This window comes from Cytobacillus firmus NBRC 15306 (genome assembly GCF_001591465.1).
GTDB classification, from domain to species: Bacteria; Bacillota; Bacilli; order Bacillales; family Cytobacillaceae; genus Cytobacillus; species Cytobacillus firmus.
In genome coordinates this window covers 1-57204 of record NZ_BCUY01000002.1, presented here as the reverse complement: position 1 = coordinate 57204, position 57204 = coordinate 1, and the positions used below count along the sequence as shown (strand labels likewise).

Sequence of the window (57204 nt, the reverse complement as noted above, 5' to 3'; positions counted from 1 at the left end):
TCCGGAATGTGTAAACCCTTCAGGCAGCAATTCTTTCGCTTCTCTCTCAAACCAAATGTTTGAGCCATGCTCACGGAAAAGATTTGATACATGCTCAATGGTTTCATCTGTGATAATTTCTTCGCCACTTTCCGCATAAAAGACCGGAATAGGCACTCCCCATACACGCTGGCGGGAGATACACCAATCACCGCGATCCCTGACCATATTAAATAGTCTGGTCTCACCCCATGCAGGATACCAATTTGTTTCCTTAACAGCTTCCATAAGTTCATTGCGGAAATCTTTAATGGATGCAAACCACTGGGCAGTAGCACGGAAAATAACAGGCTTTTTCGTTCTCCAGTCATGTGGATAAGAGTGAGTAATAAAAGTCAGTTTTAATAAAGCTCCTGCTTCCTCAAGTTTCTCAGTAACCGGCTTATTGGCTGCATCATAGAATAATCCTTCAAATCCGGGAGCTTCATTTGTCATGTTTCCTTTATCATCTACCGGGCATAATACGTCAAGCCCGTACTTCATTCCGACTTGAAAATCATCTTCCCCATGTCCTGGTGCAGTATGAACACATCCAGTACCAGCATCGGTTGTTACATGTTCTCCCAGCATGACAATAGAATCACGGCCATAAAGCGGATGTTCAGCAGTAACATATTCAAGGTCAGTCCCTTTTACCGTTTGAACAACTTGGTAACCTTCCCATTCGAACTCTTTAGCCACAGCAGACAATAAATCTTCTGCAACCATAAACTTTTTGCCGTTTACCTCAACTACAGTATAGGAGAGATCCGGATGAACTGTAATTCCAAGGTTTGCAGGAATGGTCCATGGAGTTGTAGTCCAAATAATGATATGAGTATCTTGATCCAATACTTCTTTGCCATCTTTTACTTTAAATGCAACATAAATGGATGGCGAACGTTTATCTTTATATTCAATTTCTGCCTCTGCCAAAGCAGATTCAGATGACGGAGACCAATAAACAGGCTTTTTGCCTTTATAAATATAGCCTTTTTTCGCCATCTCCCCAAAGACTTTAATTTGCTGGGCTTCATATTCCGGCTTGAGGGTGATGTATGGGTTCTCCCAATCACCGCGTACACCTAAGCGCTTAAATTGTTCGCGCTGGCTGTCGATCTGCTCATATGCGTATTCTTCACATAATTCGCGGAACTCTGCTACACTCATTTCTTTACGCTTAACGCCCTTGTTTGTCAGCGCCTGCTCAATTGGAAGACCATGTGTATCCCAGCCAGGAACATAAGGAGCATTATAGCCAGTCATTGACTTAGACCGTACGATGAAATCCTTTAAAATCTTGTTCAGCGCATGGCCGATGTGGATGTCGCCATTTGCATATGGAGGGCCATCATGCAGTACAAACATCGGACGCCCTTTTGTCCGTTCCTGGACTTTTTCATAAATATTCATCTCTTCCCATTTAGCCTGAATTTCTGGTTCACGCTTTGGAAGATTGCCGCGCATTGGGAATTCCGTTTTTGGCATTAATAAACTATCTTTGTAATCCATTCCTTTTCCTCCTGTTTATAACTCATTAAATACCATGATAGCCAATGAGAGCTTAGAAAAACCTCAGGAAAATACAAAAAACCTTCTCATCCCAAAAAGGGACGAGAAGGTTCTATTCTCCCGCGGTACCACCCTTGTAGATGAAATTTAATGAAATTTCATCCGCTCAAAGCATTCTTAACGTGAATGATCCGCCTTGGCCTACTGATAGCTGAACGTTCGGCAAGGAACTCAAGGGTGATTTTCCAGCTTTAGCTTATACCCGGGCTTCCACCATCCCCGGCTCGCTAACAGAGTAAGAGTGCCGCTCTGCACATAAGCTATTGAAAAGACTGTACTGTCCCTCTCATTGTTGATAAACATTGTATTTACTTTGTTTTAAAATTATATGCGATATTTCCAGCTTTCGTCAAGCCAGTGATTCTTCTTCTTCTCTTAATGATTTGAGTTCAGTGGAATCCAGTTTATATTCCATCAAATGATCCCAATCATCGTTATTCAGCATATCAAGCTGTGCTTCAACAAGCATCTTGAAGCGTGTTCGGAATACTTTGGACTGTTTCTTTAAATCTTCAATATCCAGTGCAATTTTTCTTGCTTTGGATAAGGACTCGTTTACAATCCTGTCAGCATTCTTTTCGGCTTCTTTGATGATTAGCTTTGCCTCTTTATGCGCATTGCGTTTTACTTCTTCTGCTGCTTCCTGTGCAACCACAATAGATTTATTAAGTGTTTCTTCAATTGTGGTAAAGTGGCCAATGCGTTCATTCGTTTCATTTAGCTTCTCTTCCAGCTCTTTTTTTTCCCTGATCAGGATTTCGTAGTCCTTTATGATTTGGTCGAGGAATTCGTTCACTTCATCTTCATCATAACCGCGGAATCCTTTGCTGAATTCCTTGTTATGAATATCTAACGGTGTTAATGGCATAAGTGCCACCTCCCAGGTCTGTTGATCTTATGTAAATTGGTTTGAGCCTGCTGGTTCTATTTAATTATAGCAGACTCAGCTGTCTTTTGATTATTTATTCGACAGGTTGTTTCAAAATCCTTCAAGATAATAAAAAATTATATCTGTTTGTTATGATGCTGTTTTCCTCTGCAGGTATTCACCAGGAAGAAAATCCGAAAACATTTTTTATGATATTACTCTTTCAACCAAACGCACAGTTTGATGAATTAGATCTAACTTCCTACTTACCACCAGGCTGGGGTCTCCCGGCCATAATTCTCCATTTATCCTTTTTTGTTTTCCCGTCTATTTCTATGATCTTGGAACGGCCTTGTCCCCTGACTGAGATGATATCGCATTGCTGGCATTCAAATGAAGGGTTTTCTATTTGCGTCCAATTGACTTTGACGAGCCCCTGTTGGATATATAACTGGGATTTTTGTCTTGAAATGTTGTAGATGGCTGATATTACAGTGTCCAATCTTAGGGATGAAGTGGTAATGGTGCTTTCTTTCCACACTTCTGCCGTTTGGACCGCCTGAGAAAACGGCTGTTTTTTTAATGTTACTGACGCTCTGCCAATTGACTGCAGCTGCATGCTAATATACTCCTCAATTTCTTTTGCTGCAAGGAATTGAATTCTGTCATCTTCAAATAGGATATCACCGAATTTCCCTCTTTTTACCCCCAGTGACATCAGACTGCCGAGGACTTGCGGGTGTTCTATAGTAACAAACTTTTTGGGGTATTCCAATTCGAAAAGCTGAATTTGAAAATCGTCTTCATCGCTTTCATAGTAATCAGGAAATATCAGTGCCCTTTTCCTCTCGGCACTTGGCGTTCCGCCAAATAAAGCAAATAAGATTCCCGAATCCTGTCCTATGACGCTTTTCAGAATTTGCTGCTCCCTTGGGTCAAGAAAATCAGTAAGCTTTGGTGCGTATGTATTTTCGACATTGCTCTTCCAGTTAAGAACCTGGTCAATAAATTCTCTTTCCTCCGGCCGGAAATGCTGATATATGTTCATATTTGGTGAACCTCCTTTTATGCAAATAAAAAAGGGCCATTTTGATAGCCCTGTTTGTTAATCTTATGAAATCCATAAAAAAAGCTGCTGCAAACCTCCAGTGGCAAATCGCAAAACTAAGATAGCCACAATTGGAGAAATATCAATCATTCCAAGCGGAGGAATAATTTTTCGGAACGGCTCAAGATACGGCTCACAAATTTTTGCCAGAAATTGGCCGAAAGCTGATTCCCTGGCATTAGGAAACCAGGACAGCAGAATATAAATAATCAATGCCCACGAGTAATAATAAATTGCGGATGATAATATTCCAAATACTAATTCCATTAAGCGCTACCACCTCGTATTTTCTAATTCTTGTTCTTTCATCAGCTGAGAGATATTTCCTGATACTTCAACATTGTCAGGTGTACATAGAAAAATATCAGTTCCGATCTTTTGAATATCTCCGCCGATAGCATAAACGGTGCCGCTTAGGAAGTCGACAATGCGCTTTGCCTGGTCTTTTTCTATCCTCTGCAGATTGACTACAACAGCTCTTCTGTTTTTCAGCTGATCCGCAATATCCTGTGCTTCTGCATATACCCGCGGTTCAACAAGAACTACTTTAGAAGATTTTTGCACACTTTGCAGACTGACAATGTTTTGTTTTTGAACTGGCTGCTGCTGTTTCTGCACCTGCTTCACCGGCTCTCTTTCTTCTTCGATGTTTTCCTCTTCCTTATAGTCATATTCATCATCCAGGAAGAAAAATGTTTTAAATTTTGATTTTATACTCATTTTTATTAAACCTCCTGACCCTATTGGCCTACTAAAGCTGTCCCAATCCTAACCATTGTGGCTCCTTCTTCAATTGCCAGTGTAAAATCATTGGACATGCCCATTGAAAGCTCAGTACATGGAGCAAAATCAAATCCCAGCTCTTTTACCTTTTTTTGAAGGTCCTTAAGCCTGCGGAAACAGGCACGGAGAAAATCCTTGTCATCTGTTAGTGGCGCCATTGTCATAAGGCCAATGATATTAAGATTTTTATAATCAGCCAGGCTGGTAATAAAGTCAGCTGTCTCTTCAGGGTTTATCCCCTGCTTGGATGCTTCCCCTGATACATTAACCTGAACAAAGCAATTTATCTTTCGATTCGCCCGCTTGTCGATTTCTTTGGCAAGGGATAGCCTGTCCAGTGAATGTATATAGTCAACTTTATCAATAATGTTTTTCACCTTGCGGGTTTGCAGTGTTCCGATAAAATGCCAGGTTGGCCGGTCTTTTAACACTTCCCATTTTGCAAGAAGTCCATCATCCCGGTTTTCGCCTAAATGATGAATACCTGCTTCAAGAGCTTCTTGTGCCCTTTCAGCTGAAACGTATTTAGTAACAGCAATTAGGGTAATCTCTTCCGGCTTACGGTTAGCCTTTGTGCACGCTTCCTGAATGGCTGTCTCTATTTGCTTTAAATTTTTCTCTACTCTCATTTAGCTTCCTGCTTCCTCCTTCCAGCCAATAAAGCTCATCATCCTGCCGGTATTTCCCCTGTCTCTTCGGTGGGAGAAAAAATAGTCTGTATGACAGCTTGTGCAAAAATCAGTAATCATGATATTTTCATGTGGAATCCCTGCGTTTACAAGGATTTTCCTATTTAGTTCTTTCAGGTCAAGCTGGAATTGATTGTCACTAATTTGATTATATGGCTTTATATCGACATCTTCTAGTATTTTTTGCACTTTTGAAATAACACGATCATCAACAATATAACAGTTTGCACAAATGGAAGGCCCAATCACGGCTTGGATCTCACTTAAGTCTATGCCTTCACCTGCAAATAGTTCAGCCATATTCCTGCCAATCCCCCCTACAGTACCTTTCCAGCCTGCATGGGCAATGCCTATGGCTCCTGACTTTTCATGCAGGAAATAAAGGGGGACACAATCAGCGTAACACAGGGTCATCATGACACCTTTAGAATAAGTGAAAAAGCCGTCAGTATCCGAAAAGGAATCCTCGTAAACAAGAGCACCTTTCCCTCTATCATTTCCGGTAACTTTTTTTATGTTCACTTCGTGAGTTTGTTCAGCGCAAACCCAATTTTCAAGAGGAAATCCAAGCAAGCCAGCCACATGCTGCCGATTTTGACTGACTGCTTCATAGCTGTCATTTACATGCAATCCTGCATTAAGCGTTTCATATTCATTACGGCTGAAGCCGCCATTTTTAGTGGTAAAACCAGCCATTATATTAGGAAAACGATCGGCCCACTCTTTTATGACAAAATACTCTTCCGTTTTTAAAGAAAATGGTTCCATGTCAATTAACCCCATTTTATTTTTCTATAGTTTACCACAAGGAAGGCAGTGATGACACCATTAACAACTCTTATGCTTCATCCTCCATATATTTCGGTTCAACTGCATCCTGATAGCGGACAAGTATGACATCTTCACCAATTTTTATAATATTTTTCCATGGAATGACAATATCTGCGTCTCTGCCAAAGAATCCTAACACTTTCCCCGCTCCTCCGATAATTACCGCTTCAATTTTCCCTGTATTTATATTAATATCTATATCCCCAATATTTCCAAGCTTTTTGCCGTCAGCAACATTCACAACATCCTTCATTTGAAATTCAGATATTTTCACCATCGACACTTCACTCCCAATTTATGTTCTTATTCAATATATGTTTGCTTCTATAAGAAAAATGTTTGGTAAATATAAAAAGCAGCCAATTTGGCTGCTAGCTTTGAATATTTTTATTCATTTGTTTGATGGCCGCTTTTTCAAGCCTTGAAACTTGTGCCTGGGATATGCCGATTTCCTCAGCCACTTCCATTTGAGTTTTGCCCTGGAAGAAGCGTTTTCTGAGAATCAGTTTTTCCCGTTCATTCAATCTCCTCATACCCTCTTTGAGCGCTATTTCTTCAATCCATTGAATATCTTTGTTCCGTTCATCGCTAAGCTGGTCCATCACATAAATCGGATCCCCGCCATCATTATAAATCGGCTCAAATAAGGAAACAGGATCCTGGATGGCATCCAATGCAAAAACGATTTCTTCATGAGGCACATCCAGCTCTTTAGCTATTTCTTCTGCTGTTGGCTCTCTGGATGTTTTACTCATGAGGCGTTCTCTTACTTGCAGAGCTTTATAAGCAATGTCCCTTAAAGAACGGGAAACACGGATCGGATTATTATCACGCAGATACCTGCGTATTTCCCCAATAATCATTGGAACGGCATAGGTGGAAAACTTAACGTTTTGACTTAGATCAAAATTATCAATAGATTTCATCAGACCGATACAGCCGACCTGGAAAAGGTCATCAACAAATTCGCCTCTGTTATTAAAACGCTGAATAACACTCAATACGAGGCGCAAATTGCCGTTGACGAGTTTTTCCCGTGCGGTTATATCCCCCTTATGCATTTGCTTGAAGAGCTCTCTCATTTCTTCGTTTTTTAAAACTGGAAGCTTTGAAGTATCAACACCGCAAATTTCTACTTTATTTCGAGTCAATCCATTTCCCTCCTCACAGGAGCTGCTGTACAAAAAACAGTATCTCCTTGGAAAGGAAAAATATGCACCGGCTAATCTGTCTGCCGGAAGAGGAAATGGTCAAAGCTTCATTAACACTAGGTTTTCACCTTGCAAAATTTTGTAAAAAATATTGCTGGCTTTAAACTTCTAAACCATCTTGTTAAATTCTTTTTTAAGTCTTTTTATTATTCTTTTTTCCAGACGTGAAATATAGGACTGGGAAATGCCCAGCATATCTGCCACATCCTTTTGAGTTTTTTCTTCACCTGATCCGAGGCCGAATCTAAGTTCCATTATCTGTTTTTCACGATCTGTTAGCTGATGCAATGCTTTTAACAGCAGCTTTTTATCAACATTGGCTTCGAGGTCTTTGGTAATGATGTCATCCTCAGTACCCAGAACATCGGATAGAAGAAGTTCATTGCCATCCCAATCAATATTTAGGGGTTCATCAAAGGAAACCTCAGAACGGATTTTATTGTTCCTTCTTAAATACATTAGAATTTCATTCTCAATACAGCGGGATGCATATGTAGCCAGTTTGATTTTTTTCTCCGGGTTAAATGTATTCACTGCTTTAATAAGGCCAATCGTTCCAATACTGATTAAGTCCTCTATATTTATGCCTGTATTTTCAAACTTCCTGGCAATATACACAACAAGACGGAGATTTCTTTCAATTAAAATGGATCTTGCCGCTTTATCTCCTTTTGGAAGCTTGATCAGGAGCATTTCTTCTTCTTCCTTACTGAGTGGAGGAGGTAGTGCTTCGCTGCCGCCTATATAATATACTTCATCTGTTTTGATCCCCAGCTTAATCAACAATTTATACCAATAGTAGGATAAGCGAAGTTTTAACTTTTTCATGAATTGTCCTCCTTCTAAATTAAGTTCGTGCAGAGTATAGTATATTAACTTACTTTTGCATCCGGCTTCATTGTACTTTTACCTGTAAGCATCTTGGGGTGTACGATGCACTGAAACGCATCGTCTGCTGAAAGCTGCTGCATGGAAAATGATATTAATCCACGTTCCACTTCGATTATTTCACTCTCTTTTTCAAGGAGAATCCGGTCAGGCTTGAACCCTATGATTAATTGGTGTTCTTGTCCAACAACCTTACATGGAATGACCCTCATTTTATGCTCCCAATCCCCTCCAATTGACTCGCTTCCCATGATGATATCCTCCGGGTTCCCTGCCATTTTACTAATTTCAGGCGGAAACTCATCCAGCCTGTCTTTTATGGATATGAACATCACAGGCATTTTCGAAATGGGGTCGTATAACTGGTTGCCGCTGTCAATCAGGCCTTTGAAACAATATTCTGTTTTATTGATCACAATACGCACCAAAATTAAAGAATCATAATGAATTTTTGTCATCTCAATTCCTTCAACATTTCTCTTTGAAAAGTGCCAGGCTAGAGGAAACCCAAGAAGCACGAACAGCCAGCTGATTGGATCACCGAAGCCATTTACACTGGCCATCATGACAGATGAAGAAAGCTTAAAATCAAAATTGATAAAATAATGAATGCCTATTAAGGAGCCTCCAACTAAAAAAGTAGCAAAATAAAAAGTCATGAGACCTTTTACAAAATAACGCAAACGCTTAAAGCCGAAAACAGTCAGTACCATTGCAATGGAGAATAATAGCTTAGTGAACGGGTGACCTGAATATTCATTAAATGGTGTAAATACTAATAAAATGATGATCGATCCCATGAAGCCGCCCGCAAGTATTCTCCAAAGTCTGATTTCTCTTTTTAGAATTATGGCTGTTAAATAAAGGAGAAGGCTGTCAAACATAAAATTCAATGCCCAGATAACATCCAAATAGACCGTCAATTATCTTCCTCCTTTATTAAATCAGAATCTGATAGATTGACGTGAGGCAACTATTCTCTCATATAGTTAAAGCGCGATGATTCTGTTAGAAAAAAGTATAGCGCATTTCAGTAAAGAAAGTGTGTCGCTTTCTGTATGCAAAAAGATAGAAATTTTCCCTATTCCCAACGGATTTTGTCATTATTTTTCTATTCATTGCCCTTCCTATTTTCACTGGTGTGATTTATATCACATTTTTTGTTTTTATTATCAACTATAATGACAGTGAAAATAATAAAAAGGAGTTTTGCTGATATGCTAGACACAAAAACAATTGAAATTATTAAAAGCACTGTACCTGTACTTGAAAAACACGGTGAAGATATTACGAAAACCTTTTATAAACTGATGTTTACAAATCACCCTGAACTGCTGAACATTTTCAATCATGCTAATCAAAAGCAGGGCCGTCAGCAAAAAGCACTTGCAAACTCAGTATATGCTGCGGCTAAATATATCGATAATCTCGAAGCTATTATTCCGGTTGTCACACAAATCGCACATAAACACAGATCATTAGGAATTAAACCTGAACATTATCCAATTGTGGGAGAGCATTTAATCCTTGCAATCAAGGAAGTACTGAAAGAGGCCGCAACTGAAGAAATAATTGATGCATGGGTTAAAGCATATGGTGTAATAGCTGATGCATTCATCGGATTAGAAAAGAGTCTTTATGAGGATGCAGCACATAAGCCAGGAGGCTGGGATGACTTCAGAACTTTCACTGTGGCAAAAAAGGTGAAAGAAAGTGATGTGATTACATCCTTCTACTTTACACCGGCTGATGGAGGAAATATTTCCGGCTACTTTCCGGGTCAATATATTAGTTTGAAATTAACGATTCCAGGGGAAGAATACACACATATTCGTCAATACAGCCTGTCTGATTCCCCGGAAAAATCATATTACCGAATTTCTGTAAAGAAAGAAGAAGGCAACTCTGAAAAGCCGGACGGCAAAGTTTCCAGCTATCTTCACAATGAACTTAACGAAGGCGATTGTATAGAGATTAGTGCCCCTGCAGGAGAATTTGTTCTGGAGAACGTGGATAAGCCCGTGGTTCTGCTTAGCGGCGGGGTAGGCATTACACCAATGCACAGCATGCTGCGTCATCTTGATGCAACAGGAGTAAATCATGAAACTATTTTTGTTCATGCTGCACTCAATGGAAATGTACAGGCATTTACCGACGAAGTTCATGAGATTGCAAAGAATAATCCATTAGTTAAATCATATTTCTGCTATGAAAATCCAACAGATAAAGATAAAACGGAAAAAGTCTACAGCAAAGAAGGCTATATTACTTCTGAATGGTTAAAAACAATCGTGCCAAATAAAGAAAGTATGGTTTATATGTGTGGTCCAGTTCCTTTCATGCAGGCTATGTATGAAGCATTGCTTGATGCAGGCTTTAAAAAGGAAAACATCCGATATGAATTTTTCGGGCCTTCGATGCAATTAAAGGAAACTCAATCAGTATAAGCAGATAAAGCATGGCCATTTTTTGGCCATGCTTTAGTTTTTTTTCAATTATAAAAAGCACCTGGAGTCCAGCTGATTCCAGGTGCTTTTGCCTTCATATATTATCTTCTGCGGTTACGATTGCGCAGGAACGTCGGAATATCCAGTGTTTCATCTGGCTGATGAGATTGGCTGCTTCTTACATTTTCCTGTGGAGCTTCCTCTCTCTTTGGCTCACGCTTGATAGCCGTTCCCATGTTTGGAGCAGCTTTTGGCTGTCCAAATGATGGCCTCATAGGCTTTGGCTGGATCACTTCTTCATTAAATCCCGTTGCAATGACCGTCACAACGATCTCATCTTTAAGATTTTCATTAATAACGGAACCGAAGATCATATTTACATCCTGATCTGATGCCGAAGCAACAATGTCAGCAGCTTCCTGTACTTCATACAGGCTTAGATTCGACCCGCCGGTGATATTCATTAAGACGCCTTGTGCGCCATCAATGGATGTCTCAAGTAAAGGAGATGAAATCGCCTTTTTCGCGGCTTCTGCTGCACGGTTTTCTCCTGCAGCCACACCAATTCCCATTAGTGCTGAACCTTTATTGGACATGATTGTCTTCACATCTGCAAAGTCAAGGTTAATTAATCCCGGGACAGCAATTAAATCGGAAATACCCTGAACACCCTGGCGAAGGACATTATCCGCTTCGCGGAATGCCTCAAGCATTGGAGTGCTTTTATCAACGATTTCTAAAAGCCTGTCATTTGGAATGACGATCAGTGTATCAACCGCTTCCTTCATAGCCGCAATTCCGCCGGCTGCCTGAGTGGAACGCTTGCGGCCTTCAAAGGTGAATGGGCGCGTAACAACACCGACAGTAAGAGCACCTAAATCGCGCGCAATCTGGGCAATGACTGGAGCCGCTCCCGTTCCAGTTCCTCCTCCCATACCAGCAGTAACGAATACCATATCCGCACCTTTAAGTGCTTCTTCTACTTGCTCTTTACTTTCTTCTGCCGCTTTTTTGCCTACCTCAGGATTGGCACCAGCCCCGAGCCCCCTTGTAAGCTTGCCTCCGATTTGCATTTTCACTTCTGCTTTTGATAAATTCAGCGCCTGTGCATCCGTATTAACTGCAATAAACTCGACACCTTGAACACCATGCTCAATCATTCTGTTTACTGCATTGTTACCGCCGCCTCCAACGCCGATGACTTTTATAGTTGCTAATGAATCCAAATTTGTATCAAATTCCAACATGACTTATCCTCCTAAATTCGTCGACATTCCATAAGAACACCTTTTTTGATTCGCTTTTTAACGCACTCCCAAACTGGGGTTCCAGTGCTTTTACTATCCGCCGTATGGCTTTCGATTCCGTTTCCCTAACCCTTGCGAATCAAATCAAGTTATTCGAAAAAGTATCCGAGGAACTTTTTAACTCTTGATGTGATCTTTTCTTCCGGCTGTTTTTCCGGCTTTGTTTTCGGTTGCGGTTGCGGTTTTTGCACTCGGTTTTCTTTTGCTTCAGGGACAGTCACTGGCTGCTCCATTTTTCTGCCCTGTATTTTAGCATTCTTATATGCGAACTTAATCAATCCAACAGCAGTTGTGTACTGCGGTTCCCTCACTCCAATATAATCTGGAATTGCAATGCGGACTCTATTTTGGAAAACATCCTGTGCCAGTTCAAGGATCCCCTGAGTGTTCGCTACGCCCCCAGATAGTACATAGCCGCCAGGAAGGTCTTTTGCACCCAGACGTTTCACTTCGTGCTGGATAAGATCAAAGATTTCTTCCATTCGCGCTTCTATAATATCTGAAATTTCCAGCTGATTAAATTGCTGATGCTGATCACTTCCGATTATAGGCACACTGAATACCTCGTCTTCAGATGCATGGTCATAAAACGCATAGCCATACTTTGTTTTAATTTTTTCTGCATCTTCTGTAGAAGTGCGAAGTCCGATTGACAAATCTTTTGTAATATGGTCTCCACCTACAGGAAGGACACTGGTTGCTTTTAAATAACCATTTTCAAATATGGCAATGGTTGTGGAGCCGCCGCCAATATCAACAAGTGCAACTCCAAGGTTTTTTTCATCCTTGGACAATGCGAATGCACCTGCCGCCAGAGGCTGAAGTGTAATATCCATGATTTCAAGGCCGGCGCGTTCCACACAGCGCAGTGTATTATGTAAAATCGTTTTTGATCCAGTAATAATTGTGCCTTCCATTTCCAGACGCACACCAATCATTCCCCGGGGATCGCTGATCTCGTCCAATCCGTCGACGATAAACTGTTTTGGAATGACATCAATGATATCCCTTTCCGGCGGGATCGATACAACTTGTGCCGCATCTATAACTCTAGCAACATCTTCGTCTGTTATTTCCCTATTTTCACTCGAGACCGCGACAACGCCATGAGATGGCTGAAGCATAACATGATTGCCGGTTATTCCCACAATCACATTTTTTATTTCCATTCCTATCATTCTCTCAGCCTGTTCGATTGCCTTTTTAATAGAATGAACTGTTTCGTCTATATCAACAATAGAGCCCTTGCGCAGCCCCTCTGAATGTACATTGCCAACACCAATAATATTTAAAGAGTCATTGACCATTTCCCCAATGATTACTTTTACACTGGATGTACCGATGTCAAGACTAACATATATTTCATTGCTGTTCATTCTCTGGCACCTCCTTTTTTTTGCTATTCCGAATATTGAACAACAATCATTTTTTGCTGTTGTTTGTTTTAATAAGTTAGTTTATCTATAAAATTATTCGTCAAAACTAATATTTTCCCTTTTTTAAATATCATTTTTTTCTGTTTTTTCTCTGTTTTGAGACCATTTTGCAATTAATATTCTTCTGATGACCGCAATATTCTGGAATAGCCTGACCCCAAAAGCAAATACTGCTGCTAAATACAAGTCTACACCAAGATGTACACCCAGAAAAGCTAAACTTGCTGCCAGCAGGATGTTAAAAAAGAAACCGGAAACGAAAACTTTTTCATCATAAATGTTTTGAAGCTGTGCCCGAATCCCGCCGAATAGAGTATCCAATGCAGCAAGAACAGCAATGGACAGATAATTCGAGTATTCATCCGGCACTTTTATATCTGTCATAAGTCCAAGTATCACACCTATGATCAATCCTAAAACAGGAAGCCACATTAAGATTTGCCTCCTTCATCAGGTTTCACAGGCTCCATATATCTGATTCTCAATGCCTCGTCATATGCAGGAACCGTAATTGGCTCTGCAGACTTTTCCACCTTAACCCTAAGATTGTCAATGAAGAATTCTTCTGCAGATTTTGACACCTGCATGCGGTTAAAAAGCTTCTCGGCAGATTGAACATTCTCAGTGATTACTTTCACTTCAATAGGCAGGGATTTTAAGGCATAGCCGTCTATCATGGTCTCCCTGTTAATGTCCCTTATGACAGTAGTGTTGATGATCCTTCTCCCGCCAATGGAAATGTGCATGGCATCATACATATTTAACTCGTTGACCAGCCGCTTGAGCAAATCTGGGGAAACAGAATCAGGCTGCTTGCCCAGGAGGAGCTCCTCATGTACCGGTTCTATGGTTAAGATTATGCCTGGTCCCGTCACTTCACTTAATCCGGCTTCCATTTTTAATTCCTCCAGCGTCTCACGAAGCACTTGTTCTTTACTTTGTTTGCGCTTTGTTTCATATTGGGCAATTTTTTCTTCATTTGAACTGATTTCACGCAATAGTTTTAATTGCAGTTCCTTTTCTTTAAGGATGTCAGCTCTAAGCTCCCAGGTATCTCTCGTATCCCGGACAGCCGGTTCCTTAACTGTTTGAAACTGTATGGCAATCATAAATCCAATTACAACTGTTATAAAGGTAAAGCTGAACTTCTTATTGCCCACTTTAATTCCACCTTGCTTTCCCGAATAAATTATTCTGTGGACAAATTTTTATACGAATGCTGGTTTGGCTTTACGAGCCCAGTAAGGGTTCAATGATAATTTCGCCCTTTTCCTCTAAAGTGAATTGGATGTTTTCATCTACCAATGTATCTTTCACTCCGCCCGTCAGATTCAGAGCTGACGAAAGCACTTCGGCATCACCAATGGCAGTGATGACAAAAGGTGCCGGATGCTGATAGCCATCTACTTCTATCACAGGTCCGTTGCATACAATATATGAACTGTGCGACAGCCTCTGCCCGTTTATGGCAACTGCCGAAGCACCGGAAATATAGAGCTCATTAATCACTTTAAAGACATGGTGTTCATGTACAATATAATTATTAATGTTATCTTCATCCGGATTGTAATCGCCATCTGCAAGAGTAACTTCCACACCTGGACCCTTTACTTTCACTTTTCCAAGATGCATCCTGTACTTCTCAGCATCCTCGGCAAGATTAAAATAAACCTGAGCTTCCTGCGAAAGCTCTTTTTCAATATCAAGAACGTTTCCCTGCTTTTGATTTAATTCTTTTTGAAGAGCTCTGTTTTTTTCCTCCAGTTCAACAAGCTGATTACGGAGCTCCAGGTCTCTTTCCCACTGTTTCCCGCTTAATGCCGGCTTTTCTTCTTCTCCCTGTGTAAGGTGATAGGAAAAAGCCATCATGTAACCCAGCACGAGAAAGACCAGGGAGAATATTACATGATTACCCTTCACCTTCATTTTCTTCTTCACTCTCTTCAGCTCCCTCTTTTTCATAAGCTTTAAAATAAGATCCTACTTCCAAGTCAATGATTCCCTTTTTCTCGGGATCCAGCTGGCTTATGATAGAAGGGTAGTGTGCCATTTTTTCTGAAAAACTTCTTAGTGTAGCACTGACTTCAAAACCATCATTCATATACAAAGTAATGTGATTGGAATCTGTCTTTTTTGGAGAGTGATGAATTTCGGAAATTGAATTTAATACTTCTTCGGGCAGTGTTTCAAGTTCTCCGATCATCATATCGAGGATGTCACCCTCAGAAAAGCCATGCAGGATTGGTGCGTTAACAGGGATCTCTGCAGCTTTTTCATCCTTTAATATGTTCCCATTCTCCATGACAGGAAGATAGTGCTTCTCTTTCGCTATGTAGGCAATGCGCTTTAATTCATCTACCTGTATAATGATTGTGCCTGGCAGCTGAACCTTAACAGTTGAAGATTTTATTTCAGGCAGCTCTTTAAGCTTACCCTCCATGCCCTCTTCGTCAACCTTCCAAATATTTGTTTTTTCAGTAACACCGCTGATTTGAATAATTTCTTCTTTATCATAAATTGAATTGCCGGATACTTTAATTTGTTTAATATGGCTTAAGGGCGATTGAAAGTAGATAACTAAAACAATCAGCGAGAAAAAAAGCAGCAGCAAAAAGATCAGCCTTCTGTTCGCTTTCTTTTTTCTTTGCTGTTTAAGCTTCGGGATTCGATCCTCAAGCGAGACAACCTTACTTTTATCCACATTTATCACCCCATCAGGAAAAGCGCAAGGACAATAAATTAAAACAATCAAGTGGCTTGTCCAGCACAATTTATGCAATTAAAAAATTAGGGAAGAGAACGGCATGTGAAACATGCCGTTTACTGTTATCTAATTAATCATTATATCACAATAAATGGTATCTGCGAGGTATTATTTCCCGTTACTTTCGACCGATTATTTCCACTTCTGTCTCCATTTTTACTCCGTACATATCAAAGATTGTATCCTTAATGTGCTGAATAAGCGCTAGGACATCTTCCGCTTTTGCATCTCCCGCATTCACGATGAAATTCCCATGCATATTGGAAATTTGAGCACCTCCGATGGAGTGGCCTTTCAAGCCGGCTTTTTCAATGAGCTGGCCGGCGTATTCAGGCAGCGGGTTACGGAAAATACTGCCTGCACATGGGAAGTTCCAAGGCTGTGTTTCCTTCCTGTAATCCTTATTCTTTTGCATTGCGGAGGATATTTTTTCCCGGTCTCCCTCTGTAAGCTGAAAAACGGCCTCAAGAACAATTCCTGGACGCTTCTTTTGGAGAACGGAGGTTCTATAAGAAAATTCCATTTCATCCTTCGTGAGCCAGTCCATCTTCCCATCCTCAAAAAGAACATGTGCCTTGGTCAGGATTTGCGAAATATCTGAACCGTGAGCACCAGCGTTCATATAAACTGCTCCGCCTACAGACCCGGGAATCCCGCTGGCAAACTCAAGTCCTGACAAGCCTTTTTTACTGATTATCGTGGAGAGGGCAACCAATGAATAACCGCCGCCAGCTCTCAGCTCCGTTCCATTAAGATCCAATTGGTCCATGCCGCGGCCCAATTTAATGACCACGCCTTCTATGCCGCCATCAGATACGAGCAGATTCGATCCTCTTCCAATCGCTCTCCAGTTCACTTTATATTGACGGATCAAATCCATCGCTTTTGCCAGGCTATCTATGGAAGAAGGCTCAATAAACAAATCGGCGGGTCCGCCAATTTTCATTGTTGTATGATTAGCCATCGGCTCATTTTCTTTAACTGTACCGATGTTTAATTCTCTAAGCTTGCTGATAAATTCGTCCATATTTACCTCCCTTTCTATTGATCTATGTCTAAATTTATTTATTCTATGCAAATTTTCTATTCAGGGCTACTTCCCATTATTTGAAACCAATTCTGCCATTAAGTTGTAAAGTCTGCTTGATGCATCCCGGATTCCAAGCTTTCTCGAAGCTTCCTTCATGCTATCCATTTTATCTTTATCGAGAATAATTCGGTCAATGCTATCAATAAGTTTTTTGCCTGTTAATTCTTTTTCAAGCAATAGCTCTGCAGCACCATGGTCACTAAGCGCCCTTGCATTTTTCTCCTGGTGGTTATTTGTTACATATGGGCTCGGGATTAAAATGCTTGGTATTCCTAAAGAAGTTATCTCTGCCAAAGTGGTGGCTCCTGCACGTGATACGACAAGGCTGGCTCCGGCCAGCACTTCTGGCATATTGTGAATAAATGGTTTGATTATAACGTTTTCAGGACTTCCCACAAGTTCTACTTCTTTTTGTACATCATCATAATGGACATCCCCTGTAATATAAAGAACCTGATATGGCTTTTCACCAAGCTCAGCCAGTGTTCTTAATACTGCATCATTTATTGGCCTTGCTCCTCTGCTGCCTCCAAATATTAATACAGCAGGAACACCTGTCTTTAATCCCGCAGACAGCCTTCCCCTGATTCCATCCTGTCCCAATACCTCCGATGCGCGTGGATTCCCTGTCATGACGGTTTTAGTTTCCGGAAAAAAAGCCTTTGCTTCTTCAAAACAAACTGCGATTTTATCTACATATCTGCTTAAAAACTTATTGGTTAATCCAGGGACGCTGTTTTGCTCATGGATTATGGTCGGGATGCCAAGCTTTGAAGCAGCATATACAACAGGACCGCAAACATATCCGCCCGTACCGATGACAACATCCGCCTTAAATTCCTTAAGCATCTTTTTACTGTCACGAACGCCTTTCAGGAACCTTAAAACAGTTTTTACATTATCCAAAGAGATTTTTCTTTTAAAACCGGTTATATGTATTGACTTAAAAGGGATATTTTCACGATTCACAATTGTGTTTTCAAGTCCCTTTTCAGTTCCAATATATAAAAATTCAGCATCCTTATGTTCTTTTTGAATTTGTCTTATAAGCGCAAGTGCCGGATAAATATGACCGCCAGTTCCTCCGCCGCTAACAGCAATTTTCATTCTTTCACCTCATAAAAGAGTAATAATCTTTAAAGTTTTATGCCATCAATAATTATTTATAATGGCCACCAGCGCGTTGGAGTGAAAACACTCCTCTCATTTCCCTATTCTACTATATTCAAAACAAATAGATAGGAACGAACATCATAATGTTAAAGAAATGTAATAATGTGCAAAATTGCAAAGAAGTTTGATAATTCTGCGTGCCGGATCTACTATTGCTTCCAAAAAAGAAACCCTGCTTCACAGGGTTTCCTAAAATGCATGTTATAAATGCGCTAGTACCTTGCATATCTGCTAATATTAAGCAAAACCCCTATAGCCATTAGCATCAATGTCAAGGAAGATCCCCCGTAGCTCAGAAACGGAAGTGTGATGCCCGTAACAGGCATTAGACCAGTTACAACACCGATGTTGATCATTACCTGGATAGCGACCATTGCTATAATCCCAACAGCCAAAAAACTCCCATATAAATCAGGGGCTCCAAGAGCTATGCGGATCCCGCGCCATAAGAGAAGCGCAAATAATAATATGACAAAAGATCCGCCAATAAACCCAAGTTCCTCAGCTAAAATAGCAAAAATAAAATCTGTCTGCGGTTCTGGAAGATAGAAAAACTTTTGTCTGCTCTGTCCCAGACCAAGGCCAAACAGCCCTCCCGGCCCTATTGCATATAAGGACTGGATAATCTGGAACCCGCTGCCCAGCGGATCCTCCCATGGGTCAAGAAACGATGTAATCCTCTTTATCCTGTATGGGGCCGACAGAACCAGTGCCACAAATCCGGCCAGACCAGCAGCGGCAAACCAGACAAAGTGGCTGATTCTGGCCCCTGCAATGAAAATCATGACAACACAAGTACCCACCATGACAGTTCCAGTCCCTAAATCAGGCTGCAGCATAATTAATCCAAATGCTAAAAACACCAGTCCTAAAGATGGTATAAGACCTTTTCGGAAAGAAGTGATCAGCTTTTGTTTTTCGGAGAGGAATTTTGCCATAAACACAATCATGGCAAGCTTCATAAACTCCGAAGGCTGTATGGAAAATGCACCAACGCCAATCCAGCTCCTGGAACCGTTTCGCACATTGCCTACGCCCGGAACCAGCACCAAAAGCAAAAGCACAAAACAAATGATGATTACGACTTTTGCCCAAGTCCTCCAGGTCCAATAATCCACATTCATAATAAAAAACATCGCAATAATTCCAACTCCGGCAAAAAGCATTTGCCTTTTCGCAAAAAAGAAAGAATCGTCAAATTTATAATCTGCCCATATAGCACTGGCACTATATACCATAGTCAATCCTACAGCAAGCAGCATTAAAGTGACGATCATTAATATAAAATCGGGAGTGGTTTTTTTAGCTGGCAACGAAAACACCTCGAATGCAAGTTTTAGGGCTGTCAAGGAGAACAATATGCCCTGCCGAAAATAAGATTACCCGCTTTCCGGCAGTCTTTTGTTCCTTTTTAAAGCTCTAAATGTCAAGCGAGGAAGATGAATGCCTTTTCTGAAAGTTTCTTAGTCCCGCAGACAAGCCCTTAACTAAGTTTATGCACCGCATCTATAAACATGTCTCCCCGAACCTCAAAAGTTTTATATTGGTCCCAGCTTGCACAGGCAGGAGAAAGCAGAATTACATCTCCTGGCTCAGAAAGCTTAAAGGCAGCAGGTACGGCTTTTTCAACATTATCGACACGCTCAATTGTTTTTATTCCCGCTTCCATTGCTGCTTTTTCAATCTTTTCAGCAGTTTGCCCAAAGGTTACCAGAGCCTTTACCTTTTTAAGAGATGGAATGAGTTCATCAAAGCCATTTCCGCGGTCAAGACCTCCTGCAAGAAGAAGAACAGGCTGATCAAATGCTGCGACAGCATTCTTCGTTGCAAGGATGTTCGTTGCTTTAGAATCATTATAAAATTTCCTGTTCTGATATTCTCCAACATACTGCAGGCGATGCTTTACACCTGTAAAGGATCCCAGAACCTGCCTGATGGCCTCATTCCCCACTCCTGTTAGCTTGGCAGCAGCCACTGATGAAAGGATATTCTCAAGGTTGTGCTCTCCTGGCAATGAAACATCCTTTTTTTCCATCACTTGTTCATCATTATAATAAATCCAGCCATCTTTCACATATGCACCTTCAGAGAGCACTTTGGAAGTCGAAAAAGGAATTATGCGCGCCTTTGACCGGGCGGCCGCTTCCATTACTTTATCCTGGTCGGCATTGACAATGAAATAATCCTGTTCAGTCTGATTCATCGTAATGTTTGCTTTGGCTGCATGGTATTCTTCTCTTGTGCCATGGTAATCCAAATGGGCATCATATAAATTTGTTAAAATGGCAATTCTCGGCCTGAAATCCTGAATTCCCATCAGCTGAAACGATGAAAGCTCAATCACAATATTGTTTTCTTCCACGGCATTCTGGGCAACTTCGGAAGCTACTGTACCAATATTTCCTGCTATCAGCGGCATTTTACTTCCTGCCTGAAGCATTTCAAACACAAGTGTAGTGGTTGTAGTTTTTCCATTTGTGCCTGTAATCGCAATAAAAGGAGCTTCAGAAACCTGATAGGCAAGCTCCACTTCTGTAATAATAGGTATGCCCTTTTCAAGGGCTCCTTTTATCATTGGATTATGATAAGGTATACCGGGATTTTTTACAATCAGCCCAAACCCCTCTTCAAGAAGTTCAATGGGATGGCCACCGCATATAACTGTAATCCCCTGCTCAAGCAGTCCTTGTGCTTCAGGATTTTCTGCAAGCGGCTTATAATCATTAACAGTCACAAATGCTCCAAGCTTATGTAAAAGGGATGCTGCACTCACTCCGCTTTTCGCCAGCCCCAGTACTAATATTTTTTTATGTCGATACCGATTGACTTCTTTCACTTACACCCACACCTCAATATAAATTCCTAAGATTGCAAACAATAACCCAACAGTCCAGAACGTAACAACAACCCGCCATTCTGACCAGCCTACCAATTCATAATGATGGTGGAGCGGGCTCATGCGAAAAATCCGTCTGCCGGTGGTTTTAAAGGATGCCACTTGTAAAATAACAGATAATGTTTCAATAACAAAAACACCGCCGATAATTATCAGGATGATTTCAAGTTTTGTCAGGATGGCTATGGTCGCAATAGCACCGCCAAGAGCCAGTGAGCCTGTGTCTCCCATAAACACCTTTGCAGGATGGGCATTAAAGACAAGGAAACCCAATACCGCTCCAACTACTGCTACAGAAAAAATGGATACTTCAAATTGGGATTGATTCCAGGCCAGTACTGCAAATGCTCCAAAAGCGATTGCAGCAGTCCCGGAGACAAGTCCATCAAGTCCATCTGTCAGATTGACAGCATTCGAGAATCCGACCAGCCAGAAAATAATAAATAAAACATACCCCCAGCCCAAATCAATCGAAGTATCTGTCAGCGGAATATGTACTTCTGTGGAAAAGTCATTCTGCTTGTAAACAAAATAAAAAATCACTGAAATAATAATCTGGCCCAGAAGCTTCTGTTTTGAAGTCAGGCCTAAGTTACGCTTCAAAACTACTTTAATAAAATCATCCAGGAAACCGAGGAGTCCAAACCCCAGGGTAACCAAAAGCAGCAAATATGTTTCTACTGTAGGTTCTGAAAATTTACCGGTCATTAATAAAGTGGCCGCCGTGACGGAAAGAAGAATCATAATCCCGCCCATTGTCGGAGTACCTGTCTTCTTTTGATGGGATTTTGGGCCTTCTTCACGTATGCTTTGCCCAAATTTCAATCTTCTCAGGAAGGGAATGAATATGGGAGACAGCAGAACCGTAATTAAAAAGCCTGCCAATATTGTGAAAAAAATAACTTGCTCCATCATACTTATCCCCTCCTTTCCAGCTTGGCATTTCCCAAAGCTTCCGCTAATCTTTCAGCCATTACAGCAATATCATATGTTGTTTCGTTTTCTTTAAGACTCTCTTCATCTGAAATAAGGAAATTAGTTGTGTTCACCTTTACTTCTGCTTTACTTAATTTATTTATATATAATTCCATGATATCCTTTAAGCCTTTCGTTAAGTCGTTTGTATAAAAAATAGGGAAATGATTTGGGGTGTATGCCGGCGTCTCGGCATTCTCATTCCAGATTGCAGCAATAGCCCCTTTTTCAATAGCTTCCTTCAGATTTCCGTCCTCCCCGTAAGGAATATAAATTCCTTTTGGCTGCGGGTCAGAAGAGGACGGAGCGACGGTATGAAATTCCAGCTCATGATCCTTTATCCCTTTTACAGCCGGAAACAATTCCGCTAAATCCTGATACTTCAAATACATTTTATCGCTCCTCTATAGCCTCTTTTGCCACCAGACGGTCATCAAAGTCAAAAACATGGCTGCCTACAATCTGATAGGTCTCATGGCCCTTTCCTGCTATTAAGATAACGTCTCCTTCACTGGCATTTTTCACCGCATAGTGAATGGCCTCTTTTCGATCGACGATTATTTTATAACTTTCACCTTTTACTCCCTCTTCCATATCCCTCAGGATTTGGATCGGGTCTTCACTTCTCGGATTGTCTGAAGTAAAGATTGGATCTGTACTGTACTGGCATGCAATTTCAGCCATAAGCGGACGTTTTGATTTGTCTCTGTCTCCGCCGCAGCCCACGATGGCGAAAATGCGCTTCAGGGCAAATTGCTTTACCGTTTCCAGAGCATTTTTCAGGCTGTCCGGTGTATGCGAATAATCAACGATCACAGAAAAATCCTGGCCAGCATCTACGGTTTCAAATCTGCCGGCTACCCCTTTGACTTCTTCCGCAGATTTAATGATTTGAGAGATTGATATCCCTGCAGCGATACCTGCCCCAATACTGGCAAGGACATTATAGATGCTGAACTTGCCTATCAATTTTAAAGAAACTTTATGCTTCCCGAATGGAGAGATTAAGTCAAATTCCGTACCGGCTGCAGTCATCTGAATGTTAATGGCCCGAAGATCAGCTTGCTGATCAATTCCATAGGAAATAACGTGAGCTGCCGTCGATTTTTCATATTCTGCAGAAGCAGGGTCATCTGAATTTAAAATGGCATACTTCGGTTCATCATGATTATAGGCGCTTCCAAGCTGGGCAAACAACAGCCCTTTTGCTCTCCTGTATTCATCCATTGTTTTATGATAATCCAGGTGATCCTGTGTCAGGTTTGTAAATACGGCTATATTAAAATCACAGCCATGAACGCGGCCTTCAACAAGTGCATGGGAAGACACTTCCATTACAGCTGAATCCACACCAGCATCTGCCATTTTTCTAAATGTGCTTTGCAAAGTCAAACTTTCAGGAGTTGTATTTTTCACTTCAAAGGTTTCATCGGCAATCTTCGTATACATCGTGCCAATTAAGCCGGTTTTCCTTCCTGCATCAGCAAGGATCTTTTCAATTAAATGGCTTGTTGTTGTTTTGCCATTAGTCCCTGTTATGCCGATTAAATGGAGCTGCTTGCTCGGCTGTCCATAAAAAGCATCAGCCAGCACGGCCATCGCCCGTTTTGTATTTTTAACCACTATAACCGGGATATTCAAGTCCAGCTCTTTTTGGGCAACTACAGCTGCTGCACCTTTTTCGGCAGCAGAAACTGCAAAGTCATGGCCATCCACCGTATAGCCCTCAATGCAAACAAACAGACTTCCAGGTGTAACTTTCCGGTTATCGTTAACAATCGCTGTGATTTCAGGGTTTTCCCCTTTATATGTCATATAAGGCTGTAAAAATCGCAGCAGTTTATGTAATTCCATCTTTACCATTCCTCTCATGTTAAACAGAGCAAAACTATTCCCTTTTTTAGTGAAGCTGGTCAGTATAAAGTGAAACTTCAATTAAGTGGGGAGTGCTTTTTCCCCGCTAATTGTTAGTTGAACCAATCGGGCCTATACGGGCAGTTTGACCCCCGCTTATCTCCATTGATTCCTCTTAGTCTTGAAGTGGGGTCTTACTGCCCGTTAGACTGCGATAAATAAATATAATCAAAATTACATTCTAAATGATGGCGATATATATTGTACAGGATAATCGCTTTTTTAGCTATTTAATATATAGAAGCCAAACCTTGAAAGTATGTTACAGTTTCCTTACAAACAAAAAAATTCAGGCGGCGCAGGAGGAAGCCGCCCTCATTCCTATTATTATTTGTCATCAAAATACAGGCGGATCGTTGAACCTTCTTTTAACTTAATGCCCGGCTGAGGCGTTTGCTCCACCACCGTATTTCCTGTCCCGCTTGCATCAATTTTCAGGTTAAGATATAGTTCACCAAGGTCTTTCTTTGTGAGACCTACCATATCCGGAACCTCAATCATTGGGGAATCCATCCATGTCAGCTCTTTTTCAATTTGATCTTTGCGGGGCTTTACACCCATTGCCCGCAGGCTATCCCCCATGATTTCCCCTACAATCGGAGCAGCAACAACACCCCCAAATTGAACGGTTCCTTTTGGATTATCCACAGCCACATACACGACGAGCTGAGGATCATCAGCAGGTGCGAATCCTATAAATGATACGATATGGTTATTTTCCAGGTACCGGCCATTCTGCGCTTTTTGGGCAGTCCCGGTTTTTCCCCCAACACGATATCCGTCAACGAACGCTTTTTTTCCTGATCCTTTTGCCACAACTGATTCAAGCGCTTTTCGGATTTCATCTGATGTTTCCTTTGAGATTACTTTTCTCTTTGCATCAGGTGATTTTTTCATCAATATTTCTCCGGTAGCCGGATTAATAAGCTCTTTGGCTATATAAGGTGTATATAATGTTCCTCCATTAACGGCAGCCGAAATGGCTGCTACCTGCTGAATCGGAGTCACGGAAACTCCCTGTCCAAAAGCAGTAGTTGCCTGCTCAATAGGGCCAACCCGATCGAGATTAAATAGAATCCCTTTCCCTTCGCCCTGCAGATCGATACCGGTCTTTTCTCCGAACCCGAAGTCACGGATATATTTAAACAGTTTTTCTTTGCCTAATCGCTCACCCAGCTCTACAAAACCAGGGTTACAGGAATTCTGTACTACTTCAAGATAAGTCTGGCTGCCATGACCGCCCTTTTTCCAGCATCTTAGTCTGGCACCGCCAACTTCAACAGATCCCGGGTCATGGAAATGATCCTTTTCCAAGTCTACTTTGCCCTCTTCTAAAGCAGCTGCCAAAGTGATGATTTTGAATGTGGAACCAGGCTCGTATGTACTCCAGATTGGCAGGTTGCGGTTGTAAATTTCCGGGGGTACATTCCTGAAATTCGCAGGGTCAAAATCGGGCCTGCTGGCCATGGCAAGAACTTCCCCGTTATTTGGATTCATGGCAATTGCAATTATTCCATCAGGTTTGTATTCAGCTTGGGCAATATCAAGCTCCCTTTCTACGATTGTCTGAATTTTGGAATCGATAGTGAGCTTTAAATCCATACCATCAACCGGCGGCTTGTAGTCATCCGCCATATCGTTCATCCGTTCTCCCTTTGCATTCGCATAAAACTTAACAGATCCTTTTTTTCCTTTTAGTTCTTCATCATAATATAATTCTAGACCCATAAGACCCTGATTATCAATTCCCGAAAACCCCAAAACATGCGAGAGATAATTCCCGAAAGGGTAATGGCGTTTTGAATCTTCTCCGATATATATGCCTTCAATTTCCAGGCCACGGATTTCTTTCGCTTTTTCATGGGAAATTTTTCGGCCTTCAGGGATTTTCACACTTGATGCTCTTTTTGTGATAAGCTGGTAAGCTTTTTCTTTTGACATATTCAGCACTGCAGCCAATTTCTCTGCAGCATCAGCAGGATCTTTTATTTGCCTGGGTACAACATAGACAGTTGGGGCACTGACATTCGTAGCCAGCGGAACACCGTTGCGGTCGACGATTTCTCCTCTTTCCGGTTCGAAGGGGATATCTCTGCTCCAGAGCTCCTTTGCGCCATCTGTAAGCACATTCCCCAGAAAAAATTGAACATATCCCAGACGCAAATCAATAATAAAAAAAACGAGAATACCAACAAACAACGCTGCAGTCAGCCGTTTTCGAACGGTCACATTTGAAACACGCATGTACGGACGAACCTCCTTAGATTATGGCTCGTTCCAATATATGCTTGTACCAAAATGAATAGAACGCACTGCCGAACATCCGGCAGTACGTTCTTCATTTAATCCAGCACTGCTTCCTTCTCTTCCTGCTGCTCTTCTGATTGGAGGTTCTCCTCATTATATTTCTCAGCAGGCTGCTTAAGTTCGACGATTAAATAGTCACCTTCCCTAAGCGCAGAACCGGCTTTTAGATTTTGTTTCACCACATATCCGCTTCCTACAGTATTAAGCTTTAAGTCAGCAAGCTTTGCCACCTTCATGACGTCCCTTAGTGACCATCCAGTCATATCAGGCACTGTTAATTCGCCTTCCGTCTTCAAAATCACTCTTTCTCCTTCAAGCAAATTATACATATTGCCAGGGACCTGGCTTTGCACCTTGCTGCCCTTTCCCAGCACAATAGCTTCAAATCCGGATTTTTTCAATTGTGCTATTGCTTCCTCAACTGTTTTTCCTTCCACTTCAGGTGCTTGTTCTGAGTTTGCCTTTAGTTCTTTTGCGGGTTCAATATTTAAATATTGGAGACTGCTTTTCATTACCGGTGTAAAAATCTTAGCAACAGGTTCTGCACCATTTGTACTGAGGTCAATATCCGGCTGCTGGACCGCTACATAGATGATCAGTTCAGGATCATCTTTTGGCGCCATGCCTAAAAACGAGAAGATAAAATTTTCATGACCCGTTAAATATCCCCCCCCATTTGGATCAGGGATTTGAGCAGTCCCCGTTTTTCCGGCAACCTCGTAGCCTTCGATATTATACCTTTTATAGCCTGTTCCGTTTTCAGAAGACACAACTGTTTCCAGGATATCCCTGGTTTTCTTTGCTGTTTCTGCTGAAATGGGATTTCCCTTCACCTTCGGCTCTGTTTTTTTCACGACTTCATTTTTATCGCTATTAACAATACTGCTGATGACATGCGGCTGCATCATTTTTCCGTCATTTGCAATGGCAGTAGCTGCCTGTATCTGCTGTATAGGCGTAATGGCCGACCCTTGTCCGAATCCGGTAGTTACCTTATCTAGCGGCCACTCATAAGCGATCTTTCCGCCCGTTTCATTCGGCAGGTCAATTCCCGTGGGATTTTCAAATCCGAACTTTGTTATATATTCCATGTATTTTTCATACCCGAGCTTTTCTTTCACAATTTTCGCAAAAGCTACATTCGATGAACGCTGAACACCTTCAAGGTAAGTAATGGATCCCCAGCCGCGTCCCTGGTTATGGTCGCGTATAGCCGGTGAATTTTCCGTCACTTTATAACTTCCTGATTTATACCATTCATTCGGATCAAACTCACCCTCCTCAATGGCAGCAGCCAAAGTAAAGATTTTCATGGTTGATCCGGGCTCAAAGGAGTTTTCAATCACCTCATTATGCCAAGTGTCTTCAATGCCTTCCTTTGTTTTCGGATGAAATGACGGCCTCTGTCCCATAGCCAAAATTTCACCTGTTTTAGCATCAGCTACAACTGCTACCATCTTTTTCGGCTTATATTCCTCGTCTACTTTATTCATAGAATCTTCGAGGAAGGTCTGGATCTTTTTATCGATCGTCAGATACACATCTTTACCATTTTGGGCCGGCTGGATTTTTTGATCTCCATTAGGAAGCAGATAGCCCCATATATCACTTTCATAGCTGAATTTTCCATCTTTTCCTGTGAGCACATTATTTAAGCTCTGTTCAAGGCCAAGCATCCCGACTGTATCGGTTTTATTTGTCTTCGATTTTTTCTTTTCAACATACCCTACTAAATGTGAGGCGAAGACTCCATTTGGATAAAACCGTTTTGAATCTGTTATGAATGTAATCCCCGGCAATTTCATATCTTCAATTTCTCTTTTTGTCTTTAGCGGAAGATCGCGGCCCTCTTTTCCAAATTCAACCTGGAATGGTTTTTTTCCATTTTTTGTTTTCTTTGTTAAAATTCTATAAATCTCCGACTCTTCCAGGTCAATAGCTTTTGAAAGCGCCGCTGCTGTTTTTCCAGGGTCTTTCACATAATCAGGTTTCATGCTTTTGTCAAGGATTGCTACAAGCTTGTAGGAAATAGTATCTTCGGCAATGACTTCCCCATTACGGTCATAAATAGTGCCCCTTTTAGCCTGAATTGTCTTTTCGCGTTCATATTTCTGCTGAGCCTTAGCCGCAAGTGCGTGGCCCGCTGCTTCACCCGTTGCCTGAATGGAAACAAAGCGAAAAATTAATACAAAAAAGAGCAGGCTGAATATTAAAAATAATATCGCTGCTCCAAAATTGATATTTGGCTGTTTCTTCATTAATCTTCCACGACCTTGACATTATTTCCGCTGAATTTGAGACCCATTTCTTCAGCTTTTGCTTTAATGCGCTCGTATGTACTTAATTCGCTCACTTGCATTTTGAGATCTGTATTTACTTTGTTCTGCGTTTGGATTGCTTCTTCTGTTTGCTGAATTTCTTTGTTTACTTCGTAAATGGCTGCCTGATTTGAAACCATTTGCACTGCACCAAAACAAACAATGCCAGTGAAAGCAAGTCCCAGTATTTTCTCGCCGGGGGAAAGCCAGGACTTTTTGGTTTTTAATTTCTTTGGGGCCTGTACGGGCTGGGTTTGAACATCATATTGTTTTTCTTCCTGAATTTTTCGGGCTAAATTGCTCATAATTCCCCTCCTGTAATTTTTTATTCTCTATTTCGGTATTCGATTAAAGCTTTTCTGCTATTCTCAGCTTTGCGGACCTCGCTCGATTATTATGTTCCAGCTCTTCCTCTGAAGGCAGAATCGGCTTTCTGTTAATTAGCTTTAAGGTTGGTTTATATTCATCTGGAATAATCGGCAGGCCGGGAGGCAGATTCGGTGTTTCACTGGCTTTTTTAAAGGCAGCTTTGCAAATCCGGTCTTCCAGTGAGTGAAACGTGATTACGCTGATTCTTCCATTCGGATTTAATATGTCAATAGCCTGGTGCAGAGAATCCTCAAATACACCCAGTTCATCATTCACAGCTATTCTAATTGCCTGAAAAACACGCTTGGCGGGATGTCCGCCTTTTCGCCTGGCAGGTGCAGGAATGGCCTCTTTAATAATTTCAACCAGCTGGCCTGTTGTTTCTATTGGAGAAACTTCCCTGGCCGCTTCTATTTTCCTCGCAATTTGCTTCGAGAATTTCTCTTCTCCATATCTGAAGAAGATTTTCACAAGTTCACCATATTCCCAGCTGTTTACCACATCATAAGCAGAAATATCAGCGCCGGTATCCATTCTCATATCAAGCGGGGCATCATTATGATAGCTGAATCCTCTTTCAGGTGTATCCAGTTGAGGTGAAGAAACGCCAAGATCATATAAAACACCATCAACTTTAGAGACACCAAGGTTTTCAAGCTCTTCCTGAAGATACTTGAAATTACTTTTGATAATCGTGATTCTGTCGCCATATTCAGCCAATTTTTCTTTTGCATGTGCAATTGCTGTGTCATCCTGGTCAAATGCGTATAGCTTTCCCTTTTCAGACAGCTGAGTAAGAATTAATTTACTGTGGCCGGCGCCGCCCAGGGTACAATCCACGTACACACCATCAGGATGGATGTTTAAGCCCTCTACTGTTTCTTTTAATAGTACTGTTGTATGTTCAAACATTGTTGAATGAATCCACCTTTCCAATCAGAGAAGCACAAGACGCAACTTAAGCATCCGGAGCTAAACAAGTATCTTTGTTTCACGGGAAATTATATTACTAAAACATTCCCATTATATATCAAACCCAATCATATTTTCCGCAATATCAGCAAAAGATTCCTCTGATTCTGCAAAATAGTCTTCCCAAAGATTTTTGCTCCATATCTCGATCCGATTGGAAACGCCCAGCACTACACATTCTTTTTCCAATTTTGCATATTGCAGAAGCGGGGAAGCAATATTTATTCTTCCTTGCTTATCTATTTCACATTCAGTGGCACCTGAAAAGAAAAAACGGGTAAATGCACGGGCATCTTTTTTAGTAAGCGGAAGGCCTTTTAATTTCTCTTCAAGCTGCCTCCACTCATCCATGGGGTAGCCAAACAAACATTGATCAAGTCCGCGTGTCAAAACAAATGTTTCGCCTAAGCTATCACGGAACTTGGATGGCACGATGAGACGGCCTTTATTATCAACGTTGTGATGGAACTCACCCATGAACATACCCACTGCACCCACTTTCTAACTCAAATGTACCACAATCCCCCACTTTCCTCCACATGTTTTTAATTATTCTACCACTACATTTGAAATCCTGCTTCCCATAAGGTATTCGCCCATTTTCCGTTCGTCTTTTTATTACATTTTCTTTAAACTCTTTACTGTTGTTTCACATGTTTTTTTAAAGGGGAGATCACAGATAATAAAGGGGTTTCACCCTCTTTTTCAATATGAAAAAGACCTTATCCCAATGGATAAGGCCCGAAGAATAATGGCGAATATTAAATTTTTATGACTTTGTGTGTCCCATCAAAATCAAATGAGAGATCAAGTAATTCCTCAAGAAAACCTATTCCATATTTATTAAGGTAATGAAGAATATTCCACACTCTCTCCTGAGGAATTCCGCCCGGTCTCAGGGAGTTTTCAGCTTTTTCATATTTTTTAATGACCACATCATACTTTTGCTGTATGGATTTCTGAATTTTATTCTCCATGAAATCTATCTGCTTTAATAACAGTTCTTCATTTTTCTTCAACATTGGAAGAAGGGCACTAACCTCTTTTAATGTAAGCTCTTCAATAAGCTCATAGTTTTGTTTTAATTGATCTTTTGTTTTTCGGAATTGTTCTTCTATGCATTCATTTTTTATACTCTTTAAATAAGCTTCCTTAACTCCTTCCGTTCCTGATACGAGCACACCCTGCAAATCAAGTCCTAAATCGTCCAAATCACTTTCTGCAGACCGTTCTAAAAAGGTTATATTCAAACGTGGCATAATAGGAGGCATTTTCATCCCAAACCATTCAAATGCCATTTTCAGTTCAGCCCAATAGGCAATTTCGCCAGGCCCTGCGATAAAGGCAAGAACCGGAAACAGGCATTCCTGAGTGATGGGTCTTGTCACCACATTATTGCTAAGTCTTTCTGGATGATTTTCAGCAATCTCCATAAGTTCATTCATGGTAAACTCATGGAAGCATTCCTTCCCTGTAAATACCCTTTTCTCCTGATTGAACTCCAAAAGGATCCTTTCTTTATGCTTTTCATCATAGTAAAACATATTGGCAGCATTTTCACTCAAATCAATGGCATTTGGAAATCCGGCATTCTCCAGTCTATGCTGCTGGCTTTTCACACGGTTTGTTATTTCTTTAAAGCCTTTTATCTGTTTGCCAAAAATACTGCTTTCAAGTCTGCGGAGCCTTTGATCACCGGAATCAACAAGAAGAAGCCCTGTTTCTTTAAATAAATGCATGATAATGCCGGCAAAGAAATCCACATAGGTTTGGGAATGCATAATTATTTCTTCCAATATCAAAAGGAGATTTTTTGTATGTTCGGTCTCTCCGAAAGTTTCAATGATGTCTTCCACCCATGCCCTGCACGTTTCACGGTTCAAATGGATATTTGATATCATTTTCTTCTCTAAAACTTTTTCAGGATAAGTCATTTTTTCCATATTATTATTCTTCTCGATGAAAATATGATTTACTTCCTGATAGTCATGATCCTCGCCCGCAATCCAGAAAACAGGTACAACGGGTATGCCCAGCTTACTTTCCTGCTGTTTTGCAAGATGTATGATTGAGATGACTTTATGTATAGTATAGAGAGGTCCCGTCAAAATCCCTGCCTGCTGCCCTCCGATAATCACTGCACTATTGTCTTGCTTAAGCTTATTTAGCGAGTCATAAACTGCTGGGGAAGAAGGAAAACGATCCATAAACTCTCCAATATATTGAGAAAGTTCATTTCTCATAAACGAACGGCCCTTTAGTTCAGCTAACCTTGCTTTATAATCAGAATCCGAATTATAACGATAGTGAAAAAACTGCATAAGTTCTTCTGTTTGTGCAATATAATCTGTTGCAAACCGGTTTGTCGCCGGTAATGAGAGATTAAGAATCTCCATTAATGAACTTCCTTTCTCATAGCTGATCAATTTTGATTTTCATCTTATGAGTATAGCATTGTCTTAATTCAAAAGAAAAAAACTTTGCTTGCCTAAATGCTTCAATTCTAAATGTTAAATCATTATGTTTTCAAACCCGTTTATTAAGGTATAAAAACAACAGAAGTTACCCTTTGAACAAGCCCGATTATCATCAGAATGATATAAGCGGTTAAATAGAGCAGGAAATTAAATCTCCAGAATCCTTTGAAAAAGACACGTATATTGATTTCCTGCTTAATTCTCCACTGAATGATAATAAAAAAAACTGCTGTAATGAGCAGGGATAGGATAATCATCCATAGATACGATTTATCCCAGATAACGATAATTAAATAGTGAACCGCCAATATAAATAAAAAAGTGCTTACATCCAAGGCAATATGTACAGATTTTTTATGTTTTTTAGTAATTTGTTTGCTGATAACAAAAACAGCCAGATATCCCAGCAGCGGTAAGGTCACCAGCGTTGCAATCAGGCTTGAGAACACAGTATTCAACTTATTTCCCCCTCTCCCTGCCTTTGATCTGACAATAAAGACTTTCTGTATATGGAGCAGATATCTTCTTCATTTCAGCTTCCTTGAGGATATAGCCTAAAATAGCATCGATCTCTGTTTCCCGGCCTTCTTCAATATCCTTAAGCATTGAGGATCTGTTCATCCCGGTTTCCTCACAGACACTTTTTACATGGCTTAAAGCAGATGCTTTATCGGGGATATTTAATATGGCACTTACCTCGTCAAACAGCTTCAAAAATAGCCGATAATAATATTTATTCGAAAGCAGTTCACCATTTCTAACACGAAGAACTGCTGTGAGAGGGTTTATCAGACTGTTTACGATTAATTTTTGAATTAGCATTTCCAGATGATTCCTGACAAAAATAAAAGGAAAATAACAAGATGCCGAATCGGATATTTTCTTCAGAAATTCCACATCTCCCTTTAATGCTGCCACTTTTGTGACACCTATCCCCGTATGCAGCACAGTGTCAGGCTCTGTTTTTAAAGCACCATGCTCAACACTGCCTACAAAAAGGTTATCAGCTTTAAGCATTTCTGCCCACTTCAAATGCCCCATCCCATTTTGCAGAAACAAAAATGCGGATTTGCCAGCATTCATCCTCAATATTTCTCCTGCCAATTCAGGAATACTGTATTGCTTTACCGCAACGATTGTTAAATCCTCTTCCCCCTTCCATTCACTAAACTGACATGCTTTAACACGGGTATTGCTGCGGACTCCATTTCTCTCGATTGTAAGTCCATTTTTGCGCAGTTTTTGCAGCTGGGGTAGGTTTCTCACATAGACAAGCACTTCATGATTTTCATTTAAGTAATGGGCAAACAGAAGGCCGACAGCGCCTCCTCCGATAATAGCTATTCTCATAACAGACTCCACCATTTTTATTTTTTAAACATATTTTAACAAAATAAGATAAATTAATGGGTAAAATGGAATATTTTTAACTTGAAATCCAATGGTTATTTCTTAATTCCATTTTTCCACAGCTAAATCCTTTAAAAAAAATCCCTTTTTCGAAAATCGAAAAAGGGATCTTTAATGATGAAGATTAAACCGGATAAACGGGATGTTTGCGGACACTGAATGTCAGTTCTTTAGTCTCATACAAATTAAATCGGTTAATTAAAACATTTCTTAAATCTGAAGGTGCAACAATATCGTCAACAATTAATTCAGAGGCAAGCTTGTAGATATCAATTGTTTCTTTATATTCCTGCTGTTTTTCCTGTACATACTTAATCTTTTCTTTCGGGTCTTCAATCGCATTAATTTTATTGGAATAAACAGCATTTACTGCTGCTTCAGGTCCCATTACTGCGATTTGTGCCGTTGGCAATGCTATGCAGCAATCAGGCTCAAATGCAGGACCTGCCATTGCATACAAACCGGCTCCATATGCCTTTCTGACAACAACAGAGATTTTTGGAACTGTTGCAGAACTCATGGCAGCGATAAGCTTGGCACCATGGCGGATAATTCCAGCTCTTTCCACCTTCGTCCCGATCATAAATCCAGGGACATCCGCCAGGAATAACAGCGGAATATGGAAAGCATCACAAAGCTGAATAAATTTCGCTGCTTTATCCGCAGAATCCACAAATAAAACGCCGCCTTTAACCTTTGGCTGGTTGGCAATAATTCCTGCAGGCCTTCCGCCTATTCGGGCAAGTCCCGTAATCAGTTCAGCAGCAAAAAGCTTCTTAATTTCAAAAAAGCTGCCTTCATCAATTAAGGAATCAATACACTCATACATGTCAAATGGGGCATTTTGATTTTTAGGGATGATCTCTTCAAGGGCGCGGCCGGATTTTGGAAAGACGGCCTCCAGCCTCGCGGGTTTTTCTTTAAAGCTTGCCGGGAAGAATGCCAAATACCTTCTTGCTGACTCAATAGCCTCTTCCTCACTATAAGCAAGGACATCACCACATCCGCTGACAGAACAATGCATGCGGGCGCCTCCCATTTCTTCCAGGGTTACCTTCTCCCCGATAACCTTTTCCGCCATCCTTGGTGATCCAAGATACATAGAAGCATTTTGATCTACCGTAATAACAATATCACAAAACGCAGGTATATAAGCTCCGCCGGCCGCAGATGGTCCAAAAAGGAGACAAATCTGCGGTACCATGCCTGAAAGCTTTACCTGGTTATAAAAAATTCTTCCTGCTCCGCGTCTATTCGGAAACATCTCAAGCTGATCGGTAATTCGGGCACCGGCAGAGTCAACCAGGTATAGAATCGGAACTTTTAACTTCTCTGCTGTCTCCTGAATACGAATGATCTTTTCAACCGTCCTTGCACCCCAGGAGCCGGCTTTTACTGTTGAATCATTCGCCATTACGCAAACAGTCTGGCCGTTTATCTTTCCAACAGCAGTTACAACTCCATCTGCAGGAAGGTCATTTTCCTGGCAGTTCGCAAATTTGCCGTCTTCCTCATAGAACCCGTCATCAAACAAAAGCTCAAGCCGTCTTCTGACAAATAGTTTGTTTTGTGCTTCATTCTTTTCATGATATTTTGGATGTCCGCCAGCTTCTATTACCCTGCTTCTTTCCTGGAGCGTCTCAGTTAATGTCTTTGCAGTAGTCATTCCCATCCTCCTCTAATATAAAATTTCACATATTGCAATAACCTGCATTGAAAGATAGTTACACAGAGCAGACGGGGCTTAGCAGCAGCCCCCCCGCCTTCTTATTCAAACACAATCAGTACATCGCCTTCGTTAACAAAATCTCCTATGCTTACCTTCACTTCGGCAACTTTCCCAGCAGTTTCGCTTTCAACCGGAATTTCCATTTTCATGGATTCAAGCATTAGCACTTCCTGTCCTGCATTAACCTCCTGGCCCGCTTCGACCAACACATTTAATACAGTACCTGCCATTGATGATGTAATTTCTTTCATTGTAATTTCCTCCTTTTAGTTAACGGCAAAAGCCTTCTGGGTTAGATATGATGTAGAATAATTCCCCTTACGGAAATCATCGTCTTTTAAAATTTCTTTAAATAATGGGGCATTCGTCTTAATTCCTTCTATTTCCAGTCCATCAAAGAATTGCAGTGCATTTTTTATTGCTTCTTCCCTTGATTGGCCATATATAATGCATTTTGCGATCATTGGATCATAAAATGGGCTGACTGCAGTATTTGAAGCATATCCGTAATCTACTCTTATTCCCGGAGAATCTGCCCATTCAAATTTTGACAATTTGCCTGGAGAAGGCATGAAGCTAACAGGATCCTCTGCATACAGCCTAAATTCAATCGAATGGCCCTTCTGCTCTATACTGTTCTGTTCAAGCGGAAGCTTTTCCCCTCTTGCTGCAAGAAGCTGCCATTCTACAAGATCCAGGCCGGTTACTTGTTCAGTTACGGGATGCTCAACCTGAAGTCTTGTATTCATTTCAAGAAAATAAAAATTCTCCTGTTCATCCACAATAAACTCAATTGTTCCGGCATTTTTATAATTGACTGCCCTGGCAGCAGTCAAAGCCGTATCGTACATCATTTGCTTTGTTTGCTCTGAAAGAAAAGGAGATGGTGATTCCTCTACTACCTTCTGATGTCTCCTCTGAATAGAGCAATCTCTTTCAAATATGTGGACGATATTTCCAAGATGATCACCAAACACCTGTATTTCAACATGTCTGGCATTCTCTATATACTTTTCTACAAAAACCTCATCAGAACCAAAATAAGCTTTGGCACGGGCCTTGGTTGAGTCAAAGGATTTAGCGAGCGCTTGCTCATTTTCACAGCGCACCATTCCAATTCCTCCGCCTCCACCGCTGGCCTTCAGCATGACTGGATACCCCATATCGTCTGCAAGCCTGCATGCTTCCTCAAGGGTGGAGGTTCCCTCTCCGCTTCCCGGGACAACCGGCACTCCTGCTTCCTTCATGGTTTTGCGGGATACAATTTTATCCCCCATCAATTCAATGGTTTCCGGCTCTGGTCCTATAAAGGCAATCCCTGCATCAATTACAGCTCTTGCAAAGCCGGCGTTTTCCGATAAGAATCCGTATCCCGGATGAATTCCATCCGCCTTTTCCCTTTTGGCTATCTCAAGAATGGCATCTGTTTTTAAATAAGATTTATTAACAGGCGGTTCACCAATATGGAAAGCATATGTAGCTTCTTTAACAAACGGCAGGTCTTTATCTGCATCAGAATATATGGCAATAGTTTCAATTTCCATTTCACGGCAGGTTTTTATTATTCTTAAAGCAATTTCTCCTCTATTGGCAATCAGAATTTTTCGCACAATCGGGCCCCTTTCTAATTGTATTAATCCTGCAATAATATATATTTCTACAATCTTCTGCTTATTTCCTTCTATTTTTGTAAACGCTTTCTGATTTTTATAAAAAAACTAAAAATATATTAAGTTTTCCATATGTGCAGAATTTTTCGTTTACTTGTTATATAATAATAGACAAAGAAGAAACCTTTCAACTATAAGGAAGGGATTATAAAGCGTTTACATCCGCAGAAGTCCTACACACCGATGGCTAAGGGGGAGATTTTATGAACTATAAGGTTGAAAAATTAAAGGTAAATTATAAAACTCTGGAAGAGTTTAAGAAATTTAAAGAATATGGATTGCAGGAGCTTTCCATGCTTGAAGACCTGGAAGCTAATATTATCGAAAACGACAGTGAGTCTCCATTTTATGGTATTTATTTTGGGGATAAGCTTGTTGCACGCATGAGCCTTTACCAGATTGAAGCAAGATTCGACCGCTATTTCGAACCCGCACAGGATTATTTAGAGCTATGGAAGCTTGAAGTTTTGCCTGACTATCAAAACAAAGGCTATGGACAATCACTTGTAGAATTTGCAAAAGGATTTGGACTTCCTATTAAAACAAATCCGCGTGTGAAATCAAAAGCCTTCTGGGAGAAGATGGGGTTTGAACCCGTTCATTATGATATGGAACGCGACCTGGGAGAGAATCCGCTTGCCTGGTTCCCGGCTGGTGTTAAAGAACAAACTCATTAAGCTAATATCTTCTACTATTATGCCATAGAAATAAGCGGACATATTTTGTCCGCTTATTTCTATTTTCTTACAATCATCTATTTCTCAACCTTTTCAGGCATTATTTCGGGATTTACAGTGAAATTCAAATTTTTGTGACGGCTGCCGTCTTTGAGCCCAACAAGCTTTCTTGCACTTTCCATAATCTCTACAAGTGCTTTGTAATCCTGTTCCAGGGTATTTAACTCTTTAATTAATTTCTCATTTTCCGCTGCCAGGTAGTACATTTGCTTCTCAAGCTCCTGAATGCGTTTCTTGGCATAAGGATCTTCTGCAGGTGCAGGTTTCTGAGCATTCTCATATAAGGTTTTCAGAAAGCCGGCTAATTCATCAAACTCGATTGTCCTATTAATTGCCTGAACTGTGTTTTCGTTTCTTTTTTCCGCCTTTTCCTCAGGAACTGCTGGAAGCTCTTGTTCGCTTCCAGCAGCCTGCGGGTTTTTCTTCATTTCTTTTCTCTGTTTTTTTGCTAATTCAATACCTGATTTATATTGTTTTCTTACATAAGAATTCCAGCGAAATCCGCAGGCAGCCGCGGTTCTGCTTAACTGTTTGCCAACTTCTTCAAATGCCTGAAGCTGAGTTCCTCCTTCACGTATATGACGGAGCACAACTTCTGCAAGCAGTAAATCTTCATCTTGAGACCAAGCATCCTGACGGGTTGAAGACATCAGTGTATCCCTCCTAGTGTTTTTCTTTATACATATGCCAATGCTAGAAAAGATAGACTGATATCATATTATAAAATGTAACTTTATTCATCCCCGCAAAGAATGCACTTATAGCTTATTCAGGAAGCTGTCAACTTTGGCATGGTGTGCTTCTCCCTCCCATAAAACCGAACAGCGGCGCACTTCTTGGTCAATTCTCTCTTCTAAGCCTGCTTTCGCCCACTTATTTACAAGAAGATCTTTATAAGCTTCCAATACCTCACTCTCAAGCCTAAGCATTCTTTCCAGAAAACGCAGACACCCATCGGCTGAATCCCCCTGAAAGACTGTATGTATGAAACCTAATTCTTTTAATTCCTCTTCAGCATATAATTTTGCTTCCATCACCATTCTCATGGCATTGGCAGGCAGCATCTTTTCCATAATAATGGAACCGCCGCCCCACCCGGTTGTTATAGCTAAAGTTCCCTGAATGAAACCGGCTTTTATTCCTGCTTTGGCAATCCGGTAATCACATGCAGCAGCCAGCTCACAGCCTCCGCCGACCGCTGTTCCATTCAAAATGGCAATAGTTGGTTTTCGCAAGAATAGTAATTTTTTTAAAAGAGCAGCCATTCTGCTTAGCATTTCAAAGGCTTCATTTTCTGTCTTTAAACTGTGAAAGGAAGACAGATCCCCTCCTGAGCAAAAAGCCTGGTCCCCCTCACCGGTAATCGCAAGCGCCTTAACTGATTTCTTACCAGCCATATGAATTGCGGTCTCCAGACCATCCATAACCTCATAATTTATGGCATTTCTTTTTTCAGGCCGGTTAATCCTGAAAATTAACAGTCCATTCTCATATTCTTCAATAAAGTAAGGTTTCATGGCTGCCTCCTTAAATTTTTATTAAACTATTTTTAATATTAGCAAAAATATAGATAGGCTTGTACTTATTATGAATAAATCAATGCTTTAAAACGACAAAAGCACAAGAACTAAGTTCTTGTGCTTTGTATCTAAAGGATTAGTCGTTAACTACTTCTTTTCCTTTGTAAGTTCCGCAAGCTTTGCAAACGCGGTGAGCAAGTTTCATTTCACCACAGTTTGGGCATTCCACCATACCAGGAACCTGTAATTTAAAATGGGTACGACGTTTTCTCTTCGCAGTTTTAGATGTTCTTCTAAAAGGTACAGCCATTCTTCCCACCTCCTTAAAGAGTATTAGAGGATGTCCATAGGAATTGGACAAACCCATTAAGAAAGTTATGAAGGCCAGAGCAAGCTGGTGTCTTCAAGTGCTTCTTGTTTTTCTTCCGTTATGAATCGGAAGAAGGATCATTCTGATCAAAAAATTGAGCAAGTCCGGCAAGACGAGGATCTACTTTATCCTGTTTATCCTGCTCATGAATGACCTCCCAATCCTTACCGGATTGCGGAGCTCCCTCTTCACTGCTGTCTTCGCAGAAAACTTGCATTGGGACTTCGAGTAAAAGGATCTCATGAAGGATCGGATTTAAATCAATCACATCCCCTTTTACCTGGTGAACTTCCTCTTCAGTCTCATAATCAGGACCTTTTAAAAAGAAAGTTTCAGTTGTTTCAACATTAATTGGATAATTTACGTCAACTAAAGTACGAGAACAAGGCAGTATTAAATGACCCTTTATAGTTAAATGAAAAGTCACTTTGGCAGAATCGGTATCCGCACGGCCAGTCACATGCATTGGTGATGCACCGCGTATTTCCGGATTCAATTTCATGACCTCATCAGCATTGACAGTTTCATCAATGGGAAAGTCCTTGCTTCGATATTTTTGTAACTGACTTAAAGTCCATTTCATACGAATCACCCCAAGGCAACAAAGGTAATTATAGCCTTCCTATAATTATTTGTCAATATTTTTTCTTTACACTATAATGTAGCTATTATCATACTATTGAAGGCTTCTTTAGTAAAAAGTATTTTTGCGGGAATTAAAGAATTTGTTTAATGGGCAAGGCGCTTCCGCTTTTCTTTTAATACTTTTTCCAATACATATCTTTTTAAACCTTTTCGAGGAGTATGTCAATATGAATGCAACAGGTGTAATTGTCGAATATAATCCTTTTCATAATGGCCATGCCTTCCATTTGGAGCAGGCCAAAAATATTTCAGGTGCAGAAACCATTATTGCGGTCATGAGCGGCAACTTTCTGCAGCGAGGAGAACCTGCGTTAGTTTCAAAATGGAAACGAGCTGAAATGGCACTAAAGGCGGGTGCAGATATTGTATTTGAACTTCCTTACCAGTTTGCTGTTCAGCAGGCAGATATTTTCGCAAACGGAGCAGTATCCATTCTCGAAGCTGCCGGCTGCAGCAGCTTATGCTTCGGGAGTGAATCCGGCAATATAGAAAGCTTTCACCAAACGCTGTCATTTCTCGGAAAACATCATGCTGCCTACCAGGAAAGGATCAGAGTGCACCTGGATGCGGGGGTCAGCTATCCAAAAGCAGCATCCATGGCATTCCTTGATCTGAACCCTGAAGATGAATTGGTTGACCTTTCAAAACCAAATAACATTCTTGGCTTTCAATATTTAAAGTCAGCCCGCAGGCTAAATTCATCTATGCAGCTTTATACAGTTGCAAGAAAAAGCGCAGGATATCATGACGAACAATTTTCTTCAGAATCTATAGCAAGTGCGACAAGCATAAGAAAAGCACTTTTTACCGCGAATGGAGAGATTGAAGGCATTCGCCAATATGTTCCGGAAACTACATATCAGGGTTTACTTCAATATAAAAAAGAGATTGGTGCGTTTCATCAATGGGAACAATACTGGCCATTTTTAAAATTCCGCCTGGTTCATCTTCAGCCGGAAAAGTTAAGATGCATTTATGAAATGGAAGAAGGCCTGGAGCATAGATTTTTATCAGCAGCAATTCAGGCAGAAAGCTTTCAGCAGTTCATGGAAAAAATTAAAACAAAGAGGTACACATGGACAAGACTTCAGCGGGCTTGTGTACATATCCTTACAAATACAGAAAAAACAGAGATGCCCAATAAACCATTAAAAGCGGAGTATCTTCGCCTTTTGGGGATGTCGAAGAATGGCAGGAAGTATTTAAACATGCATAAGTCTGACTTAAAGCTTCCGCTGATATCAAGAATCTCATCACATGCTGCACAACAGCTGCATTTGGATATCAAAGCCTCCCGGGTATATGCAATGGGCATAAATGCTCCTGAGGAACGAAATCTTATGCAGCAGGAATTTAACCAGCCTCCCATTATGGCTGACTAAATTCTGATGTGTCTTCTCTTTTCAAGACGAATAGCTGAAGATAAAAAAGAAAAGCCAGCGGCATTTCTCGATTGCCGCTGGCTTTTTGCTGCAGGGTGCAAGTTTTTAATCCAGGTTTCTTAAATATTCCACTGCATCATCAAAGGTATCCACCGGAACGATTTTCATATCGGTCTTGATATCCCTGGCTGTTGCAGCAGCTGCTTTGTAATTGGAGTCTTTTGCTCCATTTTCGTTAGGCGCAAGGAATATATCCGCTCCCGCTTTGTCTGCTGCTACTATTTTTTGCTCGATCCCGCCTATTCTCCCGACTGTCCCTTCGGAATTGATTGTTCCGGTACCGGCTATTTTATAGCCTCCCGTCAAATCTTCTTTTATTAGCTGATTGTATATTTCAAGAGAAAACATCAGTCCAGCAGATGGGCCGCCAATTTCTTCACTGTCAATATTCACAGCCGGTTCGACCTCTATTTCTTTGTCGTCAACGAGAGTGATCCCCACGCCAGGCTTTCCTGTTTCCTCAAGTGTTTTTAAAGGAATCGAGGTTTCCATCGTTTTATCCTGTCGTTCAAAAGTTAGTGTTATTTCACTGCCCTCCTGCTTATTGGAGACCGCGCTGATAAATTCATCAGAGGATTTGAACTCCCTGCCGTCCACTTTAAAGATGCGGTCACCTGCCTGAAGTTTGCCGTCAGCGGGCATATCAGGCAGCACATTAAGGACATATACGCCATTATAATGATAATCAATGGGCAGGCCGGCTTTTTTATAGGCCGTTTCAATAGCAGCCAGTTTGGAAGTTGCCATCATATGAAGCTGCCGTACATTATACTCTTCATCTGTTTCATTTTCGGCCCGTATTTCTTCCACAGGATATAGTTCCTGATACTTGCTTAATTTTGCTGCCATATATGCATATATATTCGCCCGGCCCATTCTTACGGTCGTCAGCATGAAGCTTCCTTGTTCTTCATAGCCGTTTTCCACCTCAATAATCGGTTCAAGTTCTTTTGCCATACCTGGCTTTGATACATAATAAGGCAGATAATAAAACGAACTTGCCACAAGGATAACTGCCAAAATCAAGAAGGAACGGGTATAAAATTTGCTTCTCATGAATCAGGATGCTCCTTCCATTTAGTTATGTAATGATGAATACTGTCAATATGCTTTTTTGCTTCCTCTTCGCCAATTTTGATGATTTCTTCAATATTTGTAAAGGCGCGGGAGCTATACATTTCCACCCTGGGCCTGATCATAAAATCAGAAGCAATTTCCCGGTGGCTGACAAGCTCCAACTGCATGATATCCAGACTTTGCATGATTACGTCATAGATTGAGGTGATTTCCGCATTTGTCTTAACATGTGAAACATCGATAGCGATGATGATATCAGCTCCCATTTCCTTAACTACTGACACAGGAACCCTGTCCACTACTCCTCCGTCCACTAAAAGCCGGCCATTTAATTTTTCAGGCACAAATATACCCGGGATGGATATGCTTGCCCTAACTGCATCAGAAATGGGGCCGCTTTTAAAAACAATTTTTTCGCCAGTCATTAAATCCGTGGCTACAACATTGACAGGAATATCGAGGTCCTCGAGGTTTTTTCCATGAGTAAATATACGGATGAGTTCCTTTACTCGTTTCCCTGCCACAAAACCCATTTTAGGCACTGTAAAATCTAAATAATATTTCCTTTTAAATGCTTTGGAAAGCTTATATAAACGATCCACATCCAGCCCCGCCCCATAAAAGCAGCCAACCATGGCACCCATGCTGCTGCCGGCAATGTAATCAATCGGTATGCCTGCTTCCTTCAAGACCTTGATAGCACCCAGGTGGGCGAATCCCCGAGCTCCTCCCGAACCAAGTGCCAAACCTATTTTCGGACGCTGCAAAAGACTCCCCCCTTATAAGCCAATGGCCGATTCGAACTTATGCTTATTCTATTCTTTTTATTTCCAAAAGAAGCATACAATAAAAAATTTTCAGGTGAAAATTCACATAGGCCTGTACCTAATTCTATGGTCTATTTTAAAGTTCTATGAGTATATTGAGTTATATGGGGACAAGACTTGACAGCACAGGCATAATCACTGTAAACCTTTGTTCCGGAATCAGGAAAAAAAATGAAAAGGCCGGAGAAAAATATAGATGCAAATGCTTTTTTATTTTACCATTGTTTAAATTCATTTCACAGTCAGTACAACTTGAGGGAGGCTTGTCCGTGTTTCGTTCCAAATTAAAAACGGTTACTCTTGCACTCTCTGTAACCTTAATGGCCATCGCACTAATTTCATTTCCCCAGGAATCGGTTGATGCATCCATAAGGGGATTAGATATGTGGTGGGAAATCGTCTTCCCTTCATTGCTGCCCTTCTTCATAGTATCAGAAATGCTGATCGGCTTTGGTGTAGTTAAATTCATTGGAGTACTCCTTGAACCTTTGATGAGGCCTTTATTCAGAGTACCTGGAGTTGGCGGGTTTGTTTGGGCAATGGGGATGGCTTCAGGCTATCCGGCCGGAGCAAAACTGACTGCAAGATTGCGGCAGGAAGGACAGCTCTCAAAAACAGAAGCAGAGCGCCTGGTTTCCTTTACTAATTGTTCAAATCCTTTGTTTATATTCGGTGCAGTATCGGTTGGTTTTTTTAATAACGCCAAGCTTGGGGTGATATTGGCCCTGGCACATTATCTCGGCAATATTACCGTCGGTTTATTAATGAGGTTCTATGGAAAGAAACCCAAGCAGCCATCCCATGGTGTAAGGACGTCAAAGCCATCTTTGCGGGCTGCCTTATCAGCTCTTCATCGGACAAGAATAAAGGATAATCGCCCGATTGGCAAGCTTCTTGGAGATGCAGTCATGTCATCCATCCAAACACTTCTAATGATCGGCGGATTTATCATTTTATTCTCAGTTATTAACAAACTCCTATTTCACATTGGGATCACAGCATTCCTAGCTAAAGGCTTAGAAGCCGTATTGTCAATATTCAGCCTGCCAACTGAATTAAGCATCCCGTTCATTTCAGGCTTGTTTGAAATAACACTTGGCAGCCAGATGACGAGCCAGGTTCAGCAGGCAACATTAATGCATCAGGTCATTATTGTCAGTTTCGTACTCGCTTTCAGCGGATTCAGCGTGCAGGCTCAGGTGGCGAGCATCCTTGCACAAACTGATATTAATTTCAAGCCTTTCTTCTTCGCAAGAATTGTTCATGGTTTTGCGGCTGCCTTTTATACATTCATTCTTTGGCAGCCAATTTATGAACGCTATTACAATACGGAGCAGCCATCCAATGCCATTCCGGTCGGATTCTTTGAAAAATACTCGTTTCTCGGTAAATTAATGGATGGAATCGTCTCTTCGGGACCGCTTATTACTATACTTGCACTTTCTGTTTATACTTTAATGCTCGCCAGGCGTTTAGATAGGAAGTAAAATCAAAACGGGTACCTATCAGGCACCCGTTTTGTTAAACACCATACAATCTGCGTGTAAGGACCCCGCTGATTCATTTTTATTGAAACTTGTTTTTAAGAGCTTTTTCTACAATGTCAGGAACTAGTTCTGATATGTCCCCGTTATATTTTGCCACTTCTTTCACAATACTTGAGCTTAAAAACGAATATTGATTGTTAGTCATAATAAAAAAGGTTTCCACTTCATCATTTAAAACTCTGTTCATGGATGTGATCTGCATTTCATATTCAAAATCAGAAACTGCGCGAAGGCCTCTAATAACAGCATTCGCATTAACGGATTTTGCATAATCCATCAGCAGCCCCTGAAACGAATCAACTTTAACATTCTTAAGATCCTTTGTAACTTCTTCTATCAGCTGAATTCTTTCTTCAACACTAAAAAGAGGACTTTTTGACGAATTATTCAATACAACTACATACACCTGTTCAAATACCTTTGCCGCTCTCTTAATAATATCCAGATGGCCGTATGTAATTGGATCGAAGCTGCCTGGACAAACCGCGATGCCTCCCATTGTTATCCCCCTGTCATGTTCTTATTATGTATTTTTTCCATTAGCATTCCTAGTATGTATTATTCAGCCAAGCTGTAGATAGAGATTGAAATTATCCCGTAATTTTCATGTTTTTGCTGAACCAGTCTTCCAACATTTTCAGGCAGCTCCACATCTGACTCATGTTCGCATAGAATTGTTCCCTGTTCCGAAAGCAGATTATTCTCATCAATTACCTTGAGAAGCTTAAGCAGCTGCTGCTTGCGGTATGGCGGATCGAGAAATATATAATCAAAAGCCAGATCTCTTTTTAAAATTGCCTTGAGTGCTCGATCCGCATCATTTCGATATATTTCCGCCTTTTCTTCAAAATCGCAATTCCGAATATTTTCATGAATGGTCTGAATGGCCTTTCCGTCCCTATCCACAAAAATAACCTTGTCCGCTCCTCTGCTCAGAGCTTCAATGCCAAGGCCGCCGCTGCCAGCAAATAGATCAAGCCCTTGGCCACCGTCAAAATAAGGCCCTATTATATTAAAAATAGCTTCTTTTACTTTATCAGTAGTCGGACGGGTTGAGCTGCCCGGAACAGCTTTTAATATCTTCCCTTTTCTAGTTCCCGATACCACTCGCATACGATCACCACTAACCTGCAATATTTCAATTTTCCAGACTGTCGAATTGGAAAACTGTTTTTTTCTCTCCTATCCTACCATATCTTACAATTTGTAGCCAACCGGCAAATTGTAAGCGAAATCATCAGCTGGAAAAAAATATAGTATGAAGTGTATATCCATGAGAATTGTGGAAATAATGTAATTAACAGCATCTATTCAAGGATGTTGTTGCCAACCGCGGAGAAGACTTACGTTTCCCCATAAGTTCTTCCTCCGGTTTCTCCTCTCCCTTTGCCTTCTATCCTGAAAAGGATATAGAAGGACCCTGCAGTTAACTGCAGGGCTTTTTATTTTGTAATTCATTAAGTCCTGTTAGGGCGTAAGGTGAATCCCGCCTTCTCTTTCTTCAGCAGCCACTCCGAAAAGTGCTTTAAACCATTGGATTTCCATCCATACAGTTCCGTTTTGCCTGGTTAATGGATTTATAAGCAATCCATAGTCTTCTTCATTATAGATAAAAACATTTTTATTCAAATAAAACCGATAACTGTTATTCCCTTTTGACACAAGCATTGTTTCCTCGCCGGATAGGATCTTGACTTCATATCCTAATGCCTGCATCGCGGCTGTAAATGGAAGAAAGATCTTCCCATCCCTATATACTAAATTAATGCTCGCCTTCTCAGCACCAGACACCAATAACTTTTTTTCTTCCTGAAAATACAGCGGGACAAGCGGTGCTTCGTTTTTGATATTCATCGTGAAAAATTGTGTGTGCAAACCTTTAGCATTGCCTAAAAGCTTGTCCAGCTTTTCTGCATTCAGAGAATCCGCCTGGAATACAGTTATAAGAAATTCTTTAAGTTCATGTTCGGTCAACTCCCCTTGCAATTCCTTCAGGGCTATGCTTCCTTTCGTTGAGCCGGGTTTTAAATCCAATAAGCCTGCTGTGAAAGCATCAATAATCCAGTCAGGAGAGTCATCTGAAAACTTTCTGTAAAACTGCAAAGCTATAAGCTTTTTTTCCAGCTGGTCGACTTTAATGTGTGGAGAAGCAATCAGGATAGTTTCATCCGTATATTCAGGATAGCGATGTGTAAGGATAATCGACATAAATGGAAAATTTCCGATGTCATTCAGTTTCTTAAAATCCAAGCTGGCTGCCCGAATATCTGCTGTATATGCATCTGCGTTGTTTAGAGCTGTCTTTAAAAGCGGTTCCTTTTGCCAGTAAAGTGATGGAACATTTCCATAGCCCTCGAAATAATAATAATCGATATGATCTAATTTCTTTTGGGCTTTTAGCCTGATTCCCGCAGCCCATGAACCCTCTCTTTTGAAAGAATCCGAAATTGAAATGGACAAGCCTTCAGCCTTTATTCCGTGGACTTTTACAAACCAATCAGTTAATAAGAATGCTTTTTTCTTTTCATTTATCGGTACAGTATATTCAAATATCATCCGATCATCAGCAGAAAAAAATGTATAAGTACTTTCGTCTGCTGAATCACAGGCTTTTCCCGTTCCACTTTTGCAATTCCATTTATATAGAGTATCGGGGATATCAAGCCTATATTCTTTTCGGGCCTTGAGTCCGTATAACTTTTGAGTGATTTTTAGTTCTTTCAGATGCGTTTCAACTGTGATTTCCTGTGTAATCGCCTCGGAACTCTCCAAGGCAATCGCACGCTCAGAATAAGCCTGCCACTGACACAGCAGCATACCTGAAATAACTCCAGACAAAATTAAAAAAATTAATAAAGATGCCTTCCACATTGCTATGCCCTCTTAGTCATTTTTCTTTTAACCTAACAATACCAAAGGGAAGGTCATCAGTCACATTAATTTTTATAAATTTTATGATTTTTTTCCATTCTATTTTTATCCTGAAAATGATAAAGTATGGATGGACAAAAAGCATTTAAGAAGTGAATGCTATGAGTTTTAAGGAGGTATTTATTTTGATACAGCGTTTTATAGAACTTGGCGAGGGATACTCAGATATTTATGAATTAATTGAAATTGCGCGGGCGAACAAACATCGACTGTCCCACATGGCCGCATTCCATACGAGCATCAATAATAAAGAAATGACATCCCTGGCAGTCATATTGAAGCCGACAGACCCGGGAGAATTTCAGCCGTTATATATATGCCGTGAAGGGATACCGAATCCAAAGTCAGCGCCAAATAAAAGGTATGAGTTATTCGAGGATGCTGCGAAAGAGCTGGATAAAGAAATTATTCAGCTGACAGTAAAGCCTTCTGCTATTTTTAATGAAAAGGAATTATATTATCAATATTTGATTGGAATTTTAAGGCTTAATCATTTTATTGCACCTTTGCATTAAATGAGAAAAAGGCATGAGCTTTTGCTCACGCCTTTTTAAATCCCCATCTTATAATCATATTCTTTAGCCTTGTCCGGTTTGGAATTTTCAAATTCCGTTTTTAGGAACGGCTTATAGGATGGTTCCACTTTTTTTACAAAAGAATATGAATTTATCTTCTCCATAATGGTTTCCGTATCGGCAAGGTCACAGTATAGCACTACATATTTGAGCCGTTTTGAAACATAATGGACATTTCCGAATCTTCTTAACATTTTTGCCTGCTTTAAAGAATAAAGCCATACGATTATTCCTTGCCTTTGACCAAGCATATAGTTTTCCCCTTCAGTGATCGTTTGTTTTATTTAGTCTAGCATAGAAAAATAACAGTTTTCAATGGGAAGGTTCAAACTGCGTATTTTATTTAAAAAGAAAAAACCAGCATTAGCTGGTTTTTGAACGCTGCCTCTGCGGGCGAGGAACTTCCTCTTTTCTAAGAACAGCCGCAGCTGCCTCCAGAACCGCAGCCACCTCCGCAGCTTGATTCAAAGAAGGGATTGCCGGTGGGAACTTTAATATGTTCAGACACAGAACGTCCTATCAGCATGCTTACCTCATCCAGGAGGGTTTGCAGGCCGGTCTCTGCTCTTCTGAATTCCGCAACATGGATATCCATGTCCATGTCGCGCTTTAGCTCCCTAATTGACATCATCACCCTCTTGTACTCCGGATGATATTTGCCAAATCGCTGAACTTCTTCATACAGTTCTTTCATTTCGATAAAATCGTGTATCTTCCTTTGAGTTTCACGGCTGTTCTTTAATTTATATAAACTTTTGCGGTAATGTTCCGCTTCTTCAGATTCTGTAATCATCGCTGCAAGTTCGTCAGCTTTGTCCAAAATAGCCATTCTTTCTAATGTAGCAAGCAAAATAGCTCACCTCCGTTTCTTATTTTATCATGAAACGGTTTAAAGCTAAAGCAAATAGACTAAGGAATCAGCACAAGAAAATCTCTTTTCATAGAGGCTTCAGCACTGTTGCCTTTAACAAGTTCCAGTCCGATTCGATGTTTGCCTGAAGGAAGTCCTTTGATAATAAAAGCAGCTGAATGGATTTCATCCTTCTTCTTTCCGTTTATATACAGGAGAATTTTGCCTTTTTCTTTGCTGCTCTGCTTTCTAAAGGACACATCCTGCACAATACATTCAACAAAAACGTCTTTTCCTTTTATTTGATGCCTTACAAAAAAAGGATCCTTGGCTGAGCTTTCCACACCTGAAACCGGCAATAGCTGTTCTGCTTTAACTGCATTCACCGGAGGACTGGCTTCAGCTTTTGTTTCGGGCTCAGGAATATCTTTCTGGCACGCTGCAAGAATAAAAATAAACAGCAATATAAAAATGTATTTTTGCCTTTTCATTATTTTACACTCCTTTAGGATGTCTTCCGTAACGATCTGATAAAGTTAGTGTTTGCCCGGCTGCTTATTTTTACTCTATAACAAATAAAAAGCTCTCTCGTGTGCGAGAAAGCTTTCTAACTGGATTGAGAATTCATGGCCTGAAACATGCTCATCATCATGGAGGCCATTTGCACTCCATTCGTGAATTTTTCAACCTGGTGGGGAATTGTTTTTTTATAATAGTGCAGTGCTGCCACTTCCAGAGATTGAATTTCGTTCGGATTTCTGCTCAGTTTTCTATACCAATGAGGCTGCTCACGGATAAATTGCTTAAGCTCCTTCTTTTGTTCAAGATACTCAACGATATCTTTTCTCATCTGTTTACCCCTTAATCCTTTTTAAATGTAAAAGGGCTGCCTGGTTTAGTCATTGGCTTTGAGCCTCCTGAGGGTTTCTGGCCGCCGCCCTGAAATTGCGAAATAACCCCCTGCACAGCTGAAAGTGCCTGGCTGAGATTAGTAATGTACCCCTGCATTTGATTCGCATCCATTTGCTTAAGAGTACCCATAATGCTGCCCATCCAGTCACTTTTTTTCTCTTCGGGCTTTTGTGTATTATCTTTGTTTTCTCTAAAGGAATCCCACCTTGAATCTTCTTCCCCAAGCAAATACCAATCCTCGTATAATTCCTGCCACGTTGTATTACCATCTCTGACTTCTTTGATGATCCGGGGATTCTGTTTAACAAACTCCTTAAACTTTTCAACAGAGGGATGAAGCTTCGTTTTGGACATGCAATATCACCTCGTTCTGATGCAAATGCCTATAATACCATATGAAGATGAATGAAAAAGGTGAATATTTTTGTCTGCTTTATTGATCCATTAAAATTCAAAAATTCAGCCATTAATGATAATATATGAATGCAGAAAGATATTGAAAGGTGAATAATAATGAATAGAGATCTCATGGAATTATTTGATCAGTGCACCAGGAATGCGACTGACGAAGAATTAACCGCTTTAGAATCCCTGCTTTTAGGTTTTCATAAAAGACAAAAAGGTCAAAACAGCTCATATATTGGCGGTCTGCTTCATATGGAACGGCAAATAACTGAAGATGAGTGCACATTGACAGTTCCTTTAAGTAAGATCGTCAATAATCCGCTCGGAATTCTACATGGGGGAATAACCGCAACAATTATTGATTCTGCCATGGGAACACTTGCGGCTTCACTGCTTCCTGAAGGTTTTGGTGCTGTTACGACACAGTTAAATATTCATTATCTTGCGGTCGGCAAAGGGGAATACGTAACATGCAGAGCGACAATTGACCATAAGGGAACAAAAAGCATGGTATTATCTGCAGATGTAATCCGTTCGGATGGAAGAAAAATTGCACAGGCAACAGGCAGCTTTTTTATCATCGAAAAGAAAAATGTAAATAATTAAAGGCTGGTGGGAAGATGGTCACCGCTATCGTTATACCAATAATTTGCCTTTATTTTTTTTGGCTGACAAAAAAGGAAATGCGTGAGGGTTATGCGAAGTGGAGGAGCCTGGCAGATGTTTCCGAGGAGGCGATCATTTCCGGCGAAGTCGTCCATCTAAGCGAGAGCAGGCAGCGCTATAATTACAGCCGCTATGTTCATGTTCTTGAATTGACCGTTCAAACAAAGGGCTTCAAACATTCAAATATAAAAAAAATTACTCCTATAATGAATAATACTTCAATTCCTTCTGTCAAGATCGGTGACCCTGTTCACTTATATGGAAATTGGAAGGATGACTTTTTTCAGGTTGGCCGGATTCAGATTGTTAATAGTAAAAAAGAGCCTTAATTTAGGCTCTTTTTCATTTTTTGACTTCTCCATCAGCTTTTTTTATGAAATTTTGCGTATAATGCTTTTTATAAACTCCAACTCCAAGATGTGTAAATTCTTCATTCAGCAGACTATCCCGATGGCCTTTGCTGTTAAGCCATCCTTCAACTACAGCGGGCGCATCCGTATAATTTGCAGCTATGTTCTCCCCTGCAGCCTCATATGAGACCTCCCCAGCTTTAAGCCGGTCCGTCAAATCGCCATTAGTTTTAGAATTATGAGAAAAGACATTGGATTCATACATATCTTTACTATGAGCTAATGCTGCTGATGCAGTCAGATCATCCCATATCAGCGGCTGTATATGATGCCTGACTCTTATAACATTGGTGATGTCGAAAATTTGCTTCTCTTTCGCTCTCTCCACATCTTCTGCAAAGGCAGGAGAAGGCAAAGGGGGCTCCAATAATTCACCACGGTAAACCATTTCATACGGGCGCAGCTTTATCAAAGTGGCTGAATCCATTAACCTCACACTGGATAGCGTCCCTGTAAATCTATCGATATTCAGCTGTGCAAAATACTCACCAACCATAACCAGCGGCCTTGTATTGAGGTCATCTTCAGATAATTCGAAACGGTATGAGCTGTCTTTTACTTTAAGACTGAATTCTGTTTCAAAAAAAACGGATGTATATAATTCACCAATTGGCTGCCCTATTTTGAAAGGATAAATATCTGAATCTTCACCTGTCGCAAACAGACTAACCACTTTATTATTGCTGACGCCAGCCTGAATATACTCAGTGCTGCTTTTATAATATATCCACCATTCGTAGCCATAAAAAGAAGGATCTATTCTGGACGGCTCTCCCAAACTTTCTTTAAGCTCCCCAGCTGATTTCCCCATTAGTGATGCCACACCCTTTTCAGGGAACCCCGTATTGGAAGATAAGTTATTTTCCTTATTATTTATATCCTTAATTGCATTTTCCTGACTGACAAGTATTTCCCCTTTTTCTTTACGCCCAATATCGATGTAAAAGCCTGCTGCCAGTAAAATGCAAATCAATACTAAAATTCTGAAAAGTGCTCGCAGAGAACCGTACCTCCCTTCTGTTACTTGCTGTAATTAAGGCAATTAAAAGTATAACATGCAGGCGTTCTGCTAAATGGAACCTGAATGAAATTATTGCATATATACTATTAATCATACCATTAGGTGTATTGTTTATCTATTATTTTCAATAAGTTCTGTATGCAGCAGCCTTTGCTGCAAAAAAAGAACACCCTGATGGTGTCCTCTTAATGCTGTGCTTCAGTTTCGTGTTTAGAAATATCAGTAAGGGCTTCTCCAGCCTGGTCATCTGTTAAATGGCGCACGGCAAAGTCACCTAGTGATACGATCCCAACAAGCTTGTCACCTTCCACAACAGGAAGCCTGCGAATTTGATGTTCTGCCATCAAACGGGCTGCTTCCCGAGCCTCTGTATCCCTCGTTACAGTTACTAAATGGCTGCTCATAATATCTTCTACCTTAGATGAAGCAGGGTGTTTTTCTGCTACACAGCGAAGAACGATATCCCGGTCAGTAATCATTCCGACGAGCTTATCATTATCCACAATGGGTATAGCCCCTACGTTTAATTCTTTCATCTTAACTGCCACTTCATAAACATTGTCCAATAGAGAACAGCTTTCAACCTGATCTGTCATAATATCGCGAATTTTTTCCATTTTTTATCCTCCTTTATTTTTTTCAACAATGAATAGGGTCCAATAGTGACCGTGCAGGCCTCCTTGAATATATCCTGAACCAAAATGAGTTGCCTTTTTGTTTAGAATATTTTCCCGGTGGACTGCGGAATTCATCCAGGCATCAAACATTTCATCAGCTGTTTTATAGCCCGCCCCGATATTCTCCTTTACGGTCAGAAAAGAAATTTGCTGATTCCTTAACATTTCTGTAGGATTTCCATATGTAGGAGAATTATGTGAAAGATATTGTAATTTCATCATATCCGAAGACTTTTTTTGGGCTGCAGCATTTAACTTCAAATCTACAGACAATGGTTTTAGCCTAAACTCCCTTCGTTTTTCGTTGGCAAGCCTCATTAGCTCATTTTCATAATCATCCATTTGGGGAATAGCAATCTTCTTTCCTTGGCCGGGTATAATAATAATTTCACCTGGAAAAATTAAATCAGGATTTTCTATCTGAGGATTACCGTTAATAATTTCCTGCAAATCCTTCTGGAATTTTAGCGCAATTTCCCAAAGAGTATCCTTTTGCTCAACTCTGTAATCTGCTGCAGCACCTGCAGGCTGTGGTGTTAAAAATATTAGAAAAAAGAAGATACTGATGGCTTTGTATTTCTGCAATTGACGCTTCCCCTTTCACAGTTTGGCAGCTGCTCATTTCCAGTTGCTCAAGATATGCCAGTCAGGCGTTAAATTATGGCATTTCAGCAAACGTTCTGTAGAGAAGGATGTTTTCTTGCATGAATCCGTTGCAAGTTACGCTTTTTTCTACTATTATTAAATTTGAGATAAACTTGTTAAAATTATGCATGGATCGTTCAACAGAACCATGGATGTTTTCAGGAGGGACAATTATGAAATTTGAAAACACAGGTCTGGAAAATAAAAAAGCAGACTTAACCCGCTTAGATGAAGTAATGCTTTCTCATGGCCTGGTCCGTGAAGGGCAATGGGATTATGAAAGAGTTACATATGACCGTAAATTCGAATTAAAAGAGGGTGTTTTTTACCTTCGTGTATTTGGATATGCGACTGAAGGAGATGTAGGGGCTCATAGAGCAACTATCCAGCTTATGACCCCGCTGCTTGGCAAGCATTATTATCCGCATGGGGTAGAATACGGTGAAGGCGAAAGCTTCCCTAAATCATTAGTAAGTCAGTGCGAAAAAACTCTAAATGAGATTAATGCAGAGATTGACCAATTCGCTGAATAATTTTCTCTTACATTTAGATTATGGAAAAGACGCATGAACATCATGCGTCTTTTTTACATTAGTTTAGACCTGCAAAATTTAGTTTTCTGAAAGAGCGTTTCCTGCAGATATAATTTTTTGAACTGAGAGATCTACTCTTTTAACCTCCAGTCCTGTTAAATGGACAATTTCATCCTTGATTTCTTTCTGAATCCTGAGAGTTTCCTCCAAAATATTTTTTCCTTTTACTAAGTTAAGCTTAATTTTTAAATATACTTCAGTGTTACTAAAAGTGATGGAAATAGGGTTTTTTTTTCTCTTAAAGAAAGTGTATCTTTCATGCTTAAGAGGAATAACACTTTTTCTTTCCTCCAGGCTGGATTCTACGATTGCGGAGATTATATCACTGGCTGCCTGAATCGTCTCGAAGCCAAGATGATCATAATGCATCTTACTTTCACTTCTTTCTGTACGATTTTTTATACAGGGCAACAATCTCTCAGGAAAAATACATAAATTTTATTTTTACAATATGTAATGCTTACAACAATAAAAGTGTTACAGTCTTGTTATCGTTACCTTATTCTTCGGAGTGAATCACAAAGAGTTGCGAAAAGTTCCCAAAATAAAAAAGCGCCTGTCTGGACGCTTTTTCTTTCCTTAATCTGTAAATTTTTTTCTAAAAAAAGTCATAAAAAAAGGACTTTTGCACAGGAATTTTTCTTTCAAGTATTTCCGCATCATTTCTTGGACCTTTAATTTCACCTAGATCATATAACTCCATTGGCCTCTTATAGCCAATTATAATCGCTGAAAGGGCATTGATAGACATATGCAGACCTCGTGCTGGAGGGTTTATGCATTGGCTTCCTGCTTTCTCTTTAAACACCCTGACACCTTCGTCAGCAATTAGGTAGCTTCCATTATTCCATGGTGCATGGTGATCCTCAATATGCAGAAAGACATTTTCACTATTTTCATTGAAAGAATATTGGCCGAGACACTTTCCAGCATTGACAATTCTCCCCATAAAGTACGGAAAAACCTCCATTTTTAAATTAGGCTGATTCAGGTAATAAGGAAATGGATCGTGTACTGATGTAATGATCTTTACTTCCTCAACCATTGAATCATGCTGACAGATAAAGTTCCATAAATTCACTCTGGCTTCCTGATTTAGAGCTGCGAATTCTTCGATATCCATTTTATTGTCTTTTACCTTAAATAATATATAGCCCTGTCCTTCACCTGAGTCGTTAAAATACACCGCAATCTGGTAATCAGAATACACAAAGTTCTCCCACCAGTATGAGTCTCTTACAAGCCCTCCTGAATAACGCTGCATATATTCCTTATAAATCTTTTCGATGGTTAATGTGTGCTGGTTCTTAGTAAATCGCTTAATGGTCCCTGAAGGTTTTCCCGTCATTTTTAAATCTATTTTCTTAATAAGCGTTTTCTTATATTCAGTGAATATCTCCCATCCGTATTTCCGATAGAAAGAAATATCAAATGGATGCAAAAATGAAAAGAGCTGATCCTTATTATTCATCTCGGCTAATGCGTGCTTGATCAGGCTGCTTACATGCCCTTTTCTTCTGAATTCCGGATATGTTGCAACACCAGCAACACCTCCCATATCCCATTCAAAGCCATTAATATGAACTTTCAGGGGGATAATGTGAAGTTTGGCAGCCAAACTTTCCCCTTCCCAGATACCAAAAATGGCATGATTTTTTAAACGTTCCATCCTGGCCGGGATGTCAGCTTCAGGCACATTGTACTGGAAGGCATACATAGAAAGCTTCATGGCCTCAAGATATTCATTCTCTGTTAATTTACTTACCGACACAAAATTCACTCCCAATTAAATATCATTATAACTATTCGCCATATACTTATTAAGTCCTTTTAATTAAGAAGCGGATAATTTTTTGGGCATAAAAAAATACCGCTAAACAGCCAGCGGCATCTCATAACCTGTTACGTACCCAGGATTGCTTTTATAACTGATGTGGTTTCTCCTCCATGGTAGAAAACATACAGCAGCAGATAGACTGCAACACCTGTTATGCCAGTAAAAAACCAGACCACACTGGTTATCGGTCCCAATTTCCTATGTGCTGCCAGTTTATTTTTATAGCCCGTATATAACGAGATAATTCCTAAAACTGCCCCAACAGTTGCCAGGGTAATATGGAAAATTAAGAAAA

63 protein-coding genes and 1 other annotated feature (1 of these 64 only partly in view) are annotated in these 57204 nt (G+C 40.5%); of the genes, 8 read left to right on the top strand and 55 right to left on the bottom strand.

Annotation, left to right across the window (positions count from 1 at the left end):
- The 11 genes from ileS to spoIIGA form a co-directional block, all read right to left on the bottom strand.
- Positions 1-1530: the 5' portion of an isoleucine--tRNA ligase gene (gene ileS / locus BFI01S_RS01010; protein ID WP_061790947.1), read on the bottom strand. Its footprint begins 1242 nt before the window's first position; only the first 1530 of its 2772 coding nucleotides appear in the window; it begins with the start codon at positions 1528-1530; the stop codon falls past the left edge of the window.
- Between the two features lie 94 nt (positions 1531-1624).
- Positions 1625-1889: a binding site (T-box leader), on the bottom strand.
- Between the two features lie 50 nt (positions 1890-1939).
- Positions 1940-2458, bottom strand: coding sequence for a DivIVA domain-containing protein (locus tag BFI01S_RS01005; RefSeq protein ID WP_061790946.1), 519 nt, complete (start codon positions 2456-2458; stop codon positions 1940-1942).
- Positions 2459-2720: 262 nt separating this feature from the next.
- On the bottom strand, positions 2721-3506 hold the full coding sequence (locus tag BFI01S_RS01000; RefSeq protein ID WP_061790945.1) for a YlmH family RNA-binding protein: 786 nt from the start codon (positions 3504-3506) through the stop codon (positions 2721-2723).
- A gap of 63 nt (positions 3507-3569) precedes the next feature.
- Positions 3570-3833 (bottom strand): YggT family protein, encoded by a 264-nt coding sequence (locus BFI01S_RS00995; protein WP_061790944.1) that lies wholly within the window; start codon positions 3831-3833, stop codon positions 3570-3572.
- 6 nt (positions 3834-3839) lie between these two features.
- Positions 3840-4286 (bottom strand): cell division protein SepF, encoded by a 447-nt coding sequence (locus BFI01S_RS00990; RefSeq protein WP_061790943.1) that lies wholly within the window; start codon positions 4284-4286, stop codon positions 3840-3842.
- A gap of 20 nt (positions 4287-4306) precedes the next feature.
- Positions 4307-4978, bottom strand: a complete 672-nt coding sequence (locus BFI01S_RS00985; protein WP_061790942.1) for a YggS family pyridoxal phosphate-dependent enzyme — start codon at positions 4976-4978, stop codon at positions 4307-4309.
- Positions 4979-5806 carry a peptidoglycan editing factor PgeF gene (gene pgeF / locus BFI01S_RS00980; protein WP_061790941.1) on the bottom strand — a complete coding sequence of 276 codons (828 nt, stop codon included), beginning with the start codon at positions 5804-5806 and terminating at the stop codon, positions 4979-4981.
- A 70-nt stretch (positions 5807-5876) separates the two neighbouring features.
- Complete coding sequence (locus BFI01S_RS00975; RefSeq protein WP_061790940.1) at positions 5877-6146, bottom strand: YlmC/YmxH family sporulation protein; 270 nt, start codon at positions 6144-6146, stop codon at positions 5877-5879.
- 94 nt (positions 6147-6240) lie between these two features.
- Positions 6241-7020, bottom strand: a complete 780-nt coding sequence (gene sigG / locus BFI01S_RS00970) for an RNA polymerase sporulation sigma factor SigG (RefSeq protein ID WP_026041699.1) — start codon at positions 7018-7020, stop codon at positions 6241-6243.
- A gap of 168 nt (positions 7021-7188) precedes the next feature.
- On the bottom strand, positions 7189-7908 hold the full coding sequence (gene sigE / locus BFI01S_RS00965) for an RNA polymerase sporulation sigma factor SigE (RefSeq protein WP_061790939.1): 720 nt from the start codon (positions 7906-7908) through the stop codon (positions 7189-7191).
- Between the two features lie 44 nt (positions 7909-7952).
- Entirely contained in the window at positions 7953-8891 is a 939-nt protein-coding gene (gene spoIIGA, locus BFI01S_RS00960) for a sigma-E processing peptidase SpoIIGA (protein ID WP_061790938.1), read from the bottom strand.
- 294 nt (positions 8892-9185) lie between these two features.
- Here spoIIGA and hmpA point away from each other — a divergent pair, with 294 nt between their 5' ends.
- On the top strand, positions 9186-10415 hold the full coding sequence (hmpA, locus tag BFI01S_RS00955) for an NO-inducible flavohemoprotein (RefSeq protein ID WP_061790937.1): 1230 nt from the start codon (positions 9186-9188) through the stop codon (positions 10413-10415).
- Between the two features lie 101 nt (positions 10416-10516).
- Here hmpA and ftsZ read toward each other — a convergent pair whose 3' ends face one another.
- The 24 genes from ftsZ to BFI01S_RS00835 form a co-directional block, all read right to left on the bottom strand.
- A complete protein-coding gene (gene ftsZ, locus BFI01S_RS00950; RefSeq protein WP_061790936.1) occupies positions 10517-11662 on the bottom strand; it encodes a cell division protein FtsZ in 1146 nt (381 codons plus the stop codon).
- Positions 11663-11811: 149 nt separating this feature from the next.
- On the bottom strand, positions 11812-13098 hold the full coding sequence (gene ftsA, locus BFI01S_RS00945) for a cell division protein FtsA (protein WP_035328805.1): 1287 nt from the start codon (positions 13096-13098) through the stop codon (positions 11812-11814).
- Positions 13099-13221: 123 nt separating this feature from the next.
- Positions 13222-13590 carry a small basic family protein gene (locus tag BFI01S_RS00940; protein ID WP_019381715.1) on the bottom strand — a complete coding sequence of 123 codons (369 nt, stop codon included), beginning with the start codon at positions 13588-13590 and terminating at the stop codon, positions 13222-13224.
- The gene (locus BFI01S_RS00935) at positions 13590-14267 is read right to left on the bottom strand and encodes a DUF881 domain-containing protein (RefSeq protein ID WP_061790994.1); all 678 of its coding nucleotides are present in this window, start codon (positions 14265-14267) and stop codon (positions 13590-13592) included. The genes BFI01S_RS00940 and BFI01S_RS00935 overlap by 1 nt, the downstream gene beginning before the upstream one ends.
- A gap of 121 nt (positions 14268-14388) precedes the next feature.
- The gene (locus BFI01S_RS00930) at positions 14389-15120 is read right to left on the bottom strand and encodes a DUF881 domain-containing protein (RefSeq protein WP_061790935.1); all 732 of its coding nucleotides are present in this window, start codon (positions 15118-15120) and stop codon (positions 14389-14391) included.
- Positions 15068-15859 (bottom strand): cell division protein FtsQ/DivIB, encoded by a 792-nt coding sequence (locus tag BFI01S_RS00925; protein ID WP_061790934.1) that lies wholly within the window; start codon positions 15857-15859, stop codon positions 15068-15070. The genes BFI01S_RS00930 and BFI01S_RS00925 overlap by 53 nt, the downstream gene beginning before the upstream one ends.
- A 181-nt stretch (positions 15860-16040) precedes the next feature.
- The gene (gene murB, locus BFI01S_RS00920; RefSeq protein WP_061790933.1) at positions 16041-16949 is read right to left on the bottom strand and encodes a UDP-N-acetylmuramate dehydrogenase; all 909 of its coding nucleotides are present in this window, start codon (positions 16947-16949) and stop codon (positions 16041-16043) included.
- Between the two features lie 66 nt (positions 16950-17015).
- On the bottom strand, positions 17016-18119 hold the full coding sequence (murG, locus tag BFI01S_RS00915) for an undecaprenyldiphospho-muramoylpentapeptide beta-N-acetylglucosaminyltransferase (RefSeq protein WP_061790932.1): 1104 nt from the start codon (positions 18117-18119) through the stop codon (positions 17016-17018).
- Positions 18120-18397: 278 nt separating this feature from the next.
- Complete coding sequence (gene spoVE / locus BFI01S_RS00910) at positions 18398-19498, bottom strand: stage V sporulation protein E (RefSeq protein WP_061790931.1); 1101 nt, start codon at positions 19496-19498, stop codon at positions 18398-18400.
- Positions 19499-19668: 170 nt separating this feature from the next.
- Positions 19669-21021, bottom strand: a complete 1353-nt coding sequence (gene murD, locus BFI01S_RS00905; RefSeq protein ID WP_061790930.1) for a UDP-N-acetylmuramoyl-L-alanine--D-glutamate ligase — start codon at positions 21019-21021, stop codon at positions 19669-19671.
- Positions 21022-21996: a phospho-N-acetylmuramoyl-pentapeptide-transferase gene (mraY, locus tag BFI01S_RS00900; protein ID WP_061790929.1), complete on the bottom strand. Its 975-nt coding sequence runs from the start codon at positions 21994-21996 to the stop codon at positions 21022-21024.
- A 2-nt stretch (positions 21997-21998) separates the two neighbouring features.
- Positions 21999-22448 carry a hypothetical protein gene (locus tag BFI01S_RS00895; protein WP_061790928.1) on the bottom strand — a complete coding sequence of 150 codons (450 nt, stop codon included), beginning with the start codon at positions 22446-22448 and terminating at the stop codon, positions 21999-22001.
- 1 nt (position 22449) lies between these two features.
- Positions 22450-23910: a UDP-N-acetylmuramoyl-L-alanyl-D-glutamate--2,6-diaminopimelate ligase gene (locus BFI01S_RS00890; protein WP_061790927.1), complete on the bottom strand. Its 1461-nt coding sequence runs from the start codon at positions 23908-23910 to the stop codon at positions 22450-22452.
- Positions 23911-24297: 387 nt separating this feature from the next.
- On the bottom strand, positions 24298-26214 hold the full coding sequence (locus tag BFI01S_RS00885) for a stage V sporulation protein D (protein ID WP_061790926.1): 1917 nt from the start codon (positions 26212-26214) through the stop codon (positions 24298-24300).
- A gap of 98 nt (positions 26215-26312) precedes the next feature.
- Positions 26313-28535, bottom strand: coding sequence for a penicillin-binding protein (locus BFI01S_RS00880; protein WP_061790925.1), 2223 nt, complete (start codon positions 28533-28535; stop codon positions 26313-26315).
- Entirely contained in the window at positions 28535-28900 is a 366-nt protein-coding gene (gene ftsL, locus BFI01S_RS00875) for a cell division protein FtsL (RefSeq protein ID WP_061790924.1), read from the bottom strand. Before ftsL ends, BFI01S_RS00880 begins: the two co-directional genes overlap by 1 nt.
- Before the next feature lie 43 nt (positions 28901-28943).
- Positions 28944-29876, bottom strand: coding sequence for a 16S rRNA (cytosine(1402)-N(4))-methyltransferase RsmH (rsmH, locus tag BFI01S_RS00870; RefSeq protein WP_061790923.1), 933 nt, complete (start codon positions 29874-29876; stop codon positions 28944-28946).
- A gap of 111 nt (positions 29877-29987) precedes the next feature.
- A complete protein-coding gene (gene mraZ / locus BFI01S_RS00865) occupies positions 29988-30419 on the bottom strand; it encodes a division/cell wall cluster transcriptional repressor MraZ (RefSeq protein ID WP_061790993.1) in 432 nt (143 codons plus the stop codon).
- 278 nt (positions 30420-30697) lie between these two features.
- Positions 30698-32332 (bottom strand): bacillithiol biosynthesis cysteine-adding enzyme BshC, encoded by a 1635-nt coding sequence (gene bshC / locus BFI01S_RS00860; RefSeq protein WP_061790922.1) that lies wholly within the window; start codon positions 32330-32332, stop codon positions 30698-30700.
- 143 nt (positions 32333-32475) lie between these two features.
- On the bottom strand, positions 32476-32862 hold the full coding sequence (locus tag BFI01S_RS00855; protein WP_235831072.1) for a DUF3397 domain-containing protein: 387 nt from the start codon (positions 32860-32862) through the stop codon (positions 32476-32478).
- 10 nt (positions 32863-32872) lie between these two features.
- A complete protein-coding gene (locus BFI01S_RS00850; protein WP_061790920.1) occupies positions 32873-33763 on the bottom strand; it encodes a 2-dehydropantoate 2-reductase in 891 nt (296 codons plus the stop codon).
- A 184-nt stretch (positions 33764-33947) separates the two neighbouring features.
- Positions 33948-35489 (bottom strand): acyl-CoA carboxylase subunit beta, encoded by a 1542-nt coding sequence (locus tag BFI01S_RS00845; protein WP_061790919.1) that lies wholly within the window; start codon positions 35487-35489, stop codon positions 33948-33950.
- 101 nt (positions 35490-35590) lie between these two features.
- Positions 35591-35803, bottom strand: a complete 213-nt coding sequence (locus BFI01S_RS00840) for an acetyl-CoA carboxylase biotin carboxyl carrier protein subunit (protein WP_061790918.1) — start codon at positions 35801-35803, stop codon at positions 35591-35593.
- A 15-nt stretch (positions 35804-35818) separates the two neighbouring features.
- Positions 35819-37162 (bottom strand): acetyl-CoA carboxylase biotin carboxylase subunit, encoded by a 1344-nt coding sequence (locus BFI01S_RS00835; protein WP_061790917.1) that lies wholly within the window; start codon positions 37160-37162, stop codon positions 35819-35821.
- 263 nt (positions 37163-37425) lie between these two features.
- On the opposite strand from BFI01S_RS00835, the gene BFI01S_RS00830 reads away from it, so the two are divergent.
- Positions 37426-37899, top strand: coding sequence for an N-acetyltransferase (locus tag BFI01S_RS00830; RefSeq protein ID WP_035328746.1), 474 nt, complete (start codon positions 37426-37428; stop codon positions 37897-37899).
- Positions 37900-37976: 77 nt separating this feature from the next.
- Here the strand turns inward: BFI01S_RS00830 and BFI01S_RS00825 are convergent, their stop codons facing one another.
- From BFI01S_RS00825 to BFI01S_RS00810, 4 genes are all read right to left on the bottom strand, one after another.
- Positions 37977-38609 (bottom strand): RsfA family transcriptional regulator, encoded by a 633-nt coding sequence (locus BFI01S_RS00825; protein WP_061790916.1) that lies wholly within the window; start codon positions 38607-38609, stop codon positions 37977-37979.
- A 108-nt stretch (positions 38610-38717) separates the two neighbouring features.
- The gene (locus BFI01S_RS00820; RefSeq protein WP_061790915.1) at positions 38718-39476 is read right to left on the bottom strand and encodes an enoyl-CoA hydratase/isomerase family protein; all 759 of its coding nucleotides are present in this window, start codon (positions 39474-39476) and stop codon (positions 38718-38720) included.
- A gap of 139 nt (positions 39477-39615) precedes the next feature.
- On the bottom strand, positions 39616-39789 hold the full coding sequence (gene rpmF, locus BFI01S_RS00815; protein WP_009791160.1) for a 50S ribosomal protein L32: 174 nt from the start codon (positions 39787-39789) through the stop codon (positions 39616-39618).
- 118 nt (positions 39790-39907) lie between these two features.
- On the bottom strand, positions 39908-40432 hold the full coding sequence (locus tag BFI01S_RS00810; protein ID WP_061790914.1) for a YceD family protein: 525 nt from the start codon (positions 40430-40432) through the stop codon (positions 39908-39910).
- Between the two features lie 229 nt (positions 40433-40661).
- Between BFI01S_RS00810 and BFI01S_RS00805 the strand changes: the two genes are divergently transcribed.
- Positions 40662-41876, top strand: a complete 1215-nt coding sequence (locus BFI01S_RS00805; RefSeq protein WP_061790913.1) for a nucleotidyltransferase — start codon at positions 40662-40664, stop codon at positions 41874-41876.
- A gap of 105 nt (positions 41877-41981) precedes the next feature.
- On the opposite strand, the gene BFI01S_RS00800 is transcribed toward BFI01S_RS00805, so the two are convergent.
- Positions 41982-42992, bottom strand: coding sequence for a SepM family pheromone-processing serine protease (locus BFI01S_RS00800; protein ID WP_061790912.1), 1011 nt, complete (start codon positions 42990-42992; stop codon positions 41982-41984).
- Positions 42989-43780 carry a patatin-like phospholipase family protein gene (locus BFI01S_RS00795; RefSeq protein WP_061790911.1) on the bottom strand — a complete coding sequence of 264 codons (792 nt, stop codon included), beginning with the start codon at positions 43778-43780 and terminating at the stop codon, positions 42989-42991. The genes BFI01S_RS00800 and BFI01S_RS00795 overlap by 4 nt, the downstream gene beginning before the upstream one ends.
- A gap of 329 nt (positions 43781-44109) precedes the next feature.
- On the opposite strand from BFI01S_RS00795, the gene spoVV reads away from it, so the two are divergent.
- Complete coding sequence (gene spoVV / locus BFI01S_RS00790; RefSeq protein ID WP_061790992.1) at positions 44110-45327, top strand: dipicolinic acid transporter SpoVV; 1218 nt, start codon at positions 44110-44112, stop codon at positions 45325-45327.
- A gap of 79 nt (positions 45328-45406) precedes the next feature.
- On the opposite strand, the gene coaD is transcribed toward spoVV, so the two are convergent.
- The 3 genes from coaD to BFI01S_RS00775 all read right to left on the bottom strand — a co-directional run bounded on the left by coaD (position 45407) and on the right by BFI01S_RS00775 (position 48258).
- Positions 45407-45886, bottom strand: a complete 480-nt coding sequence (gene coaD, locus BFI01S_RS00785; protein ID WP_061790910.1) for a pantetheine-phosphate adenylyltransferase — start codon at positions 45884-45886, stop codon at positions 45407-45409.
- Positions 45887-45945: 59 nt separating this feature from the next.
- Positions 45946-46500: a 16S rRNA (guanine(966)-N(2))-methyltransferase RsmD gene (gene rsmD, locus BFI01S_RS00780; protein WP_061790909.1), complete on the bottom strand. Its 555-nt coding sequence runs from the start codon at positions 46498-46500 to the stop codon at positions 45946-45948.
- A 354-nt stretch (positions 46501-46854) separates the two neighbouring features.
- Complete coding sequence (locus BFI01S_RS00775; RefSeq protein WP_061790908.1) at positions 46855-48258, bottom strand: stalk domain-containing protein; 1404 nt, start codon at positions 48256-48258, stop codon at positions 46855-46857.
- 185 nt (positions 48259-48443) lie between these two features.
- Here BFI01S_RS00775 and BFI01S_RS00770 point away from each other — a divergent pair, with 185 nt between their 5' ends.
- Positions 48444-48833 (top strand): DUF7147 family protein, encoded by a 390-nt coding sequence (locus tag BFI01S_RS00770; RefSeq protein WP_061790907.1) that lies wholly within the window; start codon positions 48444-48446, stop codon positions 48831-48833.
- Between the two features lie 35 nt (positions 48834-48868).
- Here BFI01S_RS00770 and BFI01S_RS00765 read toward each other — a convergent pair whose 3' ends face one another.
- The 5 genes from BFI01S_RS00765 to BFI01S_RS00745 form a co-directional block, all read right to left on the bottom strand.
- Entirely contained in the window at positions 48869-49144 is a 276-nt protein-coding gene (locus BFI01S_RS00765; protein WP_009330926.1) for a YlbG family protein, read from the bottom strand.
- Between the two features lie 161 nt (positions 49145-49305).
- Positions 49306-49743, bottom strand: a complete 438-nt coding sequence (locus tag BFI01S_RS00760) for a YlbF/YmcA family competence regulator (RefSeq protein ID WP_061790906.1) — start codon at positions 49741-49743, stop codon at positions 49306-49308.
- Between the two features lie 59 nt (positions 49744-49802).
- Positions 49803-50234, bottom strand: coding sequence for a hypothetical protein (locus BFI01S_RS00755; protein ID WP_061790905.1), 432 nt, complete (start codon positions 50232-50234; stop codon positions 49803-49805).
- Between the two features lie 116 nt (positions 50235-50350).
- Entirely contained in the window at positions 50351-50593 is a 243-nt protein-coding gene (locus BFI01S_RS00750; protein ID WP_061790904.1) for a YlbE-like family protein, read from the bottom strand.
- A gap of 11 nt (positions 50594-50604) precedes the next feature.
- The gene (locus BFI01S_RS00745; RefSeq protein WP_061790903.1) at positions 50605-51009 is read right to left on the bottom strand and encodes a YlbD family protein; all 405 of its coding nucleotides are present in this window, start codon (positions 51007-51009) and stop codon (positions 50605-50607) included.
- A gap of 159 nt (positions 51010-51168) precedes the next feature.
- Between BFI01S_RS00745 and BFI01S_RS00740 the strand changes: the two genes are divergently transcribed.
- Positions 51169-51666 (top strand): PaaI family thioesterase, encoded by a 498-nt coding sequence (locus tag BFI01S_RS00740; protein ID WP_061790902.1) that lies wholly within the window; start codon positions 51169-51171, stop codon positions 51664-51666.
- A gap of 77 nt (positions 51667-51743) precedes the next feature.
- A complete protein-coding gene (locus tag BFI01S_RS00735; RefSeq protein WP_235831071.1) occupies positions 51744-52055 on the top strand; it encodes a hypothetical protein in 312 nt (103 codons plus the stop codon).
- A 13-nt stretch (positions 52056-52068) separates the two neighbouring features.
- On the opposite strand, the gene BFI01S_RS00730 is transcribed toward BFI01S_RS00735, so the two are convergent.
- The 3 genes from BFI01S_RS00730 to BFI01S_RS00720 all read right to left on the bottom strand — a co-directional run bounded on the left by BFI01S_RS00730 (position 52069) and on the right by BFI01S_RS00720 (position 54419).
- Positions 52069-53109 carry a CAP domain-containing protein gene (locus tag BFI01S_RS00730; RefSeq protein WP_061790900.1) on the bottom strand — a complete coding sequence of 347 codons (1041 nt, stop codon included), beginning with the start codon at positions 53107-53109 and terminating at the stop codon, positions 52069-52071.
- A 233-nt stretch (positions 53110-53342) separates the two neighbouring features.
- Positions 53343-53774, bottom strand: coding sequence for a CBS domain-containing protein (locus tag BFI01S_RS00725; RefSeq protein WP_061790899.1), 432 nt, complete (start codon positions 53772-53774; stop codon positions 53343-53345).
- A gap of 3 nt (positions 53775-53777) precedes the next feature.
- A complete protein-coding gene (locus tag BFI01S_RS00720) occupies positions 53778-54419 on the bottom strand; it encodes a CAP domain-containing protein (protein WP_061790898.1) in 642 nt (213 codons plus the stop codon).
- A 233-nt stretch (positions 54420-54652) separates the two neighbouring features.
- On the opposite strand from BFI01S_RS00720, the gene BFI01S_RS00715 reads away from it, so the two are divergent.
- Positions 54653-55012, top strand: coding sequence for a YugN family protein (locus BFI01S_RS00715; RefSeq protein ID WP_061790897.1), 360 nt, complete (start codon positions 54653-54655; stop codon positions 55010-55012).
- A 78-nt stretch (positions 55013-55090) separates the two neighbouring features.
- Here the strand turns inward: BFI01S_RS00715 and BFI01S_RS00710 are convergent, their stop codons facing one another.
- The 3 genes from BFI01S_RS00710 to BFI01S_RS00700 all read right to left on the bottom strand — a co-directional run.
- Positions 55091-55441 (bottom strand): Asp23/Gls24 family envelope stress response protein, encoded by a 351-nt coding sequence (locus tag BFI01S_RS00710; protein ID WP_061790896.1) that lies wholly within the window; start codon positions 55439-55441, stop codon positions 55091-55093.
- A 229-nt stretch (positions 55442-55670) separates the two neighbouring features.
- Positions 55671-56843: a GNAT family N-acetyltransferase gene (locus tag BFI01S_RS00705; protein WP_061790895.1), complete on the bottom strand. Its 1173-nt coding sequence runs from the start codon at positions 56841-56843 to the stop codon at positions 55671-55673.
- 131 nt (positions 56844-56974) lie between these two features.
- Positions 56975-57204: DUF420 domain-containing protein (locus tag BFI01S_RS00700; protein WP_156478319.1), on the bottom strand; the 230-nt coding region annotated here is incomplete at its 5' end.

What these genes read in the sequence shown, in the direction of transcription:
- BFI01S_RS01005 (WP_061790946.1), bottom strand. Translation starts at nt 2,458, where the DNA reads ATGCCATTAACACCGTTAGATATTCATAACAAGGAATTCAGCAAAGGA.
- BFI01S_RS01000 (WP_061790945.1), bottom strand. Translation starts at nt 3,506, where the DNA reads ATGAACATATATCAGCATTTCCGGCCGGAGGAAAGAGAATTTATTGAC.
- BFI01S_RS00995 (WP_061790944.1), bottom strand. Translation starts at nt 3,833, where the DNA reads ATGGAATTAGTATTTGGAATATTATCATCCGCAATTTATTATTACTCG.
- BFI01S_RS00990 (WP_061790943.1), bottom strand. Translation starts at nt 4,286, where the DNA reads ATGAGTATAAAATCAAAATTTAAAACATTTTTCTTCCTGGATGATGAA.
- BFI01S_RS00985 (WP_061790942.1), bottom strand. Translation starts at nt 4,978, where the DNA reads ATGAGAGTAGAGAAAAATTTAAAGCAAATAGAGACAGCCATTCAGGAA.
- pgeF (WP_061790941.1), bottom strand. Translation starts at nt 5,806, where the DNA reads ATGGAACCATTTTCTTTAAAAACGGAAGAGTATTTTGTCATAAAAGAG.
- BFI01S_RS00975 (WP_061790940.1), bottom strand. Translation starts at nt 6,146, where the DNA reads ATGGTGAAAATATCTGAATTTCAAATGAAGGATGTTGTGAATGTTGCT.
- sigE (WP_061790939.1), bottom strand. Translation starts at nt 7,908, where the DNA reads ATGAAAAAGTTAAAACTTCGCTTATCCTACTATTGGTATAAATTGTTG.
- hmpA (WP_061790937.1), top strand. Translation starts at nt 9,186, where the DNA reads ATGCTAGACACAAAAACAATTGAAATTATTAAAAGCACTGTACCTGTA.
- ftsZ (WP_061790936.1), bottom strand. Translation starts at nt 11,662, where the DNA reads ATGTTGGAATTTGATACAAATTTGGATTCATTAGCAACTATAAAAGTC.
- ftsA (WP_035328805.1), bottom strand. Translation starts at nt 13,098, where the DNA reads ATGAACAGCAATGAAATATATGTTAGTCTTGACATCGGTACATCCAGT.
- BFI01S_RS00940 (WP_019381715.1), bottom strand. Translation starts at nt 13,590, where the DNA reads ATGTGGCTTCCTGTTTTAGGATTGATCATAGGTGTGATACTTGGACTT.
- BFI01S_RS00935 (WP_061790994.1), bottom strand. Translation starts at nt 14,267, where the DNA reads ATGATTGCCATACAGTTTCAAACAGTTAAGGAACCGGCTGTCCGGGAT.
- BFI01S_RS00930 (WP_061790935.1), bottom strand. Translation starts at nt 15,120, where the DNA reads ATGAAAAAGAGGGAGCTGAAGAGAGTGAAGAAGAAAATGAAGGTGAAG.
- murB (WP_061790933.1), bottom strand. Translation starts at nt 16,949, where the DNA reads ATGGACGAATTTATCAGCAAGCTTAGAGAATTAAACATCGGTACAGTT.
- murG (WP_061790932.1), bottom strand. Translation starts at nt 18,119, where the DNA reads ATGAAAATTGCTGTTAGCGGCGGAGGAACTGGCGGTCATATTTATCCG.
- mraY (WP_061790929.1), bottom strand. Translation starts at nt 21,996, where the DNA reads ATGATGGAGCAAGTTATTTTTTTCACAATATTGGCAGGCTTTTTAATT.
- BFI01S_RS00895 (WP_061790928.1), bottom strand. Translation starts at nt 22,448, where the DNA reads ATGTATTTGAAGTATCAGGATTTAGCGGAATTGTTTCCGGCTGTAAAA.
- BFI01S_RS00890 (WP_061790927.1), bottom strand. Translation starts at nt 23,910, where the DNA reads ATGGAATTACATAAACTGCTGCGATTTTTACAGCCTTATATGACATAT.
- BFI01S_RS00885 (WP_061790926.1), bottom strand. Translation starts at nt 26,214, where the DNA reads ATGCGTGTTTCAAATGTGACCGTTCGAAAACGGCTGACTGCAGCGTTG.
- BFI01S_RS00880 (WP_061790925.1), bottom strand. Translation starts at nt 28,535, where the DNA reads ATGAAGAAACAGCCAAATATCAATTTTGGAGCAGCGATATTATTTTTA.
- ftsL (WP_061790924.1), bottom strand. Translation starts at nt 28,900, where the DNA reads ATGAGCAATTTAGCCCGAAAAATTCAGGAAGAAAAACAATATGATGTT.
- rsmH (WP_061790923.1), bottom strand. Translation starts at nt 29,876, where the DNA reads ATGTTTGAACATACAACAGTACTATTAAAAGAAACAGTAGAGGGCTTA.
- mraZ (WP_061790993.1), bottom strand. Translation starts at nt 30,419, where the DNA reads ATGTTCATGGGTGAGTTCCATCACAACGTTGATAATAAAGGCCGTCTC.
- bshC (WP_061790922.1), bottom strand. Translation starts at nt 32,332, where the DNA reads ATGGAGATTCTTAATCTCTCATTACCGGCGACAAACCGGTTTGCAACA.
- BFI01S_RS00850 (WP_061790920.1), bottom strand. Translation starts at nt 33,763, where the DNA reads ATGAGAATAGCTATTATCGGAGGAGGCGCTGTCGGCCTTCTGTTTGCC.
- BFI01S_RS00845 (WP_061790919.1), bottom strand. Translation starts at nt 35,489, where the DNA reads ATGACTACTGCAAAGACATTAACTGAGACGCTCCAGGAAAGAAGCAGG.
- BFI01S_RS00840 (WP_061790918.1), bottom strand. Translation starts at nt 35,803, where the DNA reads ATGAAAGAAATTACATCATCAATGGCAGGTACTGTATTAAATGTGTTG.
- BFI01S_RS00830 (WP_035328746.1), top strand. Translation starts at nt 37,426, where the DNA reads ATGAACTATAAGGTTGAAAAATTAAAGGTAAATTATAAAACTCTGGAA.
- BFI01S_RS00825 (WP_061790916.1), bottom strand. Translation starts at nt 38,609, where the DNA reads ATGTCTTCAACCCGTCAGGATGCTTGGTCTCAAGATGAAGATTTACTG.
- BFI01S_RS00820 (WP_061790915.1), bottom strand. Translation starts at nt 39,476, where the DNA reads ATGAAACCTTACTTTATTGAAGAATATGAGAATGGACTGTTAATTTTC.
- rpmF (WP_009791160.1), bottom strand. Translation starts at nt 39,789, where the DNA reads ATGGCTGTACCTTTTAGAAGAACATCTAAAACTGCGAAGAGAAAACGT.
- BFI01S_RS00810 (WP_061790914.1), bottom strand. Translation starts at nt 40,432, where the DNA reads ATGAAATGGACTTTAAGTCAGTTACAAAAATATCGAAGCAAGGACTTT.
- BFI01S_RS00805 (WP_061790913.1), top strand. Translation starts at nt 40,662, where the DNA reads ATGAATGCAACAGGTGTAATTGTCGAATATAATCCTTTTCATAATGGC.
- BFI01S_RS00800 (WP_061790912.1), bottom strand. Translation starts at nt 42,992, where the DNA reads ATGAGAAGCAAATTTTATACCCGTTCCTTCTTGATTTTGGCAGTTATC.
- coaD (WP_061790910.1), bottom strand. Translation starts at nt 45,886, where the DNA reads ATGGGAGGCATCGCGGTTTGTCCAGGCAGCTTCGATCCAATTACATAC.
- rsmD (WP_061790909.1), bottom strand. Translation starts at nt 46,500, where the DNA reads ATGCGAGTGGTATCGGGAACTAGAAAAGGGAAGATATTAAAAGCTGTT.
- BFI01S_RS00775 (WP_061790908.1), bottom strand. Translation starts at nt 48,258, where the DNA reads ATGTGGAAGGCATCTTTATTAATTTTTTTAATTTTGTCTGGAGTTATT.
- BFI01S_RS00765 (WP_009330926.1), bottom strand. Translation starts at nt 49,144, where the DNA reads ATGCTTGGTCAAAGGCAAGGAATAATCGTATGGCTTTATTCTTTAAAG.
- BFI01S_RS00755 (WP_061790905.1), bottom strand. Translation starts at nt 50,234, where the DNA reads ATGAAAAGGCAAAAATACATTTTTATATTGCTGTTTATTTTTATTCTT.
- BFI01S_RS00750 (WP_061790904.1), bottom strand. Translation starts at nt 50,593, where the DNA reads ATGAGAAAAGATATCGTTGAGTATCTTGAACAAAAGAAGGAGCTTAAG.
- BFI01S_RS00745 (WP_061790903.1), bottom strand. Translation starts at nt 51,009, where the DNA reads ATGTCCAAAACGAAGCTTCATCCCTCTGTTGAAAAGTTTAAGGAGTTT.
- BFI01S_RS00740 (WP_061790902.1), top strand. Translation starts at nt 51,169, where the DNA reads ATGAATAGAGATCTCATGGAATTATTTGATCAGTGCACCAGGAATGCG.
- BFI01S_RS00735 (WP_235831071.1), top strand. Translation starts at nt 51,744, where the DNA reads ATGCGTGAGGGTTATGCGAAGTGGAGGAGCCTGGCAGATGTTTCCGAG.
- BFI01S_RS00725 (WP_061790899.1), bottom strand. Translation starts at nt 53,774, where the DNA reads ATGGAAAAAATTCGCGATATTATGACAGATCAGGTTGAAAGCTGTTCT.
- BFI01S_RS00715 (WP_061790897.1), top strand. Translation starts at nt 54,653, where the DNA reads ATGAAATTTGAAAACACAGGTCTGGAAAATAAAAAAGCAGACTTAACC.
- BFI01S_RS00710 (WP_061790896.1), bottom strand. Translation starts at nt 55,441, where the DNA reads ATGCATTATGATCATCTTGGCTTCGAGACGATTCAGGCAGCCAGTGAT.